The 53,200-nt window shown below is 70.1% G+C and carries 50 protein-coding genes and 1 pseudogene; 20 read left to right on the top strand and 31 right to left on the bottom strand.

Translation table 11 applies throughout. The features are described from left to right. Positions 1–499, top strand: a 499-nt coding sequence (locus tag CW362_RS25860) for an endonuclease/exonuclease/phosphatase family protein (RefSeq protein ID WP_338069078.1), incomplete at its 5' end; no start/stop codon positions are given. A 135-nt stretch (positions 500–634) separates the two neighbouring features. Here CW362_RS25860 and CW362_RS25855 read toward each other — a convergent pair. Together CW362_RS25855 and CW362_RS25850 are read right to left on the bottom strand one after the other, a co-directional pair. Beyond that, positions 635–1,366, bottom strand: coding sequence for an SRPBCC family protein (locus CW362_RS25855; RefSeq protein WP_103551933.1), 732 nt, complete (start codon positions 1,364–1,366; stop codon positions 635–637). A 19-nt stretch (positions 1,367–1,385) separates the two neighbouring features. Then, the gene (locus tag CW362_RS25850; RefSeq protein WP_103551932.1) at positions 1,386–2,039 is read right to left on the bottom strand and encodes an ArsR/SmtB family transcription factor; all 654 of its coding nucleotides are present in this window, start codon (positions 2,037–2,039) and stop codon (positions 1,386–1,388) included. A 169-nt stretch (positions 2,040–2,208) separates the two neighbouring features. On the opposite strand from CW362_RS25850, the gene CW362_RS25845 reads away from it, so the two are divergent. Then, entirely contained in the window at positions 2,209–3,339 is a 1,131-nt protein-coding gene (locus CW362_RS25845) for a YihY/virulence factor BrkB family protein (protein WP_103551931.1), read from the top strand. A gap of 403 nt (positions 3,340–3,742) precedes the next feature. Here the strand turns inward: CW362_RS25845 and CW362_RS25840 are convergent, their stop codons facing one another. After that, positions 3,743–4,426: a hypothetical protein gene (locus CW362_RS25840; RefSeq protein WP_103551930.1), complete on the bottom strand. Its 684-nt coding sequence runs from the start codon at positions 4,424–4,426 to the stop codon at positions 3,743–3,745. Further along, positions 4,423–4,557 (bottom strand): hypothetical protein, encoded by a 135-nt coding sequence (locus CW362_RS45350; RefSeq protein WP_276313698.1) that lies wholly within the window; start codon positions 4,555–4,557, stop codon positions 4,423–4,425. The genes CW362_RS25840 and CW362_RS45350 overlap by 4 nt, the downstream gene beginning before the upstream one ends. A gap of 173 nt (positions 4,558–4,730) precedes the next feature. On the opposite strand from CW362_RS45350, the gene dapA reads away from it, so the two are divergent. Then, on the top strand, positions 4,731–5,645 hold the full coding sequence (gene dapA / locus CW362_RS25835; protein ID WP_162684231.1) for a 4-hydroxy-tetrahydrodipicolinate synthase: 915 nt from the start codon (positions 4,731–4,733) through the stop codon (positions 5,643–5,645). Positions 5,646–5,869: 224 nt separating this feature from the next. Here dapA and CW362_RS25825 read toward each other — a convergent pair whose 3' ends face one another. Together CW362_RS25825 and CW362_RS25820 are read right to left on the bottom strand one after the other, a co-directional pair. Continuing rightward, on the bottom strand, positions 5,870–7,108 hold the full coding sequence (locus CW362_RS25825) for a WD40 repeat domain-containing protein (RefSeq protein WP_103551928.1): 1,239 nt from the start codon (positions 7,106–7,108) through the stop codon (positions 5,870–5,872). Continuing rightward, on the bottom strand, positions 7,105–7,674 hold the full coding sequence (locus CW362_RS25820) for a SigE family RNA polymerase sigma factor (RefSeq protein ID WP_103551927.1): 570 nt from the start codon (positions 7,672–7,674) through the stop codon (positions 7,105–7,107). Before CW362_RS25820 ends, CW362_RS25825 begins: the two co-directional genes overlap by 4 nt. Positions 7,675–7,821: 147 nt before the next feature. Here CW362_RS25820 and CW362_RS25815 point away from each other — a divergent pair, with 147 nt between their 5' ends. Next, positions 7,822–8,325: an HAD domain-containing protein gene (locus CW362_RS25815; RefSeq protein ID WP_103551926.1), complete on the top strand. Its 504-nt coding sequence runs from the start codon at positions 7,822–7,824 to the stop codon at positions 8,323–8,325. Here CW362_RS25815 and CW362_RS25810 read toward each other — a convergent pair. From CW362_RS25810 to CW362_RS25800, 3 genes are all read right to left on the bottom strand, one after another. Further along, positions 8,322–8,705 (bottom strand): hypothetical protein, encoded by a 384-nt coding sequence (locus CW362_RS25810; RefSeq protein ID WP_103551925.1) that lies wholly within the window; start codon positions 8,703–8,705, stop codon positions 8,322–8,324. The two genes, CW362_RS25815 and CW362_RS25810, sit on opposite strands and share 4 nt — an antisense overlap. Before the next feature lie 148 nt (positions 8,706–8,853). Next, positions 8,854–9,870: an NADPH:quinone oxidoreductase family protein gene (locus CW362_RS25805; RefSeq protein WP_103551924.1), complete on the bottom strand. Its 1,017-nt coding sequence runs from the start codon at positions 9,868–9,870 to the stop codon at positions 8,854–8,856. 35 nt (positions 9,871–9,905) lie between these two features. After that, complete coding sequence (locus tag CW362_RS25800) at positions 9,906–10,283, bottom strand: MerR family transcriptional regulator (protein ID WP_103551923.1); 378 nt, start codon at positions 10,281–10,283, stop codon at positions 9,906–9,908. Positions 10,284–11,226: 943 nt separating this feature from the next. Here CW362_RS25800 and CW362_RS25790 point away from each other — a divergent pair. Together CW362_RS25790 and CW362_RS25785 are read left to right on the top strand one after the other, a co-directional pair. Next, on the top strand, positions 11,227–14,175 hold the full coding sequence (locus tag CW362_RS25790) for an NACHT domain-containing protein (RefSeq protein ID WP_162684230.1): 2,949 nt from the start codon (positions 11,227–11,229) through the stop codon (positions 14,173–14,175). Positions 14,176–14,490: 315 nt separating this feature from the next. Beyond that, positions 14,491–14,739: a DUF7660 family protein gene (locus tag CW362_RS25785; RefSeq protein WP_240658044.1), complete on the top strand. Its 249-nt coding sequence runs from the start codon at positions 14,491–14,493 to the stop codon at positions 14,737–14,739. Between the two features lie 139 nt (positions 14,740–14,878). On the opposite strand, the gene CW362_RS25780 is transcribed toward CW362_RS25785, so the two are convergent. From CW362_RS25780 to CW362_RS25765, 4 genes are all read right to left on the bottom strand, one after another. Next, the gene (locus CW362_RS25780; protein ID WP_162684229.1) at positions 14,879–15,205 is read right to left on the bottom strand and encodes a hypothetical protein; all 327 of its coding nucleotides are present in this window, start codon (positions 15,203–15,205) and stop codon (positions 14,879–14,881) included. A gap of 483 nt (positions 15,206–15,688) precedes the next feature. Then, complete coding sequence (gene dapD, locus CW362_RS25775; protein ID WP_103551919.1) at positions 15,689–16,678, bottom strand: 2,3,4,5-tetrahydropyridine-2,6-dicarboxylate N-succinyltransferase; 990 nt, start codon at positions 16,676–16,678, stop codon at positions 15,689–15,691. Between the two features lie 172 nt (positions 16,679–16,850). After that, a complete protein-coding gene (locus tag CW362_RS25770) occupies positions 16,851–17,423 on the bottom strand; it encodes a TetR/AcrR family transcriptional regulator (protein ID WP_103551918.1) in 573 nt (190 codons plus the stop codon). 31 nt (positions 17,424–17,454) lie between these two features. Further along, the gene (locus CW362_RS25765; RefSeq protein WP_103551917.1) at positions 17,455–17,775 is read right to left on the bottom strand and encodes a DMT family transporter; all 321 of its coding nucleotides are present in this window, start codon (positions 17,773–17,775) and stop codon (positions 17,455–17,457) included. Positions 17,776–17,957: 182 nt separating this feature from the next. Here CW362_RS25765 and CW362_RS25760 point away from each other — a divergent pair, with 182 nt between their 5' ends. Further along, positions 17,958–19,061: a DUF7847 domain-containing protein gene (locus CW362_RS25760; protein WP_162684228.1), complete on the top strand. Its 1,104-nt coding sequence runs from the start codon at positions 17,958–17,960 to the stop codon at positions 19,059–19,061. Between the two features lie 4 nt (positions 19,062–19,065). On the opposite strand, the gene CW362_RS25755 is transcribed toward CW362_RS25760, so the two are convergent. Then, positions 19,066–19,431 carry a VOC family protein gene (locus CW362_RS25755; protein WP_103551915.1) on the bottom strand — a complete coding sequence of 122 codons (366 nt, stop codon included), beginning with the start codon at positions 19,429–19,431 and terminating at the stop codon, positions 19,066–19,068. Positions 19,432–19,891: 460 nt separating this feature from the next. On the opposite strand from CW362_RS25755, the gene CW362_RS25750 reads away from it, so the two are divergent. Then, a complete protein-coding gene (locus tag CW362_RS25750) occupies positions 19,892–20,839 on the top strand; it encodes an AbfB domain-containing protein (RefSeq protein WP_103551914.1) in 948 nt (315 codons plus the stop codon). Positions 20,840–20,927: 88 nt separating this feature from the next. Here CW362_RS25750 and CW362_RS25745 read toward each other — a convergent pair whose 3' ends face one another. From CW362_RS25745 to CW362_RS25710, 8 genes are all read right to left on the bottom strand, one after another. Further along, positions 20,928–21,248, bottom strand: coding sequence for a metal-sulfur cluster assembly factor (locus CW362_RS25745; protein WP_103551936.1), 321 nt, complete (start codon positions 21,246–21,248; stop codon positions 20,928–20,930). A gap of 86 nt (positions 21,249–21,334) precedes the next feature. After that, positions 21,335–21,799 carry a Fe-S cluster assembly sulfur transfer protein SufU gene (gene sufU / locus CW362_RS25740; protein ID WP_037625858.1) on the bottom strand — a complete coding sequence of 155 codons (465 nt, stop codon included), beginning with the start codon at positions 21,797–21,799 and terminating at the stop codon, positions 21,335–21,337. A 98-nt stretch (positions 21,800–21,897) separates the two neighbouring features. Further along, entirely contained in the window at positions 21,898–23,154 is a 1,257-nt protein-coding gene (locus CW362_RS25735; protein WP_103551913.1) for a cysteine desulfurase, read from the bottom strand. Beyond that, a complete protein-coding gene (gene sufC, locus CW362_RS25730; RefSeq protein WP_103551912.1) occupies positions 23,151–23,915 on the bottom strand; it encodes a Fe-S cluster assembly ATPase SufC in 765 nt (254 codons plus the stop codon). Before sufC ends, CW362_RS25735 begins: the two co-directional genes overlap by 4 nt. 7 nt (positions 23,916–23,922) lie before the next feature. Continuing rightward, positions 23,923–24,246 (bottom strand): non-heme iron oxygenase ferredoxin subunit, encoded by a 324-nt coding sequence (locus CW362_RS25725; protein ID WP_103551911.1) that lies wholly within the window; start codon positions 24,244–24,246, stop codon positions 23,923–23,925. Then, the gene (gene sufD, locus CW362_RS25720; protein WP_103551910.1) at positions 24,246–25,427 is read right to left on the bottom strand and encodes a Fe-S cluster assembly protein SufD; all 1,182 of its coding nucleotides are present in this window, start codon (positions 25,425–25,427) and stop codon (positions 24,246–24,248) included. Before sufD ends, CW362_RS25725 begins: the two co-directional genes overlap by 1 nt. A 58-nt stretch (positions 25,428–25,485) precedes the next feature. Next, positions 25,486–26,907: a Fe-S cluster assembly protein SufB gene (gene sufB / locus CW362_RS25715; protein ID WP_037625848.1), complete on the bottom strand. Its 1,422-nt coding sequence runs from the start codon at positions 26,905–26,907 to the stop codon at positions 25,486–25,488. Then, positions 26,904–27,647, bottom strand: a complete 744-nt coding sequence (locus CW362_RS25710; protein ID WP_103551909.1) for a helix-turn-helix transcriptional regulator — start codon at positions 27,645–27,647, stop codon at positions 26,904–26,906. Before CW362_RS25710 ends, sufB begins: the two co-directional genes overlap by 4 nt. A gap of 161 nt (positions 27,648–27,808) precedes the next feature. Here CW362_RS25710 and CW362_RS25705 point away from each other — a divergent pair, with 161 nt between their 5' ends. The 4 genes from CW362_RS25705 to CW362_RS25690 all read left to right on the top strand — a co-directional run bounded on the left by CW362_RS25705 (position 27,809) and on the right by CW362_RS25690 (position 31,560). Next, positions 27,809–28,651 carry an AAC(3) family N-acetyltransferase gene (locus CW362_RS25705; protein ID WP_103551908.1) on the top strand — a complete coding sequence of 281 codons (843 nt, stop codon included), beginning with the start codon at positions 27,809–27,811 and terminating at the stop codon, positions 28,649–28,651. Positions 28,652–28,662: 11 nt separating this feature from the next. Then, complete coding sequence (locus CW362_RS25700; RefSeq protein WP_103551935.1) at positions 28,663–29,586, top strand: ABC transporter ATP-binding protein; 924 nt, start codon at positions 28,663–28,665, stop codon at positions 29,584–29,586. A gap of 88 nt (positions 29,587–29,674) precedes the next feature. Next, entirely contained in the window at positions 29,675–30,490 is an 816-nt protein-coding gene (locus tag CW362_RS25695; protein WP_103551907.1) for an ABC transporter permease, read from the top strand. Between the two features lie 59 nt (positions 30,491–30,549). Further along, positions 30,550–31,560, top strand: coding sequence for a COX15/CtaA family protein (locus CW362_RS25690; protein WP_103551906.1), 1,011 nt, complete (start codon positions 30,550–30,552; stop codon positions 31,558–31,560). A 186-nt stretch (positions 31,561–31,746) separates the two neighbouring features. On the opposite strand, the gene CW362_RS25685 is transcribed toward CW362_RS25690, so the two are convergent. The 3 genes from CW362_RS25685 to CW362_RS25675 form a co-directional block, all read right to left on the bottom strand. Further along, positions 31,747–32,853 (bottom strand): amidohydrolase family protein, encoded by a 1,107-nt coding sequence (locus CW362_RS25685; protein ID WP_103551905.1) that lies wholly within the window; start codon positions 32,851–32,853, stop codon positions 31,747–31,749. A gap of 154 nt (positions 32,854–33,007) precedes the next feature. After that, positions 33,008–33,364: a hypothetical protein gene (locus CW362_RS25680; RefSeq protein WP_103551904.1), complete on the bottom strand. Its 357-nt coding sequence runs from the start codon at positions 33,362–33,364 to the stop codon at positions 33,008–33,010. A 93-nt stretch (positions 33,365–33,457) separates the two neighbouring features. Next, the gene (locus CW362_RS25675) at positions 33,458–34,411 is read right to left on the bottom strand and encodes a heme o synthase (protein WP_103551903.1); all 954 of its coding nucleotides are present in this window, start codon (positions 34,409–34,411) and stop codon (positions 33,458–33,460) included. 353 nt (positions 34,412–34,764) lie between these two features. On the opposite strand from CW362_RS25675, the gene tkt reads away from it, so the two are divergent. Genes tkt through pgl form a run of 5 tightly spaced genes read left to right on the top strand, consistent with a single transcriptional unit; the run spans position 34,765 to position 41,370 of the window. Beyond that, on the top strand, positions 34,765–36,852 hold the full coding sequence (gene tkt / locus CW362_RS25670; RefSeq protein WP_103551902.1) for a transketolase: 2,088 nt from the start codon (positions 34,765–34,767) through the stop codon (positions 36,850–36,852). Between the two features lie 34 nt (positions 36,853–36,886). After that, complete coding sequence (tal, locus tag CW362_RS25665; protein WP_103551901.1) at positions 36,887–38,005, top strand: transaldolase; 1,119 nt, start codon at positions 36,887–36,889, stop codon at positions 38,003–38,005. Between the two features lies 1 nt (position 38,006). Continuing rightward, the gene (zwf, locus tag CW362_RS25660) at positions 38,007–39,533 is read left to right on the top strand and encodes a glucose-6-phosphate dehydrogenase (protein ID WP_376452924.1); all 1,527 of its coding nucleotides are present in this window, start codon (positions 38,007–38,009) and stop codon (positions 39,531–39,533) included. Beyond that, the gene (opcA, locus tag CW362_RS25655) at positions 39,530–40,591 is read left to right on the top strand and encodes a glucose-6-phosphate dehydrogenase assembly protein OpcA (RefSeq protein ID WP_103551899.1); all 1,062 of its coding nucleotides are present in this window, start codon (positions 39,530–39,532) and stop codon (positions 40,589–40,591) included. Before zwf ends, opcA begins: the two co-directional genes overlap by 4 nt. Continuing rightward, on the top strand, positions 40,588–41,370 hold the full coding sequence (pgl, locus tag CW362_RS25650) for a 6-phosphogluconolactonase (protein WP_103551898.1): 783 nt from the start codon (positions 40,588–40,590) through the stop codon (positions 41,368–41,370). The genes opcA and pgl overlap by 4 nt, the downstream gene beginning before the upstream one ends. Before the next feature lie 143 nt (positions 41,371–41,513). Here the strand turns inward: pgl and CW362_RS25645 are convergent, their stop codons facing one another. The 5 genes from CW362_RS25645 to CW362_RS25625 all read right to left on the bottom strand — a co-directional run bounded on the left by CW362_RS25645 (position 41,514) and on the right by CW362_RS25625 (position 48,276). Next, a complete protein-coding gene (locus CW362_RS25645) occupies positions 41,514–42,353 on the bottom strand; it encodes a carbohydrate ABC transporter permease (RefSeq protein WP_103551897.1) in 840 nt (279 codons plus the stop codon). Next, entirely contained in the window at positions 42,350–43,708 is a 1,359-nt protein-coding gene (locus CW362_RS25640; RefSeq protein WP_103551896.1) for an ABC transporter permease subunit, read from the bottom strand. The genes CW362_RS25645 and CW362_RS25640 overlap by 4 nt, the downstream gene beginning before the upstream one ends. 6 nt (positions 43,709–43,714) lie before the next feature. Next, complete coding sequence (locus CW362_RS25635; RefSeq protein WP_103551895.1) at positions 43,715–45,040, bottom strand: ABC transporter substrate-binding protein; 1,326 nt, start codon at positions 45,038–45,040, stop codon at positions 43,715–43,717. Positions 45,041–45,160: 120 nt separating this feature from the next. Continuing rightward, positions 45,161–46,834 carry a glycoside hydrolase family 13 protein gene (locus CW362_RS25630; RefSeq protein WP_103551894.1) on the bottom strand — a complete coding sequence of 558 codons (1,674 nt, stop codon included), beginning with the start codon at positions 46,832–46,834 and terminating at the stop codon, positions 45,161–45,163. Positions 46,835–47,001: 167 nt separating this feature from the next. Next, positions 47,002–48,276 carry an ABC transporter substrate-binding protein gene (locus CW362_RS25625; RefSeq protein ID WP_103551893.1) on the bottom strand — a complete coding sequence of 425 codons (1,275 nt, stop codon included), beginning with the start codon at positions 48,274–48,276 and terminating at the stop codon, positions 47,002–47,004. 219 nt (positions 48,277–48,495) lie between these two features. Here CW362_RS25625 and CW362_RS25620 point away from each other — a divergent pair, with 219 nt between their 5' ends. The 3 genes from CW362_RS25620 to CW362_RS25610 are packed head-to-tail and all read left to right on the top strand — an operon-like array spanning position 48,496 to position 52,160. After that, positions 48,496–49,011, top strand: coding sequence for a PadR family transcriptional regulator (locus CW362_RS25620; RefSeq protein ID WP_103551892.1), 516 nt, complete (start codon positions 48,496–48,498; stop codon positions 49,009–49,011). Then, positions 49,008–49,862: an ABC transporter ATP-binding protein gene (locus CW362_RS25615; protein ID WP_240658043.1), complete on the top strand. Its 855-nt coding sequence runs from the start codon at positions 49,008–49,010 to the stop codon at positions 49,860–49,862. The genes CW362_RS25620 and CW362_RS25615 overlap by 4 nt, the downstream gene beginning before the upstream one ends. A 6-nt stretch (positions 49,863–49,868) precedes the next feature. Continuing rightward, a complete protein-coding gene (locus CW362_RS25610; RefSeq protein WP_103551891.1) occupies positions 49,869–52,160 on the top strand; it encodes an ABC transporter permease in 2,292 nt (763 codons plus the stop codon). A 499-nt stretch (positions 52,161–52,659) separates the two neighbouring features. Here the strand turns inward: CW362_RS25610 and CW362_RS25605 are convergent. Then, positions 52,660–53,200 (bottom strand): annotated as a pseudogene (locus CW362_RS25605) (glucose-6-phosphate isomerase); the annotation flags it as partial.

Raw genomic sequence — 53,200 nt, 5'->3', positions numbered from 1 at the left:
CGAGGCCTGGAAGAGCAGCCGCAAGCCGCTCGCGGGCGAGTTCGTCTTCCGCGGCCGGACGGTCTTCGTGATCGCCAACCACCTCAACTCCAAGGGCGGTGACCAGGGGCTGACCTCGCAGTACCAGCCGCCGACGCGCAGCTCCGAGGTCCAGCGGCACGCCCAGGCGACCGTGGTGAACGCGTTCGCGAACGAGATCCTGAAGACGCAGAAGAACGCCGACGTCATCGCGCTCGGCGACATGAACGACTTCGAGTTCTCCGAGACCGCCAAGATCCTCGAGGGTGACGGCGAGCTCTGGTCGGCGATCAAGTCGCTGCCGAAGAGCCAGCGTTACACGTACGACTACCAGGGCAACGCCCAGGTCCTCGACCAGATCCTGGTCAGCCCCTCGATCCGCAAGGGCTGTGACCTGGAGTACGACAGCGTGCACATCAACTCGGAGTTCTCCGACCAGATCAGCGACCACGACCCGCAAGTGCTGCGGTTCCGTCCTTAGCCGCCGCGGTGCGCGAGAGCCCGGCCCCGTCGTCCGGGGGGCCGGGCTCTTCGTCCGCCCGGAGCGCCCGCTCCCCGGCTCGCGGGGCGTGGCGCTCCGGCTCGCGGGGCACGCTTCCCCGGCCCCGTGCGCGGGTCAGCCCGCGAAGACCTCGTCGAGCCAGCCCTTCCAGGCGGTCTCGTTGCCCTTGGCGTCGGCGCCGGGCGCGAAGTCGTGGACGCTCATGCCGACCGGCGCGCCCCAGCGGCCGCGCCCGAAGAAGCGGATGAGCGCGTCGTCGGTGCGCAGCCCGACGAAGTACGGGTCGCGGTAGTCGAGCACCGCGTCGAACTCCTCGCCGCCGGGCCCCTTGGCCCGCACCCGCGCCCCCTCGGCGGTGTCGTCCGCGAGGCCGAGGGCCGGTCCGACGGCCGCGAAGGCGTCGGAGGACGCGGACCCGCCGGGCCCGTCGAAGGTGGCGAAGGCCACCGGGCGGCCCGCGAAGTGGGTCACGTACTCGCGCAGGGTGTGCAGGTAGAAGTCGGTGTGCTTGTCGGCTCCGTCGTACTGGTTGTCCCAGTCGTCGGTGAAGATGCCGCTGTGCACGTACCGGACCCAGGAACCACGGCCGCCGTCACGCGGCTCGATGGTGTGGTCGATCTGGTTGAGGCTCTGCGTCGGGAACCCGACGTCCTCGGTGCGCACGGTCAGCCGGTGCGGCGGGTCCCAGGTGGTGATGACGCTGCCGAAGGGGCCGGCCCCGCCCTCGCGGGGCTCGTACTCCATGGGCCACAGCCAGCCGCCGCTGCCGCTGGTGATCGCGTCCCACACCTGGCCGGGCGGGACGGCGACCTCGTACTCGCGGGCGACCTCGAACTCCTTGGACATGATGACGACTCCTGGATGATCAGTGGGTGGCTTCGGGGCCCGCGGGGGCCTCCACGGGTCCGGTCCCGGCTTCGGGTCCGGTCCCGGCTTCGGGTCTGACCTCGGGATGGACGGCGACGACGATCCGGTGCGGGCGCCCGCCCTCCGCCTCCCCGTCGTGGTACTTGCGGATGAGCGCGCTCACCCCGGCCGTCAGCTCCTCGACGAACGCGGCCCGGTCGGCCGCCGACGCGAAGGTCACCTCGCCGTCGAGCGCGTACGTCGCCAGCCGCTTGCGGGCCTTCGCGGCTCCGGTGAGGAGGGAGCCGACGTCCCGGACGAGCCGGGCGCCGAGCGCGAGGAGCCAGCGGGCGGACAACTGGTCCCGGAAGCGGTCCGGATCGGGCTGCACGGCGGCCAGCGCCTGCGGCGAGATGACGTAGGACGCCGCGGTCGCGCGCATCAGCCGCTCGGTGACGTTGCCCTTGCGGCGCTCGCCCGCCAGCTCGACCAGGCCGTGCCGCTCCAGCGTCTTGAGGTGGTAGTTCACCTTCTGCCGGGGCAGGCCGACCCGGCCGGCCAGCATGGCGGCCGACGCGGGTCCGGCGGCCAGTTCGGCGAGCAGCCGGGCCCTCACGGGGTCCAGCGACACGGCGGCGGCTTCGGCGTCCTCGATCACGGTCACGTCCAGCATGGCTCCAGCCTCTCACCGAAAACTTTTCTTGTCCAGACGGTTCGAATCGTCGGTGAGTCGTGCGGGCCGGACGTCCCGGACGGCCGGCGCCCCGCCGGGGCGGGCGTCCCGGAGCGGTCCCGGGGCTCCCGGCGGGCTTCAGCGGCGCGATCCGGGCAACACGGCGGTCATGGACGAGAAGCGACCGGAATCGAAGCAGCGAGCTCTTCCGGACAGGGACGCGGGCACGGGCGGCCACGACGGCACCGGGGCGGGCGCGGACACGGTGACGGCGGGGGCCGCCGGGAAGGACGGCCCCGTCGGACTGCCCGCGCGAGCGTGGGCGGCCGTGGCCTGGCGCACGGCCAAGGAGTTCCGCGACGACGAACTCCCCGACCGGGCGGCGGCGTTGACCTACTACGGCGTGCTGTCGCTGTTCCCCGCGCTGCTGGTGGTGGTCTCCCTGCTCGGCGTCATGGGGCAGCGCGTGACGAACAGGCTCCTCGACAACGTGGGGGACCTTGCTCCGGGTCCGGCACGCGACATCCTGCGTGACGCGGTGACGCAGCTGGGGCAGAGCGGCGGCACGGGCGGGGTGCTGGCGATCGCCGGGCTGCTCGCGGCGCTGTGGTCGGCGTCCGGGTACGTCGGCGCGTTCATCCGCGCGTCCAACGCGGTGTTCGACCTGCCGGAGGGCCGTCCGGTCTGGAAGGTCACGCCGCTGAGGCTGACGCTCACCGTCACGCTGATGCTGCTGCTCACCGGCAGCGCGATCATCGTGGTGTTCACCGGGCCGCTGGCCGAACGCGCGGGCACCGCGATCGGGGTGGCCGACGCCGCGATCACGGCGTGGTCGATCGTCAAGTGGCCCGTCCTGCTGATGTTCGTCGAGCTGATGATCGCGCTGCTGTACTGGGCGGCCCCCAACGTCTCCGGCCGGGGCTTCCGCTGGTTCAGTCCGGGCAGCGTCGTCGCCACCCTGATCTGGCTGACCGCGTCCGCGGGATTCGCCGTCTACGTCGCCGGCTACGGCTCGTACAACAAGACGTACGGCACGCTCGCGGGTGCCGTCGTCTTCCTCGTATGGCTCTGGCTCACCAACCTGGCCATCCTCCTGGGCCTCGAGTTCGACGCGGAGCTGGCCCGCCGGCGCGCCATCGCCCACGGCCGGCCCCCGGGCGAGGAGCCCTACGTCGAACCGCGCGACACCCGCAAGTGGCCCCCGCGCCTGCGGGCGTTGCGCGCGGCGCGGGAGAAGGCGGAGACGGGGATCGTTCCGGCGGGCGGGAGGGCCCGCCGGGACACCGTCGAGCGGGTGTGACGCGCGGGCCGGGGTCCGGGCGAGGGAGTCCGGACCGAGGCCGCGGGGCGGGCAGGGCGCGCGGGGCGCGGGGCGCCCACGATGCGGCGGCGGACCGGTGTCCGGTCCACCGCCGCATCGTTCCCCTCCGACTCCTCCGACGGGCCCGGGCCGTGCCGTCGACGACCGCCGCGCCGCCGTAGGAGCAGGCTGCCGGTGAGCGCCGGGGCGGGGTGCGGCCCCCGTCCGGACCATGGCGGCCGAGGCGCGCCGGGCCGCGGCGCGGCACACCGGACGACAGGTCCGCGCCCGCCCGGCACGGACACCTCCGGTCCGGCGCCCGCGGCCCGCGGCCCACCGTCCGGACCGCGGCCGTCACCGCCCTCCTCGCTCACGGAGGCTCGTGTACCCGGGCGGGACCGCGCTATCCCTGCGCGCCCCGGTCCCGCAACCGGGCCAACTGGCTCTGGAACCAGTCGAGTCGGGCTTGGAGCAGGGCCGCCTCCGCGACCAGTTCGGGCACCCCGGGACCGTCCGCGGCGATCACGGGACCGCTCGCGGCGACCGCGGAACCGCCGGAGGCCCGGACCCGCAGGCCCTCACCGGCCAGCCGCGCGAAGGAGGCGAGCGAGAGCGAGGTACGACCGCGTACGCATTCCGCGCAGGCGGCCGTCAGGGCGCGCCAGCCCGGACGCCCCCAGCCCGCGTCGGCCAGCGCCGCGGCCACGGCGCCGCAACCGCAGGGGCCGACGGTGGCGCCGCGCACCCGCTGGCGGGCGTGGCGGAAACCCCGCTCGAAGCGGATGTAGGCGCCGAGGACGGAGACTTCGAGGAGAACGGCGGCCCGGTGTTCGGCGGTGCACAGCATCGCCTCGGCGACGGCCCGCTCGTGCACGCAGTGGAAGCCGCAGTCGCAGCGGCGGTGCGGGGCACGGTGCCGCCGCCCGTAGACGCAGCGCGCCTCGTCCAGCACTCCGTACGGCAGCGCGCCGCCCAGCGATACACCGGTGAACCCGGCCCGGGTGCCGTCCTGGGACAGCACCGGGTGGGCGATCTTGTATCCGGTCGGCGGCTCCGTCGGGCGTTCCTCGGGAAGCCGCAGCCTCATCGGCCGGCCGGAACCTCTTCGGGCGCGGACGTCTCCGGCTCCTCGATCGTCTCGGGGAGTTCGAGCGTGTCCTCGTGCGCGCGATCCCGTTCCTCCGCGACTCCGGTGGCGAGTGCCTTGCCGAGCCTCATGACGCCTCCCATGACCTGCGGTCGGTGACCTTCCGTCCCATGGTGGCCCATGAAGGGCCGAACGGGACATAGGGCCTCGGACCGGAGGCCGACGGGACATCTCAGCAACGCTTATCGATACCCCGTAGAAGATTTAAGTGGAGCTGTACGGTCATAGCGCCGAAACTGCTCGTATGACGAACTCCGACCGGTCTCCGGCACCCTTCGGCCGGGCGCTCTGCGCGATGATCACACCGTTCACCGAGGCCGGCGAACTCGACCTCGACGGCGCCCGGCGCCTGGCCGGACGCCTGGTGCGTGAGGGCTGCGACGGCCTGGTGCTGAACGGCACCACCGGCGAGTCGCCGACCACCTCGGACGCCGAGAAGTCCGCGCTGGTCCGCGCGGTCCGCGAGGCGGTCGGCGACCGGGTCCACCTGGTCACGGGCGTCGGTTCGTCCGACACCCGGCACACGGTCGATCTCGCCCTGGCGGCCGGGGAGTCGGGCGCGGACGGCGTGCTCGTCGTCACCCCGTACTACTCGAAGCCGCCGCAGGACGCGCTGGGGGCGCACTTCACCGAGGTCGCGGACGCCTCCGGACTGCCGGTCATGCTCTACGACATCCCCGGGCGCACCGGCACCCGCATCGAGCCGGAGACGATGATCCGGCTCTCCGCGCACCCCCGGATCGTGGCCGTGAAGGACTGCTCCTACGACTTCCTCGGCGCCCAGAAGGTAATGGCGCGGACGGATCTGGCGTACTACGCGGGCTGCGACGAGCACGCGCTCGCCCTGTACGCGGTGGGGGCCGCCGGGTACGTCAGCACGGTGGCGAACGTCGTGCCGGGACCGATGCGGGCCGTGCTCGACGCGTTCGACGCGGGCGACACGGCGGGGGCGGCCCGGCTGATGCGGCGGGCCGTTCCGCTGATCGAGGCGATGATGGCGGCGGGTCTGCCCGGCACGGTCACCGCGAAGGCGCTGCTGGCCGCGCTCGGGCTGCCGTCGGGCCCGGTCCGCGCACCGCTGCGGCCCGCCGGCCGGGAGGTAGCCGACGGGCTGCGGACGGCACTCGCGCACGCCACGGACGAGTTCGCCGTGGCCTAGGGCCTGTCTGACAATTCGCGTCGTCGCCCGAAGGGCGGCCGGGCGGCGTCAGGTGCGTGCTCTCGGCGCGCCGGCCCCGGACTCGCGTACTGGACGTACTCGGGTCTGGGGCCGGTGCGGCGAGTGGGGGTGCCCCCTGCTCGAAGAGCTCGGGGGAGCGTGCATGGCGTCGCCCGGCAGACGGGAATTGTCAGACAGGCCCTAGCGGACCACCGCGCGGGGGTTCAGCGCTCGGCGAAGACGGGCTCCCAGCGCCCCACCGTGCCGTCGGTGCCCTTGAGGAAGCCGCTGAGCGGCACCTCCTTGTCGCTGCCGATGGTGACCAGCACCAGCCGGTTGTGGAACTCGTTCTTGTCGCCCTCGGCGATGTCCCAGGCGATCAGGGACCTGTCGTCGGCCCAGGCGAGGAGCATCTGGCCACGGACCTCGGCCACGTGCTTGCCGGTACGCCGGTCGAGGATCCACGAGGAGGTGTGCCACTTCTCGCCCGCGAACTCCCCGGCGAACCGGGTGCCGTCCGGCGAGGGACCGGCGGCCACGAGCCAGTCGCGGTGCCGCTCCGCGGCGGGCACGCTCACCTCCCGGCCGGACACGTCGTAGAAGCGGTCGCCGGGCGTGATCGACTGCCGGCCCGTGACGGTCCTGCCGTCACGGCAGAACCCGAAGTCCTGGCGTGCGTTGATCTCGTTGCCCTGGTCGTCCCGGACCACCCCCACATCGGCCCAGGAGCCCTTCGCCGACGCCACGTCGAAGACGTAGAAGCCGGTGCGGGAGGACTTCACCGACACGGGAACCCTGTCGATGTCGTCCATCTTGACCCGCTTGTCGGGATTCTCGCTGTACGTCGTCGCCACGAGTCTCGTGCCGTCGTGCGAGAACTCCAGTCCGCCCACCGGGTGGTCGACCTGGATCCACCGCTCGACCTTGCCGCTCGCGAGGTCGAGCAGCCCGATGCGGCGTGCGGGCAGGTGCCGCTCCAGTACGGCGGCGGTCCGCAGTCCGGGGGCCACGGCGACCCACGACCATCGGGGGTCCTTCTTGTAGTGGCCGGACTTCGGGTCGAGCAGCCAGTACGTGCGCACCCTGATGCCCCGGTGGACGCCGTCGTGGACGCTCTGCCAGTCGGTCTTGTTGGTGTAGTAGGCGGCCATCGCCGTTCTCCCGGCCGCGACCAGCGAGTGCACCGGTGACTGTGCCGGGTGTGCCGAGGGCGCCGGGTGCGTGGTGGTCGGCTTGTGGTCCACTCCGCCCGAGGGCCGTACGTCGTGCCCGCCGGAGCCCACGCCCGGCACCGCGATCGTGGCGGTGAGCACCGCGGCCGCGGCGACCGCCACGGACGCGATGCGCCGGGTCCGTCGGCGCCGGCGGACGGCGAGCACACGGTCGGCGAATCCCGGCGGTGTGCGCTGGTCGTCCTCGGCCTGCTCCCGGAACGTGTCGCGCAGGAGTTCTTCGACGTTCACCGGTGTACCTCCACGGGCGAGAAGTCACGGGACGACGGCCGCGTCTCGTGACCCGGGCCGAGCGCGGCCAGTTCGGGGGCGAGTGCCCGCAGCCGGGCGAGCGAGCGATGGGCCGTGGAGCGCACGGTTCCGACGGAACAGCCGAGGAGCCGGGCCACCTCGGCCTCGGGCAGGTCCTCGAAGTAGCGCAGCACGAGCACGGTGCGCTGCCTCGCGGTGAGCCGGGCCAGCGCGCCCCGCATGACGACCCGCAGTTCGGCGGCCGCCGAGGAGTCCGTGCCGGGGGCCGCGGGGCCGGACGCCTCCGGTGGTTCGGCGACGCTCAGTTCCCGGCGGCGCCACTTCAGCCTCCAGCGGCTCACCTGCTGCCGGTACAGGATCCGCCGTACGTACGCCTCGGGTTCGTCGATCCTGTTCCAGCGGCCCGCCGCCTTGACCAGCGCGTTCTGCAGCAGGTCCTCGGCGGCGTGCCGGTCTCCCCCGCTGAGCAGCGCCGCCGTCCTCAGCAGCGCGGGCGACCTGTTCGCCACGAAGTCCCGGAAGCTCTCCTGTGCTTCGGCATCCATCGTCACCTTCTCGTCCCCGGCGGCCCCTTGCGACCCACCCCTGTGTCCCTGGTGACGCACGCCGTCACCCCCCGCTATGCCTCCCGGTACGAACCGAGCCGAAAATATTCACCCGCCCCCGCCCCGGGCGTCCTCTACGGTGGCCCGATGAGCCGCCCGCTGCTGTTCCTCGACGTCGACGGCCCGCTGAATCCGTACGCGGCCCAGCGGGAGCGCCGGCCCGCGGGGTACACCACGATCCGGGTGGCCCTGGAGCCCGGCCGGCCTCTGCGCGTCTGGCTCCGCCCCGACCACGGCCGCGCCCTCCTCGCCCTCGGCTACGACCTGTGCTGGGCCACCACCTGGATGGACGCCGCCAACCGCTGGATCGCCCCCGTGATCGGCCTGCCCGAACTGCCCTGGGTCGACTTCACCGGCGCCCTCTTCGCCGAGCGCCCCGACGGTGTCCACTGGAAGACGGAACGCATCGTGGCCCACGCCGACGGCCGCCCGTTCGCCTGGGTGGACGACGAACAGAGCCCGGCCGACGAGACGTTCGTCGCCGCCCGCCATCCGGCGCCCGCGCTGCTGCGGCACGTCGACCCCCGCCTCGGCCTGCGCGAGCCCGACTTCGAGGCCCTGACGGAGTTCGCGGCGGACCTGGACGTCTAGGAGCGGGGCTGTCCGGTGCCGGTTCCGGCCTCGTGGAGCGTCCGGGCCAGCAACAGGGCGCCTCCGGCCGCCGCCCCCACCGCTCCCGCGGCCAGGAAGCTGCGGGAGGAACGCCAGGACAGCACCGACCATCGGGACTGCGCGGAGAACAGCGATCCCGTGCTCAGCCACGACCCGGTCGAGATCAGCGACAGGGCGGAACCGATCGAACCGACCGACAGGGCGCTTCCGATCGAACCGACCGACAGGGCCGAACCGACGGACCCCACGGACAGCACCGATCCCACCGAGCCGATCGACAACACGGAGTCCTGCGACCACAACGACAGCACCGAGCCGGAGGAGGTACGACGGACCGACCGCGCGGGCAGTTTTGTCATGGGGCCATCCTGCCCGCCGCCGCGCCGTTCCGTGGGGTTGTCGGCGGACGGCGCGGGGTTCGGGTGAGGACCTTCCGGCACCCGGCTCACCGCACGGCGGGACGGATCCCCTCGGGGACGGCGGGGTCGTCGTGCGGCACGGGCGTTCCTACCGCCAGGGATCGAGGGCGTGCTTGCCGTGGGTCCGGCCCGCTTCGAGTCGCCGCAGCACCGTCGCCCCCTCGGCCAGGGGGTGGACCCGGGGGGTGCCGGGCGGGTACACGCCGTCGGCGATCAGGGCCTCGATCTCGACGAGCAACGACCGGTAGAGGGACGGGGCCGCGGCCGCCAGCGCCCCGATGTGCAGGCCCTTGACCTGGACCGGGTGGGTGAAGACCAGGTCGTGCGTGGTCAGGGTGGCGTCGCCGGAGGCGGCGCCGAACACGACGACGCGTCCGGTGAACGGTCTGGTGACCGACAGACTGGTCCTGAACGTGGCCCGTCCCACTGATTCCAGGACCAGGTCGACACCACCGGTCAGACGGGTGATCTCCTCCGCCAGATCGGGGCGTCGGCTGTCCAGGACCTCGTCGGCGCCGAGCGCTTCGACGGCGTCGTGCTTCGCCGGCGACGCCGTGGCGATCACACGCGCACCGTAGTGGCGGGCGAGGCGGACGGCGGCCTGCCCCACGCCTCCGGCCGCCGCGTGCACGAGGACCGTCTCGCCCGCACTGATCCCGCCCAGCGGCCTCAGTGCGGCCAAGGCGGTGGCCCAGTTCAGCACCAGGCCGAGGGCCTCGGCGTCGCTCCAGCCGGACGGCACCGGAAGCACTCCCGCGGCCGGCATCGTCATGTACTGCGCGAAGGCCCCCGGGCCGACCCCGACGACGTGGGTGCCGGGCCGCAGGGGACTCCCGACGTCCGGGCCGGCACCGACGATCTCGCCGGCGGCCTCGAAGCCCGCCGCGTAGGGCGCCCGCGGGCCTCCTCCGTAGGTTCCCCGGGTCTGCATGACGTCGGCGAAGTTGACCCCGGCGGCGCCGACACGGATCAGGTACTCGCCGGGCCCCGGGACGGGGCGGGGCCGGTCGGTCGTGAGGGCCAGCTCCCCCGGTCCCCGGTGCGACCGCTGGACCAGTGCTCGCATCGTCTGCTCAGCGGTGCTCTGCCGCTCGTCGGTCTCCATGCGCCGAACGTAGGAGTCTGACACTTGTGTCAAGGTCAAGTGGCGGACGGAGATCCGGCACGGCGGGCCTCCCTCAGATAGGTGTCGAGTGCCGCCCGCTGCTCGCCGAGGATCGCGATGCGGGCGGCGAGCCGGTCGCGATGGCTCTGCACCTCCCGCAGGAACTCCGCGCACACCGTGCCCGTGCCGGCTCCGGACCCGTCGGGGAGGCGGGGCAGGAGTTTCCTGATCAGCCGCACGGGCAGCCCGGACTCCAGCAGCGAGCGGATGACGAGCACCCGGTCGATCGTGGACCGGCAGTAGTCGCGGAACCCGTTGTCGAGACGGCCGGGGACGATCAGGCCCTGGTCCTCGTAGTGCCGCAACGACCTCGCGCTCACACCGCCGACTCTGGAAGCTTCACCGATCCTCATGCTCGGAGGCAACGCCCGGAGGCGCCACGGTCTTCCGGCCGTCGCCCACGGCGGGGCGGAGATCTTCCCGGGCCGGCCCGGGGCCGTGGAAGGACGCTCGGCACCGACCGGCGTCGCCCCGGACGGCCACACGTCACGGCTGCTCGAGGTCAGTTGTGGCTGTTCTGACTTCGATGCAGCTCAGGGGGTCGACTTGCCCCGTGGGCCGTATCGGGGCCGTATCGGGGCCGTCTCCGGTGCTCTCCGGGTCCCGGAAGACCCGGTCGACGGCGGCCCGAGCGCGTGCCTCGCTGTTCGGCATCAGGTGATCGCGATCAGCCGCAGGCACAGCCTCAGCGACCTCTTGCGCCCGGGCAGCCATGGCCTGGGTGTGCAGCCGGCGGTTCCCGAGCTTCCCGAGCGGAGGAAGCAGGAACTCGGCGAGGACTGCTGCCCCTTGGGGTGTGTCCGGTGCGGAAGACAGGGATGGAACGGCAACCGAGACGAACACGGAGCCGACAGACCACGAACCTGGTTCATGCTCGCGGCGCGGTAGGACTTTCCCTGCTTCATCAAGGCCCGCGCACAGCGCGGGCGCGCGCCGCCTTGCCGGCGGGGCTGCCGCCCTGTCTTCGCCAGCGGCAGCCCCGCCCGGCGGCGCGCTAGCGAGCTGCGGGCACGAAGTGGGAGACACCCTCTGCGGCTGGGGCGGTCGGCTCCACGGCTTTAGGCAGCCACTTTGGGGCGAGCCTCGAAGATCATGGCCCCAACGTCGTGCTTTAACGGGCAGGTCCACAGACTGCCCGACTCGCCGGAAGCTTAAGGGGCCATGATCACTCGCCCCAAAGCAGCTCCAGCCCAAAGCCGCTCCACCGACCTTGGCTGCTCATCTGCACCGATCGCCCGCATAACTAGTGACACGCATGATAGAACGGCCCCACGATCTGATAGGGGGCTGCGATCTGTGGTTGGTGTTGAGCTTGCGATCGGTAAGGCGTTGGCAACTGCGGCTGCCAGAGCTACCGGTGGAGGTGCTGCGAAGCTCGCTGGCATCCCGGGGGCTGCGTTCACTGCTCGTTGGAGAAATCGGAAAACAAGGGCAGCTCTAACACGGCAGACAGAGGCATCAATTGGCCTCGACCTTCCCCCAGAGACGGCGCACTCCCTCGCTGAGTATCTCAACTCACCGGACTTCGAATCGATCGCTCTGTCACTCGTTACGCAAGTCTGGGCTAGCGCCGGCGCCAAAAAGCAGGAGCAAAATTTCACAGCCACAAGGGAAAAGCTTGAAGAATCAATTCGACTGAATGTCGAGGCAGATCCCGAGCTGATTGACGACATCGCTCGGGCTGCATGGCAAGCTCTTGTCGAGAAAAGCTTCGAGAATGCCTCCAAGATTGCGGCAACTCAGGGTGAGTCGCCCTTAACCCGCGCCGCTTTGCTTAAAGTCTCAGCCTGTCACGTCGCTTCTGACGCAAAGTCTGCAAAAGCATTTGGCAATATTGACGACCTTGCGAATTTTCATAACTTTGAGAGCCAAATGCGCGATCAGGTAAAAAACCTGCACGCGACCATGAAGCTTCCGCATGCAGGCACGACAAAAAAGGTGCCGTACAGCAAACTCTTTGTAGAGCCCAGGCTAGAGTTTCCAGTCGGGCAGGAGCAAGAAAAATTGCTCGCGAATGTTCACCTACAGGACATGCTCTCGACCTCGCACAGGACAGTTATCCTGGGCGATCCCGGCGGCGGGAAATCCACACTTTCCCTTAAGCTTGCCTACGAAATCGCACGGACTACGGCGCACGCCACCGGCGCTCAAGTGCCACTTCTTTTTATTCTCAGAGATCACATTGAGGGTTTCAAGGCAAATAACCTAACTTTAGTCGAGCATCTCGAGGGCGTGTGCAAAAAGCCTTACAACGTCGAACCGCCACAGGGTGCAATCGAATATGTTCTACAGAACGGGCGAGCCTTCGTAATTTTTGATGGGCTTGATGAGCTGACTGACACTTCACTAAGGCGTCGCGTCGTAGAATTCGTCGAGTCCTTTGTCTACATGTACCCTGACGTCCCCGTGCTGGTCACCTCCCGAAGAGTGGGATACGACGAAGCCCCCCTGGATGATTCTCTTTTCCGAACAGTCAACCTCGCTGAGCTGCAGAGGGAACAGGTTCGGGATTATGCTAATAAATGGTTCCTCTTGGATGAGACGGTAGAGAAGGGCAGGAGGTCAGAGCTCGCCAAGTCATTCCTGCAAGACAGTGAGTTCGTGGCAGACCTGCGAAAGAATCCGCTCATGCTTTCTCTGATGTGTGGCATTTATGCGTCAGAGAACTATATTCCCGCCAACCGGCCCGATGTCTACAAAAAGTGTGCGGAACTACTTTTTGAGAAGTGGGACAAGCAGCGGGGAATCGGAATCCCGCTTCCGTTCGACGCTCACGTAAAGCATGCCCTGAACGCTCTTGCTCTATGGATGTATTCCACCCCTAAAGCGCAACATGGCCTTAAGCGAGAGGATCTAATTCAATTCGTCAGTAAATTTCTGCTGGAGAAGCGATTTGACGACGAAGCGGAAGCAGAGAATGCGGCAACTAAGTTCGTCGACTTTTGTACAGGTCGCGCCTGGGTGCTGACGGACGTAGGGTCAGATATCAACCAAGGTATTTATGGCTTCACGCACCGAACTTTTCTTGAGTATTTCGCAGCGAATCAGATAGTCCGACAGAATTCTTCAGCGCGTGCATTGTTTGACTTGCTCGCACCGAAGATTTCTGCTGCGGAGTGGGACGTAGTGGCGCAGTTGAGTCTTCAAACCCTCGGAAATAATGTCGATGACGGAGCGGACGACTTCCTTCAGCTCGCGGTCGACGAGGTGCGAGAGGGAGACTCAAGCTCGGCGGCTAGGAACATCATTTCCTTCTGTGGGCGATCCCTCTCTTTTGCTGTGCCAAAACCCGGGATCATCCGCGATATTTGCGACAAGGCTGTCAGAATTTCCGGAACCCAGCGAAATAGCCCATCGCCACGCGACGTTCTGGCTCTGCGAGATTTCGCTCCTTTGGAGTCAGTCATGCGCTGCAGCGTCGAAAACCTGCCATCTGTCGCGAAGGCAATCCGTGAATCAGTGCTCAAGTTGGTCGAAGAAGAGCCAGATAACGCCCGTGCGCTGTGTCAATGCCTATTTTTGTGGAATATTCCAGGGCAGGCGATGGGACACTCGGCTACGCTTCCAGCGGCGAATGCTGAAGTCTGGCAGAAATTGAACCGTGAGCTCTTTTCTCAAGTGCGTGACAACTTGTCACTGCACAGTGAAGAATCCTACTGGGCGTCGCAGTTGCGGGTCATTCTGGGTGAGATCTCGATCACGGAGACACTTAGGCGATTCGGGGTGGAAAGTCTTTATGGCGTCGACTCGAATCTCACGCAGCCTTTCGTTCGCCCTCTTGTGCTATCGGTCCCAAGTTTGCGATCTCCTTATCAGAGCGTGTCACGCTCCTATGAGGACCCGGTTATCTTGAAGCGGGCAGCCGAGGAAGCAGGTGACTACCTTCTGCAGTTGCCAACCCCATGGTTCTCCGCAAGTGCAGTCCTAAAGGATCTCGCTTTCGCAATTCTTCGCAGCGCTCATGTATCATGCGCTCAGCTAGAGGGAAAAGAACTCGAAGCCGTTCTCTTGATGCTTTGCCCGATAGGCGAACTTATTGCCGACGAAGATACTTACGGCCATGGCAGAACTTACGGAGACATTCCTACAGTAATTTCGAAGTGGGCTAGAGCTCGCCGAGACCCAGACTTCACGCCCGGTGCCCTTGCTACCCTTCGCTCGCTAAATCTGAACTCGGAGGTATCAGAGTTCATTGCGCGCTGGATTCGTGGTGACGTGACTCTCGTCGGTGCCGACAAGAATTAGAAATTAAATGCTTGAGCTTTTTGAATCATGTGATTCGTGATGATGTGGATCGGCCGGGGGGCGGTCCGCACGATCATCTGAGTCCTACGCTGTCACATCTGCGCTTTCAGTGAACAAGACAGTCTCAACGCGCTTCATCGGCCCGTCCGACCTGACATCTACGGCTGACACCAACGATGTTGAACGCAGGCGGCCTTGAGCGAACGTCCACGCTCCACCAATAGCACTGCGAGGGCGGTTCGGCGGCCGCCGGATCGAACTTACAAGACGGTGCTCACCGGGCCTCAAGGTCGGTGCACAAGTAGGGTCCCAGGGATGACGAGTTCTCTTGAGCATGTGGGCAGCAGAGAGGCCCTGGCCGCCTTCGTTCGCTCGTTGCAGCACAGTCACGCCGAGGACGGAAGCTCATGGGAGAACGCGGATCTCCCGAGCTGCCTGGAGGCCTTGGCGGCATGGATCGATGACGCCGACGGCTGGTACAGCAACGCTGGCCGCGAGCTGCCGGTCAGTGGCGACTGGACGTTCTTCGCACGAGCTCTGCAGGCCGCGACCATCTACGAGTAGTCCGCGCTGTGTCGAATGCCTGTCGAAGTCGCGTGGTAAGCCGCCGTTGATGCCAGTGACCGCCCAGGTCGGGAACCTGTCGCGGGTGCACGAGCCAGGCGCCTTCTAAGCCCTGCGCCGCAGTCCTATCGATCCGGTGCTAGTCATCGGCGTAGGTCCATTCCTCAACGACCCAGTCATCAGACGCAGTTGATCGCCATGCGACGTATCCAGGTGGCATGGTGGCCAGCTGGGCAACTGACGGGTCCAAGTCCAAGACGTGCTGGAGGTGGAGGACCGATGAGGCATCACTGCCGTTGGGATCGTGGACGCCGTCGCTCACGAGCCAGTCATCCTCGTCATCGTGGATCACAGTGAGGGCCGGAAACTCCCCAGCCGAGACCGTCCTTTGGATGATCGCAAGCAAGTCATGGGGGAAGGCTTCCCCTTCAAACGGCCAGCTCAGCTGAGGCTGCATAGATCCCATGCGGGTGATTCTGCGTACAGCAGCGAGGTACAGCAACCACAGCAGCCGTCCCTGCTCAGCAGTGGGCGCCACGGGCTCATCTTCGTCCGGTACGGCCCTGATCGACCGTTCTCTCTAGAGCTACGGATCAGAAGGTGCTCGCCTCTCCTTCGTGGCTCCTCTGTCAGTGGTGTCCGCTACGGTCTGAGCTGTTGGGCCGGTCAGGTTCGTCCGACAGGACTCCGCGGTCATGAGGGGTGGGAATTAAGGTCCCCGGCAGCCAGCTCGGGACTCAACCGATGAAACCGTGCCCCACCCCTCTCCGCGCCTTCTCGGCATGGCCCAACAGCTCCCGTGCCTTCCTCAACACACGAGCGCCCTCCCGGGCCGTCCTGGGGCCGTGGGAGGGCGCTCGATGGTGACCAGCGTCGACAGGTGCCGACAGCTCAGCAGCAGGTCAGAGCGGTGATCGGTTAGACAGCCACAGGTCACGGCCACCCTTGATCAGTTGTGGCTGTGCAGGATCTCGTTCAGGCCGCCCCAGACCGCGTTGTTCGGGCGGGCCTCGACGGTTCCGGTGACCGAGTTGCGGCGGAAGAGGATGTTCGAGGCGCCGGACAGGTCGCGGGCCTTGACGACCTCGCCGTCGGGCATCGTCACGCGGGTGCCCGCGGTGACGTACAGCCCGGCCTCGACCACGCACTCGTCGCCGAGAGCGATGCCGACGCCCGCCTCCGCGCCGACGAGGCAGCGCTCGCCGATGGTGATGCGGACGTTGCCGCCGCCCGAGAGGGTGCCCATGGTGGACGCGCCGCCGCCGATGTCCGAACCGTCGCCGACGACGACACCGGCGGAGATGCGGCCCTCGACCATGGAGGTGCCGAGCGTGCCCGCGTTGAAGTTCACGAAGCCCTCGTGCATGACGGTCGTGCCCTCGGCGAGGTGCGCGCCGAGGCGGACCCGGTCGGCGTCGGCGATGCGGACGCCCTTGGGAGCGACATAGTCCGTCATGCGCGGGAACTTGTCGACGGAGGTCACCTGGAGGTGCAGGCCGGCGGCGCGCGCGTTCAGCCGGACCTTCTCGATGTCGTCGACGGCGACCGGGCCGAGCGAGGTCCAGGCGACGTTGGTGAGCAGCCCGAACAGGCCGTCCAGGTTCTGGCCGTGCGGCTTGACCAGGCGGTGCGAGAGGAGGTGCAGACGCAGGTACGCGTCGTGCGCGTCGAGCGGCTTGTCGTCCAGCGACGCGATGACCGTACGGACCGCGACCACCTCGACGCCCCGGCGGGCGTCCGGACCGATGGCCTGCGCGGCTCCCTCGCCGAGCAGTTCCACGGCCCGCTCGGCGGACAGCCGCTCGGTGCCGGCCGGGCCGGGCTCGGCGGACAGTTCGGGGGCGGGGAACCAGGTGTCGAGAACGGTCCCGTCGGCGGTGAGGGTGGCGAGCCCGGCGGCGACGGCGCCGGTGGTACGAGAAGCAGTCGTGTCGGTCATGGGTGCAACCTAACTTGACGGGGGCCGCGCGGGCGAACCGGTGCGCGGTCCGTCTCGGTGACCGGGCGACCGGCCGACCGGCGAACCGCCCACCCACCTCGCCGGCCTGCCTCCCGTCGCCCCGCCGGACCACCGCCGGACCACCGCCGACAAGCCCACCGGACCGCCCCGGTCACCCCGCCGGACCGTCTCCCGTCGCCCCGCCGCACCGGAGGATCCGGCCCAGCACCTCCCGCGCGTACTCCTCGTCGTACGACGTCCCCGTCAGCAGCATCTGGAGACAGATCCCGTCCAGCAGGGCGACGAGCGCCCGCGCGGTGACCGGATCCGTGCGGCGGGTCAGCGGCTCGACGAGGCTGTCGATCCACTCGGCGGCCACCGGGCGCAGCGCGGGTCTGCGGAGGGCGGCGAGGTAGAGCTCGTACTCCAGCTCCACGCCCGTACGGTCGCCGGCCAGCCATTCGCCCATCAGTCCGGCGAGTTCGGCGGCCAGGTCCGCGCGCGTGTCCTCCAGGGTTCCGCGCGCGGCGAGCAGCTCGGCGAAGCCCTCGTTCGTCTGGCGCAGGGCCGCGACCATCAGGTCGTCGAGGGTCCTGAAGTGGTACGTGGTGGAGCCGAGCGGCACATCGGCCTCGGCCGCGACGGAGCGATGGCTGAGCCCGGCGATGCCCCTGGCGCCGACGACGCGGATCGCCGCGTCGATGATCCGCTGCCGCCGCCCGGGGTCGTACCGCCGTGCCGTCACGGTCCGCCGTCCGCGGCACCGGGCCCGGACATCAGTGCGCCCCGCCCAGGTTCAGCAGGACGACCCCGCCGATGATCAGCAGGATCCCGGCGGCCTTCGCGGCCGTGAGTCCCTCGCCGAGGAACAGCATGCCGATCACGGCGATGGCGGCGGTGCCGACGCCGGCCCAGATCGCGTAGGCCGTGCCGACCGAGACGGTCTTCAGGGTCTGCGCCAGCAGCGCGAAGGCGACGAGGTATCCGAGGACGGTCGCCAGGGACGGCCAGAGTCTGCTGAAACCCTCGGTGTACTTCATCGCGGTCGTCGCCCCGACCTCCGCCGCTATGGCACCGGCGAGCAGCACGTATCCCATGTGTACGACTGTACACATGGGACGCGGCGGACGCGTACGGGTGTACGCATCCGGCGTCCACGGAGTTACGTGCATGGATCCCGTATATGCCATGGGCACCATCCGCCCCAGCGGATATCGTTCGCGATCACAAGGGGGCCGGAGCCGAACAGACCCCCGACGACACATGGAGCGCGAGGGGCATGTCGGACAGTTCTGGGTGGGGACCGTCGGGGCCGTCGGGGCCGTACTGGGGTGCCCCGGGCGGCTGGGGCTGGATGCCGCCGCCCCCGCCCAAGCCGGGTGTGATCCCGCTGGCCCCGCTCGGCGTGGACCACATCCTCGGCGGCGCCTTCGGTACGATGCGCCGCTACGCGAAGCCGCTGTTCGGGGTCGCCCTCGCGGGCGTCCTGGTCCTGGCGGCCCTGACGCTCGGTCTGGAAGTGGTCGCCTACCTCGCGACGAAGGACCAGTTGCACCGCATGACCGCGGCGCCCCGGTCCGTCGACGGGGCCGATCTGCGTGCGGTCCTGATCGCGTTCGGCTCCGCTTGGGCCGTGGGCATGCTGGTGGCGCTGGTGGCGGGCTCCTTCATCCAGGCCTCGTCCGCGGCCACCCTGCACGACGCCGTTCTCGGCCGCCGGACGCACTTCGGCGCCGTCTGGAAGCGCGCATGGTCGCGCACCCCGTCCGTCCTCGGGGTGACCCTGCTGATGGGCCTGTTCATCGCGGTTCCGGTGGCCCTGTTCGTCTTGATGATCTTCGCGGCGATGCTGGCCGTGGTGATGAACGGCGAGCCCTTCATACCGGCCGCCCTCGCCTTCCTGCTCCTGCTGCTCTCGGTGCCGCCGGCGCTCTGGCTCCTCGTCCGGTTCAGCTTCGCCCCGGCCGCCGCGGTGCTGGAGGGGGCGTCCCCCCTGACGGCCCTTCGCCGGTCGGCGCGGCTGGTGCGCGGCGCGTGGTGGCGCACGTTCGGCATCACACTGCTGGGAAGCCTGATCGCGTTCATCGTCTCCCTCGTGACGAACCTGCCGTTCCAGTGGGCCACGCCGACCCCTCAGCCCTACACCCCCTCGACCGGGACGTCCGTGAGCATGTCGGAGGTCTACGTCCAGATGCTGCCCGACCTGGGACCGGCCCTGGTGCTCTCGGCGATCGCCAGTGCCGTCGCCCAGCTCTTCTTCATGGTGTTCATGCCGCTGGTGACCAGCCTCCTCTACATCGACCAGCGCATCCGCCGGGAGGGCCTGGCGGACGTGCTGTTCCGCGCGTCCGCCGCCGGGGAGACGCCCGGCCCGGTCGCGTAGCGGCTCAGTCGAGCAACGACTTCTTCGGCCGCAGCACGCAGAACTCGTTGCCCTCGGGATCGGCGAGGACGGTCCAGGTGACGTCCTCGCCCTGCCCCACGTCGGCCCGGCGCGCCCCGAGGGCGAGGATCCGCTCGACCTCGGCGGCCTGGTCGTCCGGTGTGAGATCGATGTGGAGGCGGTTCTTGGCGGTCTTGCGCTCGCCCACGGACACGAAGCAGATTCCGGGCAGTGCGTGCGCGTCCGAGCCGATGACGATCTCGTCCTCGTCCTCGAACAGCACCTGCCAGTCGAGGACACGGCACCAGAAGCGGGCGAGCGCCGGCAGGTCGTGGGCGTCGATGGTCAGTTGGTAGAAGGAGACGGCCATGAACGGCAGTCTCCCCCGGCGACAAGGGCTCCGCCAACAGCCACACCGGCACGCGCACCCCGGCCACGGAAGCACCGCCTCAGGCACACCGGCACGCGCACACCGGCCCCAGGCACACCGGCACGCCTGTACCCGGCGGCGGAAGAGCGTGCCGTCAGGCGCACAGATCCGCACACCCCTCGTGGGGCCCTCGCCCCCGGCCGCCCGCCGCCCCTCACCCGGCCGGGCCTCCACCCCGCCCAACTCCCCTGTTTCTGTGGGCGATTGCCCGAAAAACGCCGCACGTAAATACCTGTACCGATGTGGTAAACGACTGCTCAGTAGTCACCAGTTCCACTACTGTTTCACCAGCCGCACACCGGGTCTCCATGACCACCCCGCTCCGTGTGCCGCGCGCACCCTCCATCTTTCGCTTCGCCCCCCCTCACGCGCTCGACCCTCCCCCCGCTTAGGAACGCGCATGCCAGAAGTGACGCCCGGATCCGGTCCCGACGGATCCACCCCCTCCAGGGAGATCGTGCCCTGGCGCCCCACCCCGCACGGCGCGCCCTACCCGGCGCCGGCCGACCTCGTTCCCGCGTCCCGGCCCTGGGAGCCGATCGGAGCGGACGACGAGGGCAGGCTGCCGGGAACGCGGCGGCTCTGGCTGGCAGGCGGGCTCGCGGTCGCCGTCACCGTCGCCGTCACAGCCGTGCTCTCCGTGCAGACGGGCCATTCCGACGCTTCGTCACGTCAGGCGGACAACAGGACCGTCTCCGACACGGCGAACCCCTTCCTCCTCGGCGGCCCCGCCGCCCCCGCGGGAGCGACCACGGCCCCGGCGGGCAAGAACGCCCTGTCCTCCCCGGGGAGTTCACTCTCGGCCTCGCCGGACGCGACGTCGCGGGAGTCCGCGTCACCGGCCCCGTCCGGCAAGGGTTCCGGCGGCCCGACCGCACCCGGGAAGCCGGCGCCCTCCACGTCCGCGCCCCGGCCGGCCTCCGGGCTGAAGTCGGTCCAGGCGGTCAACTACCCGGAACGCTACTGGCATGTGAGTGACGGTCAGGTCCGGCTCGACCCGGTCGACTCGTCCAGCTCGGCCACGACCCGGCGGGCCGCCAGCTTCAAGGTGGTCGCGGGACTGGCGAAGTCCTCCTGCTACTCCTTCAGCACCGTCGACGGCTCCTATCTGCGCCACCGCGACTTCGTGCTGCGCGCCGACCGGAACGACGGCTCCGCCCTCTTCCGGGAGGACGCCACCTTCTGCCCCCGGACCTCCTCCCGCTCGGGCGCCGTCATGCTGGAGGCGGTCAACTACCCCGGCCGCTTCCTGCGCCACCGCAACTTCCAGCTCGTCCTCGGGCGTTACGAGCGCGACAGGCTCTACGGGGAGGACTCGGCGTTCCGCCTGGTACGGGGCTGGGCCTGAGCCCGGGACGTCCACGGGGACAACACGACGGGGCGGCACCCGAAGGTGCCGCCCCGTGCGAGGTGTCCGGAAGCCGGAGCTCCGGGAATCAGACGTTGAACCCGAGCGCCCGGAGCTGCTCGCGGCCGTCGTCCGTGATCTTGTCCGGGCCCCACGGCGGCATCCAGACCCAGTTGATGCGCAGTTCGTTGACGAGGCCGTCCGTGGCGGACTTGGCCTGGTCCTCGATGACGTCGGTGAGCGGACAGGCCGCGGACGTCAGGGTCATGTCGATCGTCGCGATGTTCGCGTCGTCGATGTGGATGCCGTAGATGAGGCCGAGGTTGACGACGTCGATGCCCAGCTCGGGGTCCACGACGTCGTAGAGCGCCTCGCGGACCTCTTCCTCCGAGGCCGGCTTCGACGTCAGGCCCTCGCCCGCCGCGGCGGTGCCGGCCGCGACCGCGGACTCGTCCGACGTCACGACGGTCTCGTCCGATGTCACAGTGTTCTCGCTCATGCCGTCTTCCTCTCGGCGCTCTCGCCCAGAGCCTGGGCCGTCGCGTCCTTCCACGCCATCCAGCTCAGGAGGGCGCACTTGACCCGGGCCGGGTACTTGGAGACACCGGCGAACGCGACCGCGTCCTCCAGCACCTCCTCCATCGCGTCGTCGGGCTCGATCCGGCCCTTGGACTGCATCAGTTCCAGGAAGGTCTCCTGGATCCGCTGCGCGTCGGACACGTCCTTGCCGACCAGGAGGTCGTTCAGCACGGAGGCCGAGGCCTGGCTGATCGAGCAGCCCTGGCCCTCGTACGAGATGTCCTCGATCCGCTCGCCGTCGTACTTCACGCGCAGGGTGATCTCGTCACCGCACGTGGGATTGACGTGGTGCACCTCGGCGTCGCCGTCCCGGAGACCGCGCCCGTGCGGGTGCTTGTAGTGGTCCAGGATGACTTCCTGGTACATCGAATCCAGCTTCACTGCGGCGAACCTCGCATCCCAGCGTCCGATACATGGCCTTCCGGCCGGGGGTCCGGGGGTTGCCCCCCGGGATAGCACAGCACGTCCCAGCCAGCCCCTCAGCCGAAGAAGTTCCGTACGTGCTCCAGGCCGTCGACCAGAGCGTCGATCTCGGACGGCGTGGAGTACAGATAGAACGACGCCCGCGTCGTCGCAGGAATTCCGTAGCGCAGGCAGACCGGACGGGCGCAGTGGTGGCCGACCCGGACCGCGATGCCCTGCTCGTCGAGAACCTGGCCCACGTCGTGCGGGTGGATGTCGCCCAGCGTGAACGAGATCGCCGCGCCGCGGTCCTCGGCCGTGGTGGGGCCGATGATCCTCAGGTCGGGGACCTCCGCGAGCCGCTTCACCGCGTACTCGGTGAGCGCGTGCTCGTGGGCGAGGATCTTGTCCATGCCGATCGAGTTCAGGTAGTCGATCGCCGCGCCGAGGCCGACCGCCTGCGCGATCGGGGGCGTGCCCGCCTCGAACTTGTGCGGCGCCGGAGCGTAGGTCGACGAGTGCATCGACACGGTCTCGATCATCTCGCCGCCGCCGAGGAACGGCGGGAGGTCCTCCAGGAGTTCCTGGCGGCCCCACAGGACGCCGATGCCGGTCGGGCCGCACATCTTGTGGCCGGTGAAGGCCACGAAGTCGGCCTGGAGGGCCTGGACGTCGAGCGGCATGTGCGGCGCGGCCTGGGACGCGTCGATCAGGACCAGGGCGCCGACCTCCTGGGCGCGGCGCACTATCGCCTCGACCGGGTTCACGGTGCCCAGGATGTTCGACACCAGCACGAAGGAGACGATCTTCGTCTTCTCCGTGATGATCTCGTCGATGTTCGACAGGTCGAGACGGCCGTCGTCGGTGAGGCCGAACCACTTCAGCTTCGCGCCGGTGCGCTGCGAGAGCAGCTGCCACGGGACGATGTTGGAGTGGTGCTCCATCTCCGTGATGACGATCTCGGTCTCGTGGTCGACCCGGTAGGGCTCCTCGGCCCAGCCGAGCATGTTGGCCACGAGGTTGAGCGACTCGGAGGCGTTCTTGGTGAAGATCACCTCGTCGCGGCTCGGAGCGTTGATGAAGGCGGCGATCTTGTCGCGCGCGCCCTCGTACAGCGCCGTGGCCTCCTCGGCGAGCACATGCACACCGCGGTGGACGTTGGCGTTGTAGCGCTCGTAGTACTCGCTCAGGGCGTCCAGCACCTGGCGCGGCTTCTGCGAGGTCGCCGCATTGTCCAGGTACACGATCTTCTTGCCGTCGTGGACCTGGCGGTCCAGGATGGGGAAGTCCTTGCGGATCGCCTCGGTGTCGAGGAGGCCCGGCAGCTGCGTCACGCGGATACGCCACCCTTCGTGTAAGCCTCGTAGCCCTCGTTCTCCAGCTTGTCGGCGAGCTCGGCGCCGCCGGACTCGACGATGCGGCCGCCGGAGAAGACGTGGACGAAGTCGGGCTTGATGTAGCGCAGGATGCGCGTGTAGTGGGTGATGAGCAGGGTGCCCACCTCGCCGGTCTCGCGGACGCGGTTGACGCCCTCGGAGACGATGCGCAGGGCGTCGACGTCCAGGCCGGAGTCGGTCTCGTCGAGGATCGCCATCTTCGGCTTGAGCAGCTCGAGCTGGAGGATCTCGTGGCGCTTCTTCTCACCGCCGGAGAAGCCCTCGTTGACGTTGCGCTCGGCGAAGGAGGGGTCCATGGAGAGGCGCTCCATGGTCTCCTTGACCTCCTTCACCCAGGTGCGCAGCTTGGGGGCCTCGCCGCGGACGGCGGTGGCGGAGGTGCGCAGGAAGTTGGAGACCGAGACGCCGGGGATCTCGACCGGGTACTGCATCGCCAGGAACAGGCCCGCGCGGGCGCGCTCGTCGACGGACATCTCCAGGACGTCCTCGCCGTCGAGGGTGACGGTGCCGCCGGTGACCGTGTACTTCGGGTGGCCCGCGAGCGAGTAGGCGAGGGTCGACTTGCCGGAGCCGTTGGGGCCCATGATGGCGTGCGTCTCGCCCTGCTTCACGGTCAGGTCGACGCCCTTGAGGATCTCCTTCGTGGCGTTGTCGGCCTCGACGGTGACGTGCAGGTCGTGGATTTCAAGCGTTGCCATGGGTGCCTCAGGACTCCTGGTTGAGGGAGACGAGCACGTCGTCCCCTTCGATCTGAACGGGGTATACGGGGACGGGGCGCGTCGCGGGAAGACCGGACGGCTTGCCGGTGCGGAGGTCGAACGCGGAGCCGTGCAGCCAGCATTCGATCTGACAGTCCTCCACCTCGCCCTCGGAGAGCGAGACGTTCGCGTGCGAGCAGATGTCGTTGATCGCGAACACCTCCCCCTCGGTCATCACGACCGAGACCGGCGTGCCGTCGAGTTCCACCCGTTTGGGGGTGTTCTCCTCCAGCTCGCTCAGCCCACAGGCGCGCACGAAGGTGCCGGGCATCAGAGCGACGCCTCCAGCTCCTCGTCGATCTTCACGAGAAGGCGCTCTTCGATGTCGTCGACACCGATCTGCTGGACCAGCTCGGCGAAGAAGCCGCGGACCACCAGACGGCGGGCCTCGTCGGCCGGGATGCCGCGGGCCATCAGGTAGAAGAGCTGCTCGTCGTCGAAGCGGCCGGTCGCGGAGGCGTGGCCGGCGCCGACGATCTCGCCGGTCTCGATCTCCAGGTTCGGCACGGAGTCGACGCGGGCGCCGTCGGTCAGAACCAGGTTGCGGTTCATCTCGTAGGTGTCCGTGCCCTCGGCCTTGGCCTCGATGAGGACGTCGCCGATCCAGACGGCGTGCGCCCCCTCGCCCTGCAGCGCGCCCTTGTACATGACGTTGGACTTGCAGTGCGGGGTGTTGTGGTCGACCAGGAGGCGGTGCTCCTGGTGCTGGCCGGCGTCCGTGAAGTACAGGCCGAACAGCTCGGCCTCGCCGCCGGTGCCCGCGTACGCGACGCGGGGGTGCAGGCGCACGACGTCGCCGCCGAAGGTGACGACGAACGACTTGAAGGTGGCGTCGCGGCCGATCAGCGCGTTGTGCTGGCCGACGTGGACGGCCGTGTCGTCCCAGTCCTGGACGGAGACGACGGTCAGCTTGGCGCCGTCGCCGAGGACGTAGTCGACGTTGGCGGCGAGGACCGCGTCACCGGTGTGGTCGATGACGACGACGGCCTCGGCGAAGGCTCCCAGTTCGATGACCTGGTGGCCGTAGGCGACCCCGCCCTCGCCGTGCACGGCGATGCGGATGGGCTCGGTGAGCACCGCCTCCTTGGGGACGGTGACGACGCCGGCCTTCTCGAACGCCGAGTAGGCCTGGGCGGCGACACGGTCCACCGGCGTGCCGGCCCGGCCGATCCGCGCGTCGTCGCGGGCGACGGTCTCGACGGTGACGCCCTCGGGGGCCTGCACCTCGACCCGTACGCCGCCGCCGGTCGCGACGGCGGTGCCGTCGTGCAGCCCGCGCAGGCGCTCCAGCGGGGTGAACCGCCACTCCTCCTCGCGGCCGTGGGGGACCGGGAAGTCCGCCACGTCGAAGGACGGGGGCGCGCTCATGCGCGTGGCGACGGTCGACTCGGCGGCCACCGCGATCTGGCCGGCCGTCGTGGATCCGACCGGGATGTTCTGAGCCTCAGCCATGGCTGTCGGTCTGCTCGCTTTCTTGCGTGAGTGGCTTGACGGGGACTGCGGCTCGGGATTAACCGACCGCGCCCTCCATCTGGAGCTCGATCAGCCGGTTGAGCTCGAGGGCGTACTCCATGGGCAGTTCCTTGGCGATCGGCTCGACGAAGCCGCGCACGATCATGGCCATCGCCTCGAACTCGGTCAGACCGCGGCTCATCAGGTAGAAGAGCTGGTCCTCGGAGACCTTGGAGACGGTCGCCTCGTGGCCCATGGACACGTCGTCCTCGCGGACGTCCACGTACGGGTACGTGTCCGAGCGGGAGATGGTGTCGACGAGCAGCGCGTCGCACAGGACGTTGGACTTGGAGCCGTGGGCGCCCTCGCCGATCTCGACGAGACCGCGGTAGGACGTGCGGCCGCCGCCGCGCGCCACGGACTTCGACACGATGTTCGAGGAGGTGTTCGGCGCCATGTGGACCATCTTGGAGCCGGCGTCCTGGTGCTGCCCCTCGCCCGCGAAGGCGATGGACAGGGTCTCGCCCTTGGCGTGCTCGCCCATCAGGTAGACGGCCGGGTACTTCATGGTGACCTTGGAGCCGATGTTGCCGTCGATCCACTCCATGGTCGCGCCCTCGTACGCCACGGCGCGCTTGGTGACCAGGTTGTAGACGTTGTTCGACCAGTTCTGGATGGTCGTGTAACGGCAGCGGGCGCCCTTCTTCACGATGATCTCGACGACCGCGGAGTGCAGGGAGTCCGACTTGTAGATCGGCGCCGTGCAGCCCTCGACGTAGTGGACGTAGGCGTCCTCGTCGACGATGATCAGCGTCCGCTCGAACTGGCCCATGTTCTCCGTGTTGATACGGAAGTAGGCCTGGAGCGGGATCTCGACGTGCACGCCCTTCGGCACGTAGATGAAGGAGCCGCCGGACCACACCGCGGTGTTCAGCGACGCGAACTTGTTGTCGCCGACCGGGATGACCGTGCCGAAGTACTCCTTGAAGAGCTCCGGGTGCTCCTTCAGGGCGGTGTCGGTGTCCAGGAAGATGACGCCCTGCTCCTCCAGGTCCTCACGGATCTGGTGGTAGACGACCTCGGACTCGTACTGGGCGGCGACACCGGCGACGAGGCGCTGCTTCTCCGCCTCGGGGATGCCGAGCTTGTCGTACGTGTTCTTGATGTCCTCGGGCAGGTCCTCCCAGGACTCCGCCTGCTTCTCCGTGGAACGCACGAAGTACTTGATGTTGTCGAAGTCGATGCCCGACAGGTCGGAACCCCAGTTGGGCATGGGCTTCTTCTCGAAGAGGCGCAGGCCCTTGAGGCGGAGCTTGGTCATCCACTCCGGCTCGCTCTTCTTCGCGGAGATGTCCCGGACGACGTCCTCATTGATGCCGCGCTTGGCGGAGGCGCCGGCCGTGTCGGAGTCGGCCCAGCCGTATTCGTACTTGCCCAGACCCTCGAGTTCGGGGTGGGCAGTCTCCGTGGGGAGCGTCATGCGGGGTTCCTCCCGGCCGTGCTTGCGGATGCGTTGTGAGTGTCGTGCGAAATGTTGGGGATGAACGTCGTGCACACCCCGTCGCCGTGGGCGATGGTGGCCAGTCGCTGGACATGCGTGCCGAGCAGCTGGGAGAAGAACTCCGTCTCCGCCTCGCACAGCTGCGGGAACCGCTCGGCGACATGCGCGACCGGGCAGTGGTGCTGGCAGAGCTGCTCGCCGACCGGTGCGCTGCGCGCCGTGGCAGCGTACCCGTCCGCGCTGAGGGCCTTCGCCAGGGCTTCCGTGCGTTCCTCGGGGGTCGCGGCCTCGATGGCCTCGCGGTACGCCCCGGCCTGCGCGGCGATCCGGGCGCGGGCGAAGGAGAGGACCGCCTCGTCCCCGCCCTCGCGCTCGGCGATCCAGCGCAGGGCGTCCTCGGCGAGCTTGTCGTAGGACTGGTCGAAGGCGTCCCGGCCGCAGTCGGTCAGGGCGAACACCTTGGCGGGACGGCCGCGCGTACGCGCTCCGTAGACCCGCTGCTCACGTGCTTCCACGACGTCGTCGGCGACCAGCGCGTCCAGATGACGGCGCACGGCGGCATGGGTCAGGCCCAGTCGGCCCGCCAGGTCGGCGACGGTCGACGGGCCGTGGTCCAGGATCGACCGCGCGACCCGGTTGCGCGTCGAACGCTCACCGGTCGCGAGTTCCTCCTGCGGGGCCCCCACGGGGGTCTCCCGAGCCTCGCCGACGTTTTTCACAACACCATTGTTGCGTAATTCCTCAGGGCCTGACAAGCCGCGCCCTCCGGGGCGGGCGGTGTGCTGTGTCACTTAGGCATACCTAAGATGACCTGGGCAAACGATCTTTGATCGATCAATTCGGTGGCGCGCGGACCGCCGCTCGGGAAGACTCCCGGACCATGCCGACACCCCCTCCGACCGGCCCTCTCGTCACCCGGGACACCCTCGCCGCCGACCTGCGGACGCTCGGCGTACGAGCGGGGGAGACGCTTCTCGTGCACTCCTCGCTCAGCGCCCTCGGCTGGGTCAACGGCGGCGCCGTGGCCGTCGTGCAGGCACTGCTCGACGCGCTCGGCCCGGACGGCACCCTGGTGGTCCCGACACAGTCCGGCGACCTCTCCGACCCCGCGCTGTGGAGCCGGCCCCCGGTCCCCGAGGAGTGGTGGCCGGTCATCCGGGCGACCATGCCCGCCTACGACCCCCGCGTGACGCCCTCCCGCGGTGTCGGCGTGATACCCGAGACGGTCCGCAACTGGCCCGGTGCCCTGCGCAGCGCGCACCCGGAGACCTCGTTCGCGGCGCTGGGCCCGGACGCGACGGCGGTCGTCGGCGGGCACGCGGCCGACTGCCGGCTCGGTGAGCGCAGCCCGCTGGCCCGGCTGGAGGCCGGCGGAGCCCGCGTCCTGCTGCTCGGCGCGGGCTACGACGCCTGCACCAGCTTCCACCTGGCCGAGTACCGCGTCCCCTCGCCCGTCGTGGAGGTCGGACGGCCCTCGCCCACCGGCTGGGAGACGGTGCGGGAGGTGTCGGTCACCTCCGAGATGTTCGAGGAGCTGGGCTCCGACTTCGAACGGGACCGTCCCGTCGTGCGGGGCACCGTGGGCGCGGCCCGGGCCCGGCTCTTCCCGGTGGCGGACGCGGTGGCGTACGCCGAGCGGTGGCTGCCGGTGCACCGCCCGCGGGACCTGGACGTCGAGACCGCCGCCGCCCCCGGGGGTCAGGGACCGCGACGACGTCCCTAGACTTGCTGCCCATGCGAAGCGAGCCCGTGGTCCAGGTCCAGGCCCTGGTGAAGCGGTACGGCACGAAGACCGCGGTGGACGGCCTCGACCTGGTGGCCTCGGCGGGCATCACCGCCGTACTCGGACCCAACGGCGCGGGCAAGACGACCACGGTCGAGACCTGCGAGGGATACCGGAAGCCGGACTCCGGCACGGTGCGCGTCCTGGGCCTCGACCCGGCGAGACAGTCCGGTGAGCTGCACACCCGTATCGGCGTGATGCTCCAGTCCGGCGGCGTCTACTCGGGCGCTCGCGCGGACGAGATGCTCCGCCACGTCGCGAAGCTGCACGCCCACCCCCTGGACGTGGACGCGCTCATCGAGCGGCTCGGCCTGGGGAGCTGTGGCCGTACGACGTACCGGCGGCTGTCGGGCGGCCAGCAGCAGCGCCTCGCGCTCGCCATGGCGGTCGTCGGCCGCCCCGAGCTGGTCTTCCTGGACGAGCCGACCGCCGGCCTCGACCCGCAGGCCCGCCACGCCACCTGGGACCTGGTCCGCGACCTGCGGTCCGACGGCGTCTCGGTGATCCTCACCACGCACCACATGGACGAGGCCGAGCAGCTCGCCGACGACGTCGCGATCATCGACGCGGGCCGGGTCGTCGCCCAGGGCTCCCCCGAGGAGCTGTGCCGCGGCGGCGCCGAGAACACCCTGCGCTTCACCGGCCGCCCCGGGCTCGACGTGGCCTCGCTGCTGAAGGCCCTGCCCGCGGACTGCACGGCGGCCGAGCTGACTCCCGGGGCCTACCGGATCGGCGGCAAGGTCGATCCGCAGCTGCTGGCGACCGTGACGTCCTGGTGCGCCCAGCACGGTGTGATGCCGGAGAAGATCTCCGTGGAGCGCCACACCCTCGAAGACGTCTTCCTGGAACTGACCGGCAAGGAGCTGCGTTCATGAACCGAGTTCGACCGCGGACCGGCCGGGGGTCCGGGGGTCGTCCCCCGGGAAGGCACGGCCTGGAACTGACCGGCAAGGAGCTGCGTCCATGAGCCAGGCACAGCTCGGAACCGACCGGCGAGGAGCCGCGTCCGTGACCACCACCGGCACGTACACCCCGAAGCCGGGCGCCGCCCCGCTGCCCCGCATGATCCGCGCGCAGGCCGCGCTGGAGACCAGGATGCTGCTGCGCAACGGCGAGCAGCTGCTGCTGACGGTCGTGATCCCGACGCTGCTGCTGGTCCTGTTCAGCTCGGCCGACATCATCGACACGGGTCCGGGCGAGGCGGTCGACTTCCTGGCGCCGGGCATCCTGGCGCTGGCCGTCATGTCGACGGCGTTCACCGGTCAGGCCATCGCCACGGGCTTCGAGCGCCGCTACGGCGTCCTGAAGCGGCTGGCGGCCTCCCCGCTCCCCCGCTGGGGCCTGATGACCGCGAAGACGGCCTCGGTCCTGGTCACCGAGATCCTCCAGGTGATCCTGCTCACCTCGATCGCCTTCGCGCTGGGCTGGTCGCCGCACGGCAACCCGCTGGCCGTACTGCTCCTGCTGGCCCTCGGCACGGCCGCCTTCTCCGGGCTCGGGCTGCTCATGGCGGGCACGCTCAAGGCGGAGGCGACGCTGGCCGCCGCCAACCTCGTCTTCCTGCTGCTCCTGGTCGGCGGCGGGGTGATCGTGCCGCTGGACAAGTTCCCCGCGGGCGCCCAGGACGTACTCGGTCTGCTGCCCGTCTCGGCGCTCTCGGACGGACTGCGCGCGGTGCTCCAGCACGGCGCGCAGATGCCTTGGGGCGATCTGGGGATCCTGGCGGTCTGGGCGGTCGTGGGGCTCGGCGCGGCCGGCCGGTTCTTCCGCTGGGAGTGACGGAATCGTCCCCTCCGGGGGTCGACCCTCGTGAAAGCGTGCACAAGCGGGCCCCTACGATGGGGCGCGTGCAGAACCTGACCCGAGCCGATGCCCTCAGCGCGGTGCGCAACCCGCTCGCCTTCATCGCCGAACGCTGGACCCCGACCTCCCGGACGGTGCAGCGCGCGGCCCTCGCCGCGCTCGTCATGGCGGTCGTGATCGTGGTCACCGGCGGTGCCGTGCGGCTCACCGGCTCCGGCCTCGGCTGCCCGACCTGGCCCAAGTGCACCGACGACTCGCTCACGGCGACGAGCGCGATGGGCTTCCACGGCGCCATCGAGTTCGGCAACCGCATGCTGACGTACGTGCTGTGCGCCGCCGTCGGCTGGGCGATCGTCGCGGCACGCTCGCAGAAGCCGTGGCGGCGGGGCCTCACCCGGCTCGGCTGGGCACAGTTCTGGATCGTCATGGGCAACGCGGTCCTCGGCGGGATCGTCGTCCTGGTCGGCCTCAACCCGTACACGGTCGCCGCCCACTTCCTGCTCTCCACCGCGCTCATCACCGTCGCGGCGCTCATGTGGCAGCGCACCCGCGAGGGCGACGCGGCGCCGCGTCCGCTCGTCGGCAAGTCGGTGCAGCAGCTCGTGTGGTTCCTGGTCGCCGCCTCGGTCCTGCTGATCGCGGTCGGCACGGTCGTCACCGGTGCCGGACCGCACGCGGGTGACTCCAGCGAGGTCGACCGCATCCCCGTCAGCTGGGAGAACGTCGCCAAGCTGCACGCCGTGCTGGCCTGGATCGTCGTCACGCTGACCTTCGCCCTCTGGTTCGTCCTGAAGGCGGTGGACGCTCCCCGGGGCCCCCTGGGGCGCACCCGCGACCTGTTCCTGATCCTGCTGTCCCAGGGCGTCCTCGGCTACGTCCAGTACTTCACCGACCTGCCCGAGGCCCTGGTCGCCCTCCACATGCTCGGCTCCTGCCTGGTGTGGATCGGGGTGCTGCGGGTCCTGCTGGCCCTGCGCGAGCGCCCGGAGGGGGCCCTGGCGGACCTGCCGGGTCCCGCGGCCTCGTCGTCCCTCACGCGCGCATAGACCCCTCGTACGCGGCCACCAGGCCGTCGATCGCGGGGCCCGGGAAATCTCTCGTCGGTCCGGCCCTGAGCCGCGTCCACCCGGGGCGGGCGCCGCGGCCTCCCCGGGCGGTGGCTTCGTCGGACACCGGGACGGTCCGGTGCCGCCCGACGCTCCGGGGTGAAGACGCCCCACCGCGTCCCGGGCTCATTCCAGGCCGTACACCCGCCGGGCGTTGCCCGCCGCGATCAGGGCCGCGACCCGCTGGGCGTCGGCCGGTGACCAGGCCCCTTCGGCGACCCAGCCGCCGAGCACCCGCGCGATCGCCTCGCGGAAGAGGCTCGCTCCGATCACATGGAGTTCGGGGAGGCCCTGCGCTCCGCTGGAGAAGAGGAGCTTGCCGAAGGGGGCCAGTTCCAGTGTCTCGGCGAGGACGGCGGCCGACCGTGCGCCGGTGCGCACCAGGGCGGCGCCCAGATCCGCGTAGACGTGCGGGAAGACCCCGGCGAGGTGGGCCGCGTGCCGCTGGTAGGGGTAGCCGTGCAGCAGGACCAGGTCGGTGCCGAGGCCGGCCGTGGCGCGGACGAAGTCGGTGAGCAGCACGGGGTCGGTGCGGTCGATGCGCTGTCCGGGTTCGCCGAGGCCCGCGTGCAGTTGCAGGGGCAGGCCCGACGCGACCGCGATCCACAGCAGATGGCGGAGCAGGACGGGGTCGGTGAGCGCCCCGCCCACCCGGCGGCCCGCGAGCCAGCGGCCCGCCGCGCCCCGTACCTCCCCGGGCCCGGGCGGTTCGGGCGCGAGGGCCAGACCGTGCCGCACGCCCGCCACGGAGGTGAAGGCCACCGCGTCCTCGGCCGCTCCGTGGACGGATTCCGCGAGATTGGCGAGAAAGCACTCGACGGTCCCCGAGGTGTCGGCGACCTGTTCGGCGAGCAGCTCCAGCCGGACGATCTCGTGTGCCCCGGCGGCTCCCGTGGAGGCCATCTCGCCCGGCCCGGTCAGATCGCCGGGCAGACCGGTGTCGACGAGGTACGTGGTGATGCCGCTGCCGCGCAGCAGTCTCCGGCCCGATTCCAGGACGCCCAGTTCGCGGCGCCGGGCCAGATAGCGGGCGGGCGTGCAGTGCGGTTCGAGCCCGAGCAGGGGCGGGCACCAGCGCCGTACGGCGAATCCGGTCTGGGTGTCGAAGAGGGTGGTGCCCGCGGCCGGTGGCCCCTCGGTCCTGGCGAGGTGGGCCTCGAACGTGCCGAGGCCCAGCTCCGTCCGCAGTACGCCGTGGCAGTACTGGTCCACCAGGGACGGCGTTTCGATCATCCGGACTCCCCGCGGACGGACCGTTGCTTCTCAGGTCCTAACGGCTGAGCCGGGTGTCAGGTGTTGGTCGCGCGCACCCCGTGCGAACAGCCGATGATTGTCGGCCGTCCGTGCGACGGGTGACGGGCCGGCCGTCGGAGGGGCCTGTGGGCCGTCAGCCGTTGGAGGGACCGCCGACCTGGATGCCGGCCATGCGCTTCCACTCGTACGGGCCGGTCCTCACCTTGGCCGCGAACTCGCCGTCGAACGCCTCGTGGACGGTGACGCCGGCCTTCTTCACGGCACTCTCGGCGATCTCGTGGCTCGTCGCCACGAGGTCGCCCCAGCCGCCGTCCTCGCCGACGAGGACGATGCGGGCGCCGCGCTCTCCGATGTACGCGACCTGGGCCTCGGTCCCGCCGTGCGCCTTGGAGAAGGCGGTGATCCGCCGCGCGAGCTTGGCGGCGGCGCGTTCGGCCTTGGGGTCCTGGGCGGTGCCGGGGGTCTCGTCGATCTGCTGGGTGTCTGCCATGGCCAGGATGCTACCGACGGGTAGATCCAACGGCGACGGGAGGGGTGCGTGGCCTTGGCCACGCACCCCTCCCGTCGGTGTCCGCGGGGCGGTCTAGCGGAGGAAGGGGTCCACCGCGACGGCCACGAAGAGGATCGACACGTAGGTGATGGACCAGTGGAACAGCCGCATCTCCTTCAGCTTGGCGCCCGTCACCTCGGCCTTGGCCCGGTTCTGGAGGCCGTGGGCCTCCCACAGCCAGAAGCCGCCCGCGCCGAGCGCGACCGCGGTGTAGAACCAGCCCGTGTAGCCGAGCGGGGTGAGCAGCAGCGAGACCGCGACCATCACCCAGCTGTAGAGGACGATCTGCCGGGCGACCACCTTGTTGCTCGCGACGACCGGCAGCATCGGCACACCCACGCGCGCGTAGTCCTCGCGCACCTTCATGGACAGCGGCCAGTAGTGCGGCGGCGTCCAGAAGAACATGACGAGGAAGAGGATGACCGGCGCCCACGACATGGAGTTCGTGACCGACGACCAGCCGATGAGCACGGGCAGACAGCCGGCGATGCCGCCCCAGACGATGTTCTGCGAGGTACGCCGTTTGAGGATCATCGTGTAGACGACGACGTAGAAGAGGAGCGCTCCGAGCGACAGCCAGGCTGACAGCCAGTTGACGGCCAGACCGAACAGCAGGGTCGACACGACCGCCAGCGTGATGCCGAAGGCCAGGCACTCACGGGGGCTGACCATGCCGGTGACGAGCGGACGCTGCGAGGTGCGCTCCATGAGGGCGTCGATGTCGCGGTCGATGTACATGTTCAGCGCGTTGGCGCCGCCCGCGGACAGGTAACCGCCGAGGCAGGTGAGGAGCACCAGCTTCAGATCGGGCACGCCCTGCTGCGCCAGGAACATCACCGGAACGGTGGTGATCAGCAGCAGCTCGATGATCCGCGGCTTGGTCAGCGCCACGAACGCCTTGAGACGGGCCCCGAACGGCCGCTGGCCCCGGCTGCTGCTCGTCCCGAGCACACCGGCTGGACGGGATTCGACGGCCGTCACGCACACCCCTGACAGAGACATCCCAGCAAGCCCCGGGATGAATTCCCCGTGAAGGCCCGCGCGTACCACGCCACTGTAGACGTTGCCCAGACCCCGGCATCCTCGGGGGTGCGCCCGTGTTGGGGAGTGCGGCCGGAAGAGCTGATCGAGACTCGATTGAGCACTCGGACGAGCGGCTCCGTATTCATGTGCTGAGCAGGGAACGACCTAGTCGGGAGGCGGATCCCGATGAGTCCCGGCAGTCTGGAATGAGTCGAAAAAACGCACGTACTCACGGGGGTAGGCTCGACAACGGCCGGGGCGCCCAGTGCACCGGCATTTCGACATGCGTGACATGTGGAGAGGAGCCCTGACCCAGGGTGAGCACCAAGCCGACCACCACAGACCTCGAGTGGACCGAGCTGGACCAGCGGGCCGTGGACACCGCCCGCGTCCTGGCCGCCGATGCCGTACAGAAGGTCGGCAACGGCCATCCCGGTACGGCCATGAGCCTGGCTCCCGCCGCCTACACCCTCTTCCAGAAGGTGATGCGGCACGACCCGGCGGACACCGACTGGGTCGGGCGCGACCGCTTCGTGCTGTCCGCCGGCCATTCGTCCCTGACCCTCTACACCCAGCTCTACCTGGCCGGCTTCGGCCTGGAGCTGGACGACCTGGAGTCCTTCCGGACCTGGGGCAGCAAGACCCCCGGACACCCCGAGTACGGGCACACCGCGGGCGTGGAGACCACGACCGGTCCGCTCGGCCAGGGTGTCGCCAACGCGGTGGGCATGGCGATGGCCGCCCGCTACGAGCGCGGCCTGTTCGACCCGGACGCGCCGCAGGGCGAGTCCCCGTTCGACCACTTCATCTACGCGATCGCCGGTGACGGCTGCCTCCAGGAGGGCATCTCCGCGGAGGCCTCCTCCATGGCCGGGCACCAGAAGCTCGGCAACCTGATCCTGCTGTGGGACGACAACCACATCTCGATCGAGGGCGACACCGAGACCGCGGTCTCCGAGGACACCGTCAAGCGCTACGAGGCGTACGGCTGGCACGTGCAGCGCATCGCCCCGAAGCCGGACGGCGACCTCGACCCGCACGCCATCTACAACGCGATCGAGGCCGCGAAGCAGGTGACGGACCAGCCGTCCTTCATCGCGATGCGCTCGATCATCGCCTGGCCCGCCCCGAACGCGCAGAACACCGAGGCCGCGCACGGCTCGGCGCTCGGCGACGACGAGGTCGCGGCCACCAAGCGCGTCCTCGGCTTCGACCCGGAGAAGTCCTTCGACGTCGCCGCCGAGGTGCTGGCCCACACCCGCCAGGCCCTGGACCGGGGTGCCCAGGCCAAGGCCGAGTGGGAGAAGGGCTACGCCGCCTGGCGTACCGCCAACCCGGAGCGCGCGGCGGAGTACGACCGCATCGCCGCGACCGAGCTGCCGAGCGGCTGGGAGGAGAAGCTCCCCGTCTTCGAGGCGGGCACGGGTGTCGCCACCCGCGCCGCGTCCGGCAAGGTGCTCCAGGCCCTCGGCGCGGTCATCCCCGAGCTGTGGGGCGGCTCCGCCGACCTCGCCGGCTCGAACAACACCACGATCGACAAGACGTCCTCGTTCCTCCCGGCGGACAACCCGCTGCCCGAGGCGAACCCGTACGGCCGCACGATCCACTTCGGCATCCGCGAGCACTCCATGGCCGCGGAGATGAACGGCATCGCGCTGCACGGCAACACCCGCATCTACGGCGGCACCTTCCTGGTGTTCTCCGACTACATGCGCAACTCGGTCCGTCTGTCGGCGCTGATGCACCTGCCGGTGACGTACGTGTGGACGCACGACTCGATCGGCCTCGGCGAGGACGGCCCCACCCACCAGCCGGTCGAGCACCTGGCCTCGCTGCGCGCCATCCCCGGCCTCAACGTCGTCCGCCCCGCGGACGCCAACGAGACGGCCATCGCCTGGCGCGAGATCCTCAAGCGCTACACCAAGGTGTTCGGCAAGGGCGCCCCGCACGGTCTGGCGCTGACCCGTCAGGGCGTGCCGACGTACGAGGCGAACGAGGACGCCGCCAAGGGCGGTTACGTGCTGTTCGAGGCCGAGGGCGGCGCGCCCGAGGTCATCCTGATCGGCACCGGCTCCGAGGTGCACGTGGCCGTCGAGGCGCGCGAGCAGCTCCAGGCCGCGGGCATCCCCACGCGAGTCGTGTCCATGCCGTGCGTCGAGTGGTTCGACGAGCAGGACCAGGGGTACCGGGACAGCGTCCTGCCGCCGTCGGTGAAGGCCCGCGTCTCGGTCGAGGCCGGAATCGGTCTCACCTGGCACCGGTTCGTCGGGGACGCCGGACGCATTGTTTCGCTGGAGCACTTCGGTGCTTCGGCCGACGGCAAGGTGCTCTTCCGCGAATTCGGTTTCACTGCCGAGAACGTCGCGGAAGCCGCCCGGGAATCGATCGCCGCAGCCCAGCGCTGACGCTGACAAACGACACGTAGGAGATGCAATTTCCATGACAGACGCACTCAAGCGCCTCTCCGAGGAAGGCGTCGCGATCTGGCTGGACGACCTGTCGCGCAAGCGGATCACGTCCGGCAACCTTGCCGAGCTGATCGACCAGCAGCACGTCGTGGGCGTCACCACCAACCCGTCGATCTTCCAGAAGGCGATCAGCAGCGGGGACGGCTACGAGCAGCAGCTCACCGAGCTGGCCGCCCGCAAGGTCACCGTCGAGGAAGCCATCCGCATGATCACCACGGCGGACGTCCGCGACGCCGCCGACATCCTGCGGCCCGTCTTCGACGCGACCGAGGGCCAGGACGGCCGGGTGTCGATCGAGGTCGACCCGCGCCTCGCGCACGACACCCTCGCCACCGTCGCCGAGGCCAAGCAGCTGGCCTGGCTGGTGGACCGCCCCAACACCCTCATCAAGATCCCGGCCACCAGGGCGGGCCTTCCGGCGATCACCGAGGTCATCGGCCTCGGCATCAGCGTCAACGTCACGCTGATCTTCTCGCTGGAGCGCTACCGCGAGGTCATGGAGGCCTTCCTCGCCGGCCTGGAGAAGGCCAACGAGCGCGGGCTCGACCTCTCGAAGATCCACTCCGTGGCGTCCTTCTTCGTGTCCCGCGTGGACACCGAGATCGACAAGCGGCTCGACGCCCAGGGCACCCCCGAGGCCAAGGCCGCCCGCGGCAAGGCGGGCCTCGCCAACGCCCGGCTCGCGTACCAGGCGTACGAGGAGGTCTTCTCCACCGACCGCTGGGCCGCCCTCGACCGGGCGCAGGCCAACAAGCAGCGCCCGCTGTGGGCCTCGACGGGCGTCAAGGACCCGGCGTACAAGGACACCCTGTACGTCGACGACCTGGTCGCGCCGAACACCGTGAACACCATGCCGGAGGCCACCCTGGAGGCCACCGAGGACCACGGCTCGATCACCGGCAACACCATCGCCGGCACGTACGAGCAGTCCCGTGCCGAGCTCGACGCGGTCGAGAAGCTCGGGATCTCGTACGACGACGTGGTCCAGCTGCTGGAGGACGAGGGCGTCGAGAAGTTCGAGTCCGCCTGGAACGACCTGCTCAAGTCGACCGAGGCGGAGCTCCAGCGCCTCGCCCCCTCGGAGGGCTGAAATCTTGTCGAGCAGCAACCCGCTGCGTGACCCCGCAGACCGACGGCTCCCGCGTATCGCGGGGCCGTCGGGCCTGGTCATCTTCGGCGTCACGGGCGATTTGTCACGTAAAAAGCTGATGCCCGCGGTGTACGACCTCGCCAACCGCGGCCTGCTTCCGCCGGGCTTCTCGCTCGTCGGTTTCGCCCGTCGTGAGTGGGCCCACGAGGACTTCGCCCAGGAGGTCCACGACGCGGTCAAGGAGCACGCCCGCACGCCCTTCCGCGAGGAGGTCTGGCAGCAGCTGGTCCAGGGCATGCGCTTCGTCCAGGGCACCTTCGACGACGACGACGCCTTCGACCGGCTGCGCTCCACCATCGAGGAACTGGACAAGGCGCAGGGCACGGGCGGCAACTTCGCCTTCTACCTGTCCGTGCCGCCGTCCGCGTTCCCGGTGGTCATCCAGCAGCTGAAGAAGCACAAGCTGGCGGACCAGTCGGGCGGCTCCTGGCGCCGCGCGGTCATCGAGAAGCCCTTCGGCCACGACCTCGAGTCGGCCGAGGAGCTCAACGCGATCGTGCACGAGGTCTTCGCCCCCGACCAGGTCTTCCGCATCGACCACTACCTGGGCAAGGAGACCGTCCAGAACATCCTGGCGCTGCGCTTCGCCAACACGATGTTCGAGCCGATCTGGAACCGGTCCTTCGTCGACCACGTGCAGATCACGATGGCCGAGGACATCGGCATCGGCGGCCGGGCCGGCTACTACGACGGCATCGGCGCCGCCCGTGACGTCATCCAGAACCACCTGCTTCAGCTCATGGCGCTGACCGCCATGGAGGAGCCCTCCTCCTTCGACGCGGACGCGCTCGCCGCGGAGAAGACCAAGGTGCTGGCCGCCACCAGGCTGCCGAAGGACCTGGGCCTCAGCACGGTCCGCGGCCAGTACGCGGAGGGGTGGCAGGGCGGCGCGAAGGTCGTCGGCTACCTCCAGGAAGAGGGCATCGACCCCAAGTCGAAGACCGACACCTTCGCCGCGATCAAGGTGGAGGTGGACAACCGCCGCTGGGCGGGGGTCCCGTTCTACCTGCGCACCGGAAAGCGCCTGGGCCGTCGCGTCACCGAGATCGCGGTCGTCTTCCAGCGCGCCCCGCACTCCCCCTTCGACCACACGGCGACGGAGGAGCTGGGCCAGAACGCGATCGTCTTCCGCGTCCAGCCCGACGAGGGCGTCACGGTCCGCTTCGGCTCCAAGGTGCCCGGCACCTCCATGGAGATCCGGGACGTCTCGATGGACTTCGCGTACGGCGAGTCCTTCACCGAGTCGAGCCCGGAGGCGTACGAGCGTCTGATCCTCGACGTGCTGCTCGGTGACTCGAACCTCTTCCCGCGCACCGAGGAGGTCGAGCTGTCCTGGAAGATCCTCGACCCGATCGAGCGGTACTGGGACAAGCACGGCAAGCCCGCGCAGTACGCCTCGGGCACCTGGGGGCCCGTCGAGGCCGACGAGATGCTCGAGCGAGACGGACGGAGCTGGCGTCGCCCATGAAGACCGATCTCACGGACACCACGGCCAGCAAGATCAACAAGGCGCTCGTGCAGGGCCGCCGCGCCATCGGCACGCCCGCCGTCGGCATGGTGCTCACCCTCGTCATCGTCACCGACGAGGAGAACGCCTACGACGCCCTGAAGGCCGCCACCGAGGCCTCGCGCGAGCACCCCTCGCGCACCCTCGTGGTCATCAAGCGCGTCTCCCGCTCGCCCCGCGACCGCACGAAGTCGCGGCTCGACGCCGAGGTGCGGCTCGGGGCGGAGGCGGGCACCGGCGAGACCGTGGTGCTGCGCCTTTACGGCGAGGTGACCGACCACGCCCAGTCGGTCGTCCTGCCGCTGCTGCTGCCGGACGCGCCCGTCGTCGTCTGGTGGCCGGTGAACGCGCCGCTCGACCCGGCGAACGACCCGCTCGGCGCGCTCGCGCAGCGCCGGGTGACCGACACCTACGCCGCCGAGGCGCCGGTGCGGGAGCTCAACACCCGCGCCGAGGCCTACACCCCGGGCGACACGGACCTGTCGTGGACCCGCATCACGCCCTGGCGTTCGATGCTGGCCGCGGCCCTGGACCAGGTCACCTGCGACGTGGACGCGGTCGAGGTGGAGGGCGAGGAGTTCAACCCGAGCTGCGAACTGCTCGCGATGTGGCTCGCGGACCGGCTGGAGGTCCCCGTCAAGCGGTCGCTGTCCTCGGGCCCCGGCCTCACCGCGGTGCGGCTGGAGACGAGCTGCGGCCCGATCGTCCTGGACCGCGCCGACGGCACCCTCGCGACGCTCTCCATCCAGGGGCAGCCCGACCGCGCGGTGGCGCTCAAGCGCCGCGACACGGCCGAGCTGATGGCGGAGGAGCTGCGCCGCCTCGACCCGGACGACACCTACGCCTCGGCGCTGCGTTTCGGGGTCAGCCGGCTGAACGCGGCGGCGGACACCGCAGGGGCCGGGTCCTCGGGCGGGACCGCAACCGCCACGAAGGCGGCCCCGGTCGCCAAGGACTCCCCCGCGGGTGTGGCCGAGACGCTCGCCAAGAAGGCGGCGGACAGGGCGGCCGCCGAGTGAACACCCCCCAGCTCGTCGTCCACCGCGACAAGGAACTGATGGCCCAGGCCGCGGCGGCGCGGCTGATCACGAAGATCGTGGACGCGCAGGCCTCGCGCGGCTACGCCTCGATCGTGCTCACCGGCGGGCGCAACGGCAACGGGCTCCTCGCGGCGCTCGCGGCCGCGCCCGCCCGGGACGCGGTCGACTGGGCACGCCTCGACCTGTGGTGGGGCGACGAGCGGTACCTCCCCGGGGGCGATCCCGACCGCAACGACACGCAGGCCCGCGCGGCCCTGCTCGACGCGGTGCCGCTGGACCCGGCGCGGGTGCATGCGATGCCCGCGTCCGACGGTCCGCACGGCGCCGACGTCGAGGCGGCGGCGGAGTCGTACGCGGCGGAGCTCGCGAAGGCCGCCGGGCCGGAGAACCACGGCCCGGTCCCGGCCTTCGACGTCCTGATGCTGGGCGTCGGCCCGGACACCCACGTGGCCTCGCTCTTCCCGGAGCTGCCCGCGGTGCGGGAGACGGAGCGGACGGTGGTCGGCGTGCACGGCGCGCCCAAGCCGCCGCCGACCCGGATCTCGCTGACCCTGCCCGCGATCCGCTCCGCCCGCGAGGTGTGGCTGCTCGCGGCCGGCGAGGACAAGGCGCAGGCGGCCGCGATCGCTCTGTCCGGGGCGGGCGAGATCCAGGCCCCGGCCGCCGGCGCGTACGGCCGCTCGCGCACCCTGTGGCTCTTGGACTCGGCGGCGGCGTCACAGCTGCCGCGGTCGCTGTATCCGCCGGCGTCCGCCTGACGGGACCGAACCGCGAACGCCGGAGAAGCTGAGGTTCAGCTTCTCCGGCGTTCGCGGTTCGGGACCGGAGCCGGGAGTCAGGGCCCGGAGCCGGACTCCGAGAACGGGCCTCGCGAGCCGGTACGGCGCGCGAGGGCCCGCCGTCACTTCACCGACCCCGCCATCACCCCCTGGACGAAGTGCCGCTGGAAGGCGAAGAAGACCGCCACCGGGACCACCAGGGACAGGAACGCCCCTGGGGCGAGCACGTCGATATTGCTGCCGAACTGTCTTATCTGTGACTGGAGTTCGACGGTCAGCGGCTGTGCGGAGCTGTCGGCGAAGAGCAGGGCGACCAGCATGTCGTTCCAGACCCAGAGGAACTGGAAGATGGCGAGACTGGCGATGGCCGGCCGGCCGACCGGCAGGACCAGCCGGGTGAAGATGCGCCACTCGTTCCCCCCGTCCATGCGCGCCGCCTCCAGCATCTCCTTCGGCATCTCCGCGAAGTAGTTGCGCAACAGGAAGATCGCGAACGGCAGGCCGTAGGAGACGTGGAAGAGGACGACGCCGGGGATCGTGCCGAACAGGCCCAGCCGCCCGAAGAGTTCGGCCACCGGCAGCAGGCCGATCTGTACCGGCACCACGAGCAGCGCGACCACCAGCAGGAAGATCGCGTCTCGCCCCGGGAAGTCCAGCCACGCGAAGGCGTATCCGGCGAGCGCGGCGATGACGACGACGAGCACGGTCGCCGGGACGGAGATCAGGACGGTGTTCCAGAACGCCCGGGTCATCCCCTCATTGCCCAGCAGGGCGGAGTAGTTGTCGAAGGACAGCTGCCCCGGGCTCTTCAGCGCGGTCCACCAGCCTCCCCGCGCGGTGTCCTCGGCCGAGCGCAGCGACGACAGGAACAGGCCCGCGAGCGGGGTGAGCCACACCAGGCCCACGACGACGAGGAACGCCTGCACCACACCGCTGCCGAGCCCTCGCCTGAGCGCGTTCATCGTCGACTCCCTAGGAAACGGCGGACGTTGAAGATCATCGCGGGAACCACCAGGAGCAGAAGCAGCACACCGAGCGCGCTGCCGAGGCCCTGGTTGTTACCGCCGCCGAACGACACCAGCCACATCTGCGTGGCCAGTACGGTGGCGTCCTCCTGCACCGGGCCCGGTGCGATGATGTAGACGAGGTCGAAGACCTTCATCACGTTGATGACGAGGGTCACGAAGACGACGGTCAGGACGGGTGCGAGCAGCGGGACGGTGATCCGGCGGAAGATCTGCCACTCGTTCGCCCCGTCCATCCGGGCCGCCTCCAGCGCGTCCCGGGGCAGCGCGGCGAGGCCCGCGCCGATCAGCACCATGGCGAATCCGGTCCAGATCCACAGGTAGGCACCGATGACCGCGGGCGTGACGAGCGCGGGTCCCAGCCAGGAGACGCCCTCGTACGGCGGGGCGAAGTTCGACGCGGGCAGCCGCACGGTGTACGGGCCCGGTCCGAGGTGCTGGAAGCGGAAGGAGCCGTCGGCCGCGGTGGTGGTGCTCGCGACCGCGTGGCCGTCGCGCACCGCCTCGACCGTCATCTCAGGCAGTCCGCTCTCCTTCCGGTCGGCTCTGCCCTGTTCCCCTCCACCCCCGCGGGTGAAGTCCAGATAGACGGCACCACGCAGTTCGCCGGGCGCGGCCTGACGCCGGGCGGCGGCGTACGCGGGCCGCGCGCCCCGCGGCAGGTCCTCGGGGAGTACGCCGACCAGGCCGAGGGCGACGGTGTCACCCGGTGACGCGGAGGCGGTCGTACGGTAGGAGCCGTCGGCTCCCTTGGTCAGGCCCTGGCCGTCACGGGCGCGGGCGGTCGGGTAGGCCGAGGTTCCCGTGAAGGCGTCGTGCACGGAGACGACGGCGGCGTTCAGTACGCCCTTGTCGGGGTCCTCGTCGTAGGCGAGCCGGAAGATGATGCCCGCGGCGAGGAAGGAGACCGCCATCGGCATGAAGAGCAGGAGCTTGAACGCCGTGGCCCAGCGCACCTTCTCGACGAGGACGGCGAGGACGAGGCCGAGGCCGGTGAGCAGGGTCGGTGCGACGACCACCCAGATCGCGGTGTTGCGGACGGCCTTGATCGTGGCGGGGTCGCGGAACATCTCGGTGTAGTTGTCGCCGCCCACGAACCGTGTGCCGGAGGCGTCGAAGAAGCTGCGGCCCACGGAGAACAGCACGGGGTAGACGACGAGCGCGCCGAGCAGGAGCAGGGCGGGGAGGACGAAGGCGAGGGCGACGGCCCGGCCGCGGCGCCGGGCCCGCCGCCGACGGTCGGCCAGGGTGACCGGCGGCGGGCTCGCCTCCTTCAGGAGCGTGGCGGTCATGTGCGATCAGCCCTTGTACGCCTTGGCCGCCGCGCTCTCCAGCCGGGCCGCGGTCCCCTTCGGGTCGGACGGGTCGCGCAGGAAGTCCTGGAGGATCTTCCACTCACCGGCACCCTTGGTACCGCCGAACGCGGCCGGGGCCTGGTCGGACATGTCGAACCGGACCGAATCCCCGGCCGCGACCAGGGACTTGGCGGTCTCCCGGGTGACGTCGTCACCGTAGGAGGCGAGGTCGAGCTTCTTGTTCGGGGACAGGAAGCCGCCCGCCCCGGCCCAGACGGCGGACGCCTCGGGGGTCGTGAGGTACTCCAGGAACCGCATGGCGGCCTTCTGGTTCTTGCCGTCCTTGAGGACGACGGCCGCGTCGCCGCCGCTGACCACGGGGGCCTTGCCGCCGGTGACCGCCGGGAAGGGGAAGAAGTTCGCGTCCTCGCCGATCTTCCTGCCGAACTGGTCCTTGGCGACCCCGGCGACGAAGTCGCCCTCGTAGACCATGCCGGCCTCGGGCTTGGGCCCGAAGACCTTCTCGACGGAGCCCGGGAAGTCGGTGCTCAGGGCCTCCTTCCGGCCCCCGGCCACCAGTTGCTTGTCCTCGAAGAGCTTGCCGAGGGTGGTGAGGGCCTCGACCACCGTCGGGTCGGTCCACTTGATCCGGTGGGCGGCCAGGGCGTCGTACTTCTCGGGCCCGGCCTGGGAGAGGTAGACGTTCTCGAACCAGTCGGTGAGCGTCCAGCCGTCCTGTCCGGCGACGGAGAAGGCGGCGAGACCCGACTCGGAGACCGTGTGCCCTGCCTTCAGCATCGCGTCGTAGGTGGCCGGCGGCTTGACGCCGGCCTGGTCGAGGGCGTCGGGGCTGTACCAGACGGTGGACTTGTGGGCGGCCTTGAAGTAGAGCCCGTACAGCGTGCCGTCGACGCTGCCGTAGTCCTTCCACACGCTCGCGTAGTTGGCGTCGACTGCCGCTCCCGCGGTCTTGGACAGCGGCTTGAGCCAGCCCTGCTTCGCGAACTGCTGGAGCACACCGACCTGCGGGACCATCACCACCTCGGGGGCCTTGCCGCCCTCGATCTTGCTGCCGATGACGGTGGAGACGTTGTCGCCGGTGGAGACGAACTGCGTCTTGGCGCCGGTCTTCTCGGTGAAGGCGTCCAGCACCTTCTGGAAGTTCTTCTGCTCGCTGCCGGACCAGACGCCGGCCACGGTGATCGTCTGGCCGTCGAGCGCCTTGCCGTCGCCGCCCGCGGAGACGGGGGAGCCTCCGCAGGCGGTCGCGCCGAGCGCCAGGGCGGCTGCGGTGCAGCTCGCGAGCAGGGTGGTACGTCGTCGCATCATCGTTGATGTCCCTTCGGGGGAATGAGAGGTGACGGAGCGTCAAGCGGTGTCGGCCGAGGAGCGGTGGCCTCGGAGGAGAAGGCCGAGCGGGGCTCGTGGGCACGAGCCCCGTCGGAGGGCTCAGGGATGGGCGGAGTCGCTGATCCACCAGGCGGCGGTCGAACCGGGCAGGACGCCGGGCGCGCAGGGACCGCTGGAGAGCAGCGGGGTCCCGGAGACCGGCGCGGGCGTCGGCGCGGCGCCGAAGTTGACCGCGCACACCAGGCCGTCGCCCCGGACGAAGCCGAGGACACCGGGCGGGGTGTCCAGCCAGCGCAGCTCGCCCTCCCCCAGCTGGGGCAGTCCGGAGCGCAGTTGGAGTCCGTCGCGGTAGAGGTGCCAGAAGGAGCGGGTGTCGGCGAGGGCACGGTCGGTGGCGTACTCGGCGAAGTAGGCCGGCTGCGGCAGCCACGGCTTGGCGCTCTCCGCACCCGGGGTGAAGCCGAACGGCGAGGCGTGCCCCGACCACGGCAGCGGAACCCGGCAGCCGTCGCGGATGCGGGCACGGCTTCCGGTGCGGCGGAATATGGGGTCGGTGAGCACGTCGTCGGGGAGGTCGACGACCTCGGGGAGCCCGAGTTCCTCGCCCTGGTAGATGTACGCGGCTCCGGGCAGCGCCAGCATCAGCAGCGCGGCGGCACGGGCGCGGGCGGCACCCAGACCGCTGCTCTCGGTGCCCAGTTCGCCGTAGCGGGTGACCGTGCGCACCTGATCGTGGTTGTTGAGCACCCAGGTGACCGTCGAGCCGGTGCCGGCGATGTCCTGCATGGCCTCGGAGATGACCTTGCGGAACGAGTCGGCGTTCCAGGGGGCGCTCAGCAGGTCGAAGAAGAACGCCTGGTGGAGCTCGTCGTGGCGTACGTACCGGGCGTGTTCGCGGGCGGTCGGGACGGAGACCTCACCGACGAGCAGCCGCTCCCGGCCGTCCTCGGCGGTGTACTCCTCGCACAGCGACCGCCAGCGGCGCCAGACGTCGTGCACCTCCGGCTGGTTCCAGGCGAGCGGGTTGACCGAGTCGCGGGTGCGGGCGTCGGCCTCGGGGTCGGGCGAGTCCGGCAGATCGGGGTGCTTGTAGAGCCCGGCGGCCACGTCGATGCGGAAGCCGTCGACGCCCCGGTCGAGCCAGAAGCGCAGTACGTGGTCGAAGTGGCCGCCGACCTCGGGGTTGCGCCAGTTCAGGTCGGGCTGTTCCGGCGTGAACATGTGCAGGTACCACTGGCCCGGGGTGCCGTCCTGCTCGGTGACCCTGCTCCAGGCGGGGCCGCCGAACATGGCGTGCCAGTTGTTGGGCGGTTCCGCGCCGTCCGGACCCCGGCCGTCGGCGAAGTGGAAGCGGGCGCGGGCCGTGCCGCCGGGCGCCGATTCCAGCGCCTCGCGGAACCACGGGTGCTCGCTGGAGCAGTGGTTGGGGACGATGTCCAGGAGCACCCGGACGCCGAGGCGCCGGGCGTCCGTCATCAGCAGGTCGAACTCGGCGAGGTCGCCGAAGAGCGGGTCCACGTCGCAGTGGTCGGCCACGTCGTAGCCGTGATCGTGCTGCGGCGAGGGGTAGAAGGGGCTCAGCCAGATGCCGTCGACCCCGAGCTTCTTCAGATACGGCAGTCCGGTCCGGACGCCGGCGAGATCGCCGACGCCGTCCCCGGTGCTGTCCAGAAAGCTCCGGACGTACACCTGGTAGATCACTGCGTCGCGCCACCAGCGGTGCGTGTTGAGCGTCACCCGTTGACCTGTCTGTGCGTGCCTTCGGTTATGCATGCATGTTAAGTAGGCGTGTCGCTGGGGTGTCAACGAGTAGACAGAAGGAAACGGGATTCGGGTCCTCTATATAGGCATTTTTCAGCCCTGCCGGCCCGAGATGAGATGCTCGCGTTACCTAACATGTAACTAGGAAGGTCGCCGGAATGCGACGACGAAGAGGGGGCTCAGCCCCGGCGCGAGATGTCGGCCAGCTCGCGCGCCAGCCGGCGCACGGCGGCTTCGGGCGTCTGGTTCCCGGTCATCGCGTCGTGCACCACCGCCTGCACCGCGAGGCTCACCTGGTCGTAGCGGGGGCTCTTGGGGCGCGGCGCCGCGGCGAGCACACCGGCGCGCAGCGTCGGCAGGTAGGGGAACGCGCGGATCAGTTCGGGGTCCTGGTAGAGCGCGTCCCGTACGGGCGGCAACGCTCCTTCGGTGAGGACCTGGCGCTGGACCCGCTCGCTCGTCAGGTACGCGATCAGACGCGCGGCGGATTCGGGGTGCCGGGCTCGTGCGTTGACGGCGAGGTTGGACCCGCCGAGCACGCTGGTCCCCGGCCCGTCGCGGCCGGGCAGCGGAACCGCGCCGATCTTTCCGGCGACGGCCGATCCCGGGGCGGAGGCGCTGACATAGGCGTAGGGCCAGTTGCGCAGGAAGAGGAGACGGCCGTCCTGGAATGCCTGTTTGGACTCCTGCTCCTTGTACGTCAGCGCCTTCTTCGGGATCCAGCCGTCGCGTACGCCGTCGGCGAGGAAACCGATGCCCTCGCGGGCCGCGGCGGAGTCCACCGTCACGCGTTCGCCCTCGTCACCGAGGATCGTGCCGCCCGCCGAGTAGACCGCCTCGGCGGCGTTCACCGTGAGGCCCTCGTAGGGCAGGAACTGGCCCGCATAGCCGTCGAGTCCGTACTTCGGGGCGATCGTCCTCGCCTGTCTCTCCAGCTCGGCCCAGGTGCGCGGCGGCGCGACCCCCTCCTTGGCCAGGATGTCCTTGCGGTAGAGAAGCAGTCCGGCGTTGGTGACGTACGGGACGGCGTACAGCCTCCCGTCGTACCTCGCGGTCTCCACCACCGGCCGCAGGAAGCCGTCGAGCGGGAAGCGGTCGCGGGGCAACGGGGAGATCCAGCCCGCGGCGGCGAACTCCGAGGTCCACGCGACATCGATGTTGAGGACGTCGAAGCGGCTCCGGTCGCCGCCGCGCAGATCGGTGGTCATCTGCGCGTGGGCCTCGTCCGCGGAATCGGGGAGTTCGACGAGGGTGACCTTCTCGCCGGGGTGCGCGCGGTTCCAGCCGTCGAGGAGCGGCCCGAGATAGTTGGTGAGGTCACCGGCGGTGGCCAGCGCCAGCGGACCGCGTCCGCTCCCGCGCGCCCCGTCGGCGGGCGCACCCGAGGCGACGTAACCGGACAGAACCACCGCGACGACCAGGAGGCCCCTACCGGCGGCACGTATCCACCGCATAGGTTCCTCCCTGTACACCGGCACCGGGCCTCTTCGCCCGGAGTCAGAGGCCATGTATACCTGTTAGGTATGGGCGATACTAGGGCCTGCGGCACATCCTCCGGCTCATAGGCGTTCGGCGCATGGGCCCTCAGTACATGAAGAACATGCTGCGAGCAGCAGGGGCGCCCCGCGGGCGAACCGGGAACAAGAGAGCGGAAGAGGGGGAGGAGAGCACGAGTGCGGCTGCCCCTCCTGGCCCTGCTGGCGCGCGGACCGGCCCATGGCTACGAGCTCAAGCAGGACCTTGAGCAACTGCTGGGCTCCGCGTACCCTCAGCCGAACGTCGGCCAGATCTACGTGACGCTCGGCCGTCTCGAGAAGTCGGGACTGATCGAGGGCGAGGAAGTCGAGCAGTCGAGCCGACCCAACAAGAAGATCTATCACCTCACCGACGCCGGGCGTGAGGCGCTGCGCGCCTGGTACGAGGAGACGGCGGACGAACCGCGGGTACGGGACGAGTTCTTCATGAAGCTCGCACTCGCACCGCGGACCGGTCTGGCCGACCAGATCGCCCTGATCAACAAGCAACGGCGCCAGTATTTGAACACCATGCGGGAACTGTCGAGGCTCGCCGCGACCGAGGACCGGGACAACCGCGTCTCCCAGCTGCTCATCGAGGGCGCCATGCTGCATCTGCAGGCCGATCTCGACTGGCTGGAGCGCTGCCAGGAGGAGTTGGAGGAGCAGGGATGAGCCGCACCCCTCCCGCGCCGCGCGCCGAGAACCCGCCACCGCGGCCCGAGAGCCCGGAGCCACCGCCCGAGCGCACCGCGCCGCATGCGGAGATCTCGTCGGCGCGTGCCGGGGAAGCCGCCGTGCTGCGCGCGGAGAACCTGGTCAAGACCCACTACGGCGAAGGCGCGCCCGCCCATGCCGTACGCGGCGTCGACCTGTCCGTACGACGGGGCGAGTTCGTGGCGGTCACCGGCCCCTCCGGCGCGGGGAAGTCGACCCTGCTGCATCTGCTCGGCGGGCTTCAGCGGCCCGATTCCGGCAGCATCTGGCTGGACGGCGACTGCACGGACGGATACGGCGAAGCCCGCTGGGCGGTCGAGCGCCGACGCCGTATCGGCATCGTGTTCCAGTTCTTCAACCTGGTGTCGAACCTGTCGGTCGCCGACAACGTCGAACTGCCCGCCCTGCTCGCCGGGGTCTCTCGCAGGCGGGCGCGCGCCGAGCGGCAACAGCTGCTCTCCGAGCTGGGCCTCCAGGGCAAGGAGCGCAGCATGCCGGGCGAGCTGTCCGGTGGTGAGCAGCAGCGCGTCGCGCTCGCCAGGGCCCTGGTCAACCATCCGCCCCTGCTGCTCGCCGACGAGCCCGCGGGGAGCCTCGACAGCAAGGGCACCCGCGAGGTGACCCGGCTGCTGTCCCGGTTCCACCAGCGCGGCCAGACGATCCTGCTGGTCACCCACGACGCGCGGCTCGCGAGCGCCGCGGACCGGGTGATCAGCTTCTTCGACGGTCGGATCGCCGACGACGCGGAACTCGACGGCACGCCGTCGCGGGGCACAGGGATATCCGGCGTACTCGAACTGAGGGACTGAACCGGCATGCGTGCCACGTTGCGCTGGGCGCACGCCGATCTGCGCACCCACCGGGGCGAGGCGCTGTTCATCGTGCTGGCCACCGCCGGCATCGTCACCTCACTGCTGCTGGCCACCGCGCTCTTCGGCTACGCGACCAACCCCTGGCAGCGGGTCTTCACCCAGTCGCACGGCGCGCACGTGTGGATCCACACCGGACCGTCCGCGGACACGCGCAGACTCGCCGACGTGGACGCGGTGGAGTCCTTCGCGGGCCCCTACCCCACAGCCGCGACGGCCGTCGAGTCCCGGGGGACCCGCGCGGCGGTCGAACTGCGCGGCGCCACCGAGCAGCCCTCCACCGGACGCCCGCTGCTCGTCTCCGGACGCTGGCTCGACCCTGCCGAGGCGGACGGCGTGGTGCTGGAGAGCAGCCTCGCCCGGTCCCTGTGGGCCGAACCGGGCGACACCCTCACCGTGCCCGGCACCGCCCGGACTCTGACCGTGCTGGGCGTCGCCGACAGCGCCGAGCCCCGCTACAGCCCGGGCGAGCGGCCGGGCCTGGTGTGGACGCTCCCGACCGCGGTGCGGGCCACCGCCGGGCGCGCCGGACAGGTGATCGGGCTGCGGCTGACCGATCCCGGCGACACGGACTACGCCGTCCAGCGGGCCGTCACCCTCCTCGGCGCCGGAGCGGTCACCGAGGTCTCCCCCTGGCAGCAGGCGCGGGCCGAGGCGCAGGGCGACAACCGGCTGCTCGGGCAGGTGCTCGGCCTGTTCGGCCTGGGCGCGCTGGTCGCCGCCGGGCTCGCCGTGCACGGCGCGATCGGCACCCGTATCCGTGGCCATCTGCGGGACATCTCGGTGCTCAAGGCGATCGGCTTCACGCCGGGCCAGGTGGTACGGATCTTCCTGCTTCAGCACGTGGCGTTCGCGCTGCTGGGAGCCGTGCTCGCGGGCGCGCTCACCCAGGCGCTGGGCGGCCGCGTGCCGGGACGCCTCGGGGATGCGGTCGGTGTGTGGCAGGGCCTTCCGGGACACACCGCGGCACTCTTCTCGGTGCCCGTGGCCGTGGTGCTCTTCATCGCCGCGACGACCGGGCTCGCCGCGTGGCGCGCCGGACGGGTGTCGCCGGTGCCGGGGCTCCGCGCCGCGGCGCAGCGCGGCGGTGGGCTGCCTCGTGCGGCGCGCGGCGCTCTGGGGCTGCGGATACCGTCCGCGCTGGTCCTGGGCTGGCACAAGGCGTTCACGCGCCGGCCGCGCTCGCTGGCCACGATCGCCCGCCTCGCGCTGCCCCTGCTGCTGATCGTGGTGGCCATGAGCGCCTGGACGACCATCGACCGCTTCCACAGCCGGCCCGAGCAGCTGGGTCTCGCGGCCGCGCTCACCGTCCGCCCGGACGGCGGTCTGAGCGATGCGGGCGTACGCGCCCTGCTCGACCGGAACCACCAGGTCACCGACGTCCACCCGGGTATCCAGGTGCCGGCCCTGGTCCCCGGACAGACCGGCACGATCGCCCTGCGCGGCCTCGGTACACGCCGGGACCCCTACCCGTTCTCGCTGGCCGAGGGCCGCGCCGCGAGCGGACCCGACGAGGCGGTGGCGGGGCAGGGACTGCTCGACCTGCTGGACGTGCGGGTCGGCGACTGGGTACGCGTGACCGTGGGCGCTCAGCCGCAGATCCTGCACATCGTGGGGCGGAGCATCGAGCCGGAGAACGGCGGCCGGGTCATCTCCACCTCGCTCGACACCCTCCGTGAGAACGACCCTGGCCTCCGGCCGACCCTCTACCAGCTCCAGCTGCGCCCCGGGGCCGACCCGCACCGGGTGGCCCGCGAGCTGACGACGGCCTCGCACGGACGTTTCGACGTGCACGCCGTGACCAACCCGGCCGACAGGCTCTCACCGCTGCGTGGAGTCGTCGCGGGGCTGATCGCCGTACTGGCCCTGATCGGGCTGATCGAGCTGCTCACCGCGATCGGTGGCACGGTCCGCGAGGGCGAGCGGGATCTGCTGGCGCTGAAGGCGATCGGACTGACGCCTCGGCAGATCACCGCGGTCACCGTGACGGCCACGGGGTGCACGGCCCTCGCGGCGGTCGTCGCCGGTACGGCTCTGGGGCTGCCGCTCGCGCACTGGCTGATCGATGCCCAGGGCAGGTCGAGCGGCATCGGCGCGGGCGTCGCGCGAGGGCCGTCCGCCGCGCTTCTGCTGCTGTTCGGCGCGGCCGCCGTGCTGGGCGCCGCCGCACTCGCCGCCGTGCCGGCCGCCCGGGCGGCCCGTCGGCGGCTGGCGGACACCCTGAGCGCGGCGGCCTGATCCCGGTCGGGTCCCGTACGGTCCCTGGCCCTACGGGTTCCGCCGGATGTCCGGCGCGGGCGGGTTCCCGTGGGGGTGGGGGGCGTACGGACCGCCCTGGGGGCAAGAGGGATACGAGCCCGACGGGCTGCCGTGGGGATACGGGGCGTGCGCGGTTCCTGGAGGGAAGGGGAACCCCGGCGGAACCGAAGTAGTTCCCGGACAGCTGGACCGCGCCGTGGGCCACGACACCGATCGGCCAGAGCGCCACGAAACCCAGCGGAACCAGCGCGGCTCCTCCGACGGCGGTCGCCGACTGCACGAGGAGCACGGCGGCCACGGCCATGCCGATGAAGAGCAGCAGCAGCTTGAGCGAGCCGAGGAGCGGGCGCCGTAACTGCCGGACGGTCCCGGTGCGCCGCCCCACGCAGAGCATCACGCCCACGGTCAGCGGCGTGATGAACAAGGGATGTCACGGGAAGCGGGCGGACTCCCGCCGCCCGCTTCCCCTCATTCAGGCTCAACGGCCCCGCAGCGTGCGGTACTTGGCGACCAGGGCCTTGGTCGACTCGTCCAGTCCGGGCACGTCGGTGCCTTCGGTCAGGGCGGGTTCGACGCGCTTGGCGAGCACCTTGCCGAGTTCGACGCCCCACTGGTCGAAGGAGTCGATGTTCCAGATCGCGCCCTGGACGAACACCTTGTGCTCGTAGAGGGCGATGAGCTGGCCGAGGACCGAGGGGGTCAGCTCGGCGGCGAGGATCGTGGTCGTGGGGTGGTTGCCCTCGAACGTCTTGTGCGGCACCAGTTCCTCGGGCACGCCCTCGGCCCGGACCTCGTCGGGGGTCTTGCCGAAGGCCAGCGCCTGCGTCTGCGCGAAGAAGTTCGCCATCAGCAGGTCGTGCTGGGCCACCAGACCCGGCAGCAGGTCGGCCACGGGCTCGGCGAAGCCGATGAAGTCGGCGGGGATCAGCTTGGTGCCCTGGTGGATCAGCTGGTAGTAGGCGTGCTGGCCGTTGGTGCCGGGCGTGCCCCACACCACCGGCCCGGTCTGCCACCGGACC

Source organism: Streptomyces populi (genome assembly GCF_002911015.1).
Taxonomy (GTDB): Bacteria; Actinomycetota; Actinomycetes; order Streptomycetales; family Streptomycetaceae; genus Streptomyces; species Streptomyces populi.
Note: the sequence above shows the minus strand (reverse complement) of the source record. Positions and strands in the feature narration are given on the sequence as shown.

Excerpts from the sequence above, each read along its gene's own strand:
- CW362_RS25855 (WP_103551933.1), bottom strand. The coding sequence starts at position 1,366 with ATGTCCAAGGAGTTCGAGGTCGCCCGCGAGTACGAGGTCGCCGTCCCG.
- CW362_RS25850 (WP_103551932.1), bottom strand. The coding sequence starts at position 2,039 with ATGCTGGACGTGACCGTGATCGAGGACGCCGAAGCCGCCGCCGTGTCG.
- CW362_RS25845 (WP_103551931.1), top strand. The coding sequence starts at position 2,209 with ATGGACGAGAAGCGACCGGAATCGAAGCAGCGAGCTCTTCCGGACAGG.
- CW362_RS25840 (WP_103551930.1), bottom strand. The coding sequence starts at position 4,426 with ATGAGGCTGCGGCTTCCCGAGGAACGCCCGACGGAGCCGCCGACCGGA.
- CW362_RS45350 (WP_276313698.1), bottom strand. The coding sequence starts at position 4,557 with ATGAGGCTCGGCAAGGCACTCGCCACCGGAGTCGCGGAGGAACGGGAT.
- dapA (WP_162684231.1), top strand. The coding sequence starts at position 4,731 with ATGACGAACTCCGACCGGTCTCCGGCACCCTTCGGCCGGGCGCTCTGC.
- CW362_RS25820 (WP_103551927.1), bottom strand. The coding sequence starts at position 7,674 with ATGGATGCCGAAGCACAGGAGAGCTTCCGGGACTTCGTGGCGAACAGG.
- CW362_RS25815 (WP_103551926.1), top strand. The coding sequence starts at position 7,822 with ATGAGCCGCCCGCTGCTGTTCCTCGACGTCGACGGCCCGCTGAATCCG.
- CW362_RS25810 (WP_103551925.1), bottom strand. The coding sequence starts at position 8,705 with ATGACAAAACTGCCCGCGCGGTCGGTCCGTCGTACCTCCTCCGGCTCG.
- CW362_RS25805 (WP_103551924.1), bottom strand. The coding sequence starts at position 9,870 with ATGGAGACCGACGAGCGGCAGAGCACCGCTGAGCAGACGATGCGAGCA.
- CW362_RS25800 (WP_103551923.1), bottom strand. The coding sequence starts at position 10,283 with ATGAGGATCGGTGAAGCTTCCAGAGTCGGCGGTGTGAGCGCGAGGTCG.
- CW362_RS25785 (WP_240658044.1), top strand. The coding sequence starts at position 14,491 with ATGACGAGTTCTCTTGAGCATGTGGGCAGCAGAGAGGCCCTGGCCGCC.
- CW362_RS25780 (WP_162684229.1), bottom strand. The coding sequence starts at position 15,205 with ATGGGATCTATGCAGCCTCAGCTGAGCTGGCCGTTTGAAGGGGAAGCC.
- dapD (WP_103551919.1), bottom strand. The coding sequence starts at position 16,678 with ATGACCGACACGACTGCTTCTCGTACCACCGGCGCCGTCGCCGCCGGG.
- CW362_RS25765 (WP_103551917.1), bottom strand. The coding sequence starts at position 17,775 with ATGGGATACGTGCTGCTCGCCGGTGCCATAGCGGCGGAGGTCGGGGCG.
- CW362_RS25760 (WP_162684228.1), top strand. The coding sequence starts at position 17,958 with ATGTCGGACAGTTCTGGGTGGGGACCGTCGGGGCCGTCGGGGCCGTAC.
- CW362_RS25755 (WP_103551915.1), bottom strand. The coding sequence starts at position 19,431 with ATGGCCGTCTCCTTCTACCAACTGACCATCGACGCCCACGACCTGCCG.
- CW362_RS25750 (WP_103551914.1), top strand. The coding sequence starts at position 19,892 with ATGCCAGAAGTGACGCCCGGATCCGGTCCCGACGGATCCACCCCCTCC.
- sufC (WP_103551912.1), bottom strand. The coding sequence starts at position 23,915 with ATGGCAACGCTTGAAATCCACGACCTGCACGTCACCGTCGAGGCCGAC.
- CW362_RS25725 (WP_103551911.1), bottom strand. The coding sequence starts at position 24,246 with ATGCCCGGCACCTTCGTGCGCGCCTGTGGGCTGAGCGAGCTGGAGGAG.
- sufD (WP_103551910.1), bottom strand. The coding sequence starts at position 25,427 with ATGGCTGAGGCTCAGAACATCCCGGTCGGATCCACGACGGCCGGCCAG.
- sufB (WP_037625848.1), bottom strand. The coding sequence starts at position 26,907 with ATGACGCTCCCCACGGAGACTGCCCACCCCGAACTCGAGGGTCTGGGC.
- CW362_RS25705 (WP_103551908.1), top strand. The coding sequence starts at position 27,809 with ATGCCGACACCCCCTCCGACCGGCCCTCTCGTCACCCGGGACACCCTC.
- CW362_RS25700 (WP_103551935.1), top strand. The coding sequence starts at position 28,663 with ATGCGAAGCGAGCCCGTGGTCCAGGTCCAGGCCCTGGTGAAGCGGTAC.
- CW362_RS25695 (WP_103551907.1), top strand. The coding sequence starts at position 29,675 with ATGAGCCAGGCACAGCTCGGAACCGACCGGCGAGGAGCCGCGTCCGTG.
- CW362_RS25690 (WP_103551906.1), top strand. The coding sequence starts at position 30,550 with ATGGGGCGCGTGCAGAACCTGACCCGAGCCGATGCCCTCAGCGCGGTG.
- CW362_RS25685 (WP_103551905.1), bottom strand. The coding sequence starts at position 32,853 with ATGATCGAAACGCCGTCCCTGGTGGACCAGTACTGCCACGGCGTACTG.
- CW362_RS25680 (WP_103551904.1), bottom strand. The coding sequence starts at position 33,364 with ATGGCAGACACCCAGCAGATCGACGAGACCCCCGGCACCGCCCAGGAC.
- tal (WP_103551901.1), top strand. The coding sequence starts at position 36,887 with ATGACAGACGCACTCAAGCGCCTCTCCGAGGAAGGCGTCGCGATCTGG.
- opcA (WP_103551899.1), top strand. The coding sequence starts at position 39,530 with ATGAAGACCGATCTCACGGACACCACGGCCAGCAAGATCAACAAGGCG.
- CW362_RS25645 (WP_103551897.1), bottom strand. The coding sequence starts at position 42,353 with ATGAACGCGCTCAGGCGAGGGCTCGGCAGCGGTGTGGTGCAGGCGTTC.
- CW362_RS25640 (WP_103551896.1), bottom strand. The coding sequence starts at position 43,708 with ATGACCGCCACGCTCCTGAAGGAGGCGAGCCCGCCGCCGGTCACCCTG.
- CW362_RS25635 (WP_103551895.1), bottom strand. The coding sequence starts at position 45,040 with ATGATGCGACGACGTACCACCCTGCTCGCGAGCTGCACCGCAGCCGCC.
- CW362_RS25630 (WP_103551894.1), bottom strand. The coding sequence starts at position 46,834 with ATGCATAACCGAAGGCACGCACAGACAGGTCAACGGGTGACGCTCAAC.
- CW362_RS25625 (WP_103551893.1), bottom strand. The coding sequence starts at position 48,276 with ATGCGGTGGATACGTGCCGCCGGTAGGGGCCTCCTGGTCGTCGCGGTG.
- CW362_RS25615 (WP_240658043.1), top strand. The coding sequence starts at position 49,008 with ATGAGCCGCACCCCTCCCGCGCCGCGCGCCGAGAACCCGCCACCGCGG.
- CW362_RS25610 (WP_103551891.1), top strand. The coding sequence starts at position 49,869 with ATGCGTGCCACGTTGCGCTGGGCGCACGCCGATCTGCGCACCCACCGG.